Genomic DNA, 57,462 nt, shown 5'->3' with positions numbered 1-57,462 from the left:
TCCTGGGCGACAGCGCGGGAGCGTTCGCGGTCACCACCACGTGCACGCGCTCGGCGAGCGCACGGTCCTCGGGTGCCATGTCCGCGATCCTGTCGAGGACCGCCTGCAGACCGTCGGCCTTCTTGGCACCCCGCTTCCCCTCGGCGCGGAGCTCGGCGGCGCGCTCCTTCATCGCGGCGCGCTCCTCGGCGCTGAAGCCGTCGGACTGCTTCTCGGCGCTCTTCGTGGGCATCTCCTGCTCCCTCTCGACACTCGGCGGCTCGGCGCTGATCTCGTGCAGCAAAACTAGGCACGACCACCCCGCGGAGCTTCTCGATTCCTGACCGGATCGGGCACCGGCGACTGCGCCCACTGCGCCTTCTTCGCGCCGCGATCACGGAGTCGCGGTGGCGACACGCCGGCGGACGATGGCGTGTCGCCACGACAGCTCCATGATCGCGGGGGAGCCGCCCGGGACGGTCAGGTCCAGGCGCGCAGCCGGGGCGCTGCCGCCAGGGGAGTGGAGGGCCTCGGGCCAGTCGGAGGGCCGCCGGTCGCCGTACACGCGGATGCCGGTCGGCGAGGTGGTCACGGCGATCCTGGCGGGGTCCTGTCCTGGAGGAGGGACGGGCTCAGCGGCCGCCGCGGCCGTTGCCGGCGATCTTGCGGCTGTCGTGGCTCTTCTGCCGCCCGGTCGGGACCACCTCGAGCACCGCGCGGTTCGGGCTGTCGAGCAGTCGCACGAAGGCGGCCGGGTCGTCGGCGGCCATGCGCTCGGCGAAGGCCGGGAAGAACCAGTCCTTGGTGGGCCGGTCCTCGTGGACGACGACCGTGCCCTGGACGGCGAGCATGCGGCGCCCGGGCAGCCCCGTGCCGCGGTTGTCGATGACGAGGGTCAGCCGGCCGTCGGCGCGCAGCGACTCCAGGTGGTCGCGGCCGGCCACCGCGGTCAGCCAGAACCGGCCGTCGCGGCGCAGGAAGCTCATGACCACCGCCGCCGGCCACCCCTCCCGGGAGGTGTAGGCGACGGTGCACTCGGTCTGGGCGTCGAGCAGGTCGTCCTGGTCGGTGCGCGCCAGGTGCGTCCCGCGGAGGTCCTCGATGTCGCGCACGCCGACCTGGGGCCGTCCCGGATCCGTGGACGAGCTCATCCCGCGCCTCCCGGTCGTCCGGAGTCGGTCCGTCGAGACCGACGTCGTAGAACCCTTGTCATGTTTCGCATTGTTGGCTAAACAGTGAGCCAGGTCATGGGCGGGCGTCAAGAGCGGAGGAGCTCGGGTGGGCGCTGAGGAGTACGACGTCGTGGTCCTCGGGACCGGTGCGGCCGGGCTGACCGCCGCCCTCGCCGCGGCGCAGGCCGGGGCCTCGGTCGGCCTGTTCGAGAAGGGCACGGAGGTCGGCGGGACCACGTGCCTGTCGAGCGGGGTGGCCTGGCTGCCGGCCAACCCGCTGGCCGTCCGGGCCGGCGTCCCCGACTCCCGTGAGGAGGGCCTGGCCTACCTCGGCTCACTGTCGCGCGGGCTGATCCTCCCCGAGCTCGCCGAGGCGTTCGTGGACACCGTCGGCGAGTTGGTGGCGTGGCTGGAGGAGCGCACGCCGCTGCGGCTGCAGCTCATCGCGCCCTATCCCGACTACCACCCCGAGCGCCCCGGCGGGAAGCCCGGCGGTGGGCGCTCGGTCGAGCCCGAGCTCTTCCCGGTGCCCCGCCTCGGGGAGTGGGCCGGCCGGATGGTGGGGGCGGTCCGGCGGACGGCGGTGAGCGAGTCGCCGATGGGCGGCGGCACCGGCGTCCTCGCTCCCGAGGTGCTCGCCGCGCGTGACGCCGAGGACCTGGAGGGCGGTGGCCGCGGGATGGTCGCGGCGCTCCTGCGTGGCTGCCTCGACGCCGGGATCGAGCCGGTGACCGGCGCCCGCGGTTTGGAGCTCGTCGTCGAGGACGGCCGGGTCGCCGGCGTGCGGCTGGAGCGCGACGGGCGGTCGGAGGTGGTCCGCGCCCGGTCCGGCGTCGTCCTGGCCACCGGGGGGTTCGAGTGGGACGCGGAGCTGGTGCGCGACTTCCTCCGCGGGCCGATCGCCCACCCGGCGAGCGTGCCGACCAACACCGGCGACGGCCTGCGGATGGCGATGCGCGTGGGAGCGGGTCTCGGCACGATGCGCGAGGCGTGGTGGGCGCCGGTGTGCGTGCTGCCCGGCCGGACGATCCAGGGCCAGCAGGCGGTGTACCTGGTCAACCGGGAGCGCACGCTGCCCGGCTCGATCCTGGTCAACCGCGACGGCCGACGGTTCACGAACGAGGCGGCCAACTACAACGCGCTCGGCGGTGCCTTCCACACGCTCGACCCCGCCACGCTCGACTACCGCAACCACCCCTGCTGGCTGGTCTGGGACGACGCCTGCGCCCGGAGGTACGGCGGCTTCGGTCTCGGTGGGGGTCAGGCGCCGCCGGACTGGGTCCTCAGCGCCGGCAGCCTGCCGGAGTTGGCCGCGTCGATCGACGTCCCGGCCGACACGCTGGTCGCGACGGTGCAGCGGTGGAACGCGTCCGCGGAGCGCGCCGAGGACCCCGACTTCGGCCGCGGGCGGAGCGCCTACGACCGCTTCCTGGGCGACCGGAGCCTGGACGGCCCGGCGAGCACGGTGGGTCCGCTCACCCGCGGGCCGTTCCACGCGGTGCAGGTGTTCAGCAGCACGCTCGGGACCAAGGGCGGCCCGCGGACCACCGTCGACGGCGCTGTGCTGGACGTCGACGGGGACGTCGTGCCGGGCCTCTTCGCCGCCGGGAACGCCATGGCCGGCCCGACCGGAATGGTCTACGGCGGCGCCGGGGGCACGCTCGGCCCGGCGCTCGTCTTCGGCTACCGCGCCGGGCGGGCGGTGGCGGGGGTCCCGGTCGCCGCGCCCCCGGCTCACGCGGGAGCCCCCGCGTGACCGTCGCGCCGTCGATCGGGGACTGGCTGGCCGCGGCCGCCGCCCGCGCCATCCCTGCGGCCGGTGCCCTGGTGGCCGGCGAGGCGGTGACCTGGCGGGACCTCGACGCGCGCGCCGACCGCGCCGCCGCCGGGTTCCGCGCGCTCGGCCTGCGCTCCGGCGACCGCGTGTGCGTGCTCATGCGCAGCAGCACCGCCACCCTCGCCGTCTGGTTCGGCCTGGCCCGCGTCGGCCTGGTCGAGGTCCCGCTCAACCCGGTCGCTGGCCGGACGCTGCTGCGCTACCTGCTCGAGCACTCGGGCGCGCCGGTGGTCGTCTGCGACGCCGAGTTCACCGGCGTCGTCCGGGAGTGCGCCCCGGACACGGTGCGGACGCTGGTCGTGCACGGGGGCGCCGAGCCTCTCGACGTCGACCTCTCCGACCTGCTCGCCACCGCTCCGGAGCCGCTGCCGCCGGTCGATCCCACCGCCCCGGCCGTCGTCCTCTACACGTCGGGGACGACGGGGCCACCGAAGGGCGCCCTGCTCTCGCACCGGGCCAACGTCAACCTCGCCCGGCACACCGTCGGGCTCATGGACTACACCGCGGCCGACCGGCTCTACAGCGTCTTCCCGCTGTTCCACTCCAACGCCCGCTACTGCAGCGTCATGGCCGCCGCCGAGGCCGGCGCCGACCTGGTGCTCGACCGCACCTTCTCGGCCAGCCGGTTCTGGGACACCTGCCGCGCGCACGGCGTCACGGCCTTCAACTACCAGGGCGCGATGACCAGCATCCTGGCCAAGCAGCCGCCCCGGCCCGACGACGCCGACAACCCGGTGCGGGCCGGCTTCGGCGCGCCGTGCCCGCCGGAGGTGTTCGCCGGCTTCGAGCGGCGCTTCGGCGTGCAGCTCACCGAGATCTACGGCAGCACCGAGGTCTCCATCGTCTGCGACATGCCGCCCTCGGCCCGCCGCATCGGCACCGCCGGCCGCGAGTCGGTGAACTACACGGTCGCCGTGGTCGACGAGCGCGACGAGCCGGTGCCGGCCGGCACGCCGGGGGAGATCGTCGTCCGGCCCAAGCACGCCGGGTGGATGTTCGACGGCTACGCCGGCAACCCCGAGGCGACGGCGGCCGCGTGGCGGGGCCTGTGGTTCCACACCGGCGACCGCGGCGTGCTCGACGCCGACGGCTTCCTCACCTTCCTCGACCGGATGAAGGACACCATCCGGCGGCGCGGGGAGAACGTCTCGTCCTGGGAGGTCGAGCGGGTCGTCGCCGAGCACCCCGCGGTCGGTCAGGTCGCCGCGTACGGGCTGCCCTCGGAGCTGTCGGAGGAGGACGTCGCGGTCGCCGTCGTCCCCGCCGCGGGCGCCACCGTCGACCCCGCCGCGCTGGTGGAGCACTGCCGCGCCGGGCTGACCTCCTTCGCCGTGCCCCGCTACGTGCGGGTCCTCGACGAGCTGCCGCTGACGCCGAGTCAGCGGGTGGAGAAGTACAAGCTGCGCGCGGACGGCGTCGCGCCCGGCACCTGGGACCGGGAGGCCCGCTGATGGAGCGCTTCACCCGCACCGACCCCGAGCCCGGCGTCGCCGTCCTCACCATGAGCCGGCCGGAGAAGCTCAACGCGATGGACCAGACCTGGTTCCGCGAGCTGGTCGAGGTCATGGGCACGATCGGCGTCGACGACGACGTCCGCGCGGTCGTGCTCACCGGCTCCGGCCGGGCGTTCTCCGCCGGCGGGGACATCGACATGTTCGCCGGGCTCGCCGGGGACGTGACGAGGGTGCGGCCGCACCTCAAGCTGGTCTACGACGCCTTCTCCGCCGTCGAGCGGTGCGCCGTGCCGGTGGTGGCCGCGGTGAACGGGCTGGCCTACGGCGGCGGCACCGAGCTGGCGCTGGCCTGCGACGTCGTGCTCGCCGGGGAGTCGGCGCGCTTCTCGTTCAAGGAGGCCACCGTCGGCCTGATGCCCGGTTACGGCATCGTCCGCGGGCCCGACGTCCTCGGCCGGCACTGGACCCGCTACCTCGCGCTCACCGGCCGGACCGTCGACGCCGCGCGCGCCGAGCGGGCCGGGCTGGTGCAGGAGGTGCACCCCGACGACGGGCTGCTGCCGGCCGCCGTCGCCCTCGCCGCGGAGATGGCCGCGCACTCGTCGCTGGCCGTGCGGGTCGGCAAGGCGTTCGTCAACCGCGACGCCGTCGGCGGGTTCAACGAGTCCGTCGAGGCCATCGCCCTGCTCTTCGGCACCCCGGAGCACCGGGACGCCGTCACCGCCTTCCGGGCCGCACGCGGCCGCTGACCCCACCGAGGAGGGGACATGACCGATCCGCAGGAGCGCGCCGTCGTCGAGGCCTACCTGGACGCCGTCGGACGCCTGGACCTGCCGGCCATCGAGGCGACCTTCGCCGACGACGTCGAGCTGGTCCTGCCCTACGCGCCGCCCGGCTTCCCGAAGGTGTCCCGGGGGCGCGCGGCGGCGATGGAGGTCTACCCGGAGGGGCTCATGGACCCGATGCGGTTCTCCGGCTACCGCATCGACGCGCTCGAGGGCCGGCCCGGGGAGTGGGTGGCGGAGTACACGAGCGACACCCGCGTGCTGACCACCGGCCGGCCCTACCGGAACACCTACATCTCGCGGTTCCGCATCCGCGACGGCCGGATCACCCGGCTCGCCGAGTTCTTCGACCCCATCGTGCTGGTCACCGCGCTCGGCCTGGAGGTGCCGACCTCGTGAGCCGGCTGCAGGGGAAGGTCGTGTTCGTCACCGGTGCCGCGCGGGGGCAGGGGAGGGCGCACGCGGTCGCCTCCGCCCGGGAGGGCGCCGACGTGGTCGCCGTCGACCTGGACGCGCAGGTCAACACGGTGCCCTACCCGACGGCGCGGGCGCAGGACCTGGCCGAGACGGTCGCGCAGGTCGAGGCGCTGGACCGGCGGATCGTGGCGCGTACCGCCGACGTCCGCGACGAGGCCGCGCTGGCCGACGTCGTCGCCGAGGGGCTGGAGACGTTCGGCCGCGTCGACGCCCTGGTGGCCAACGCCGGCGTCTTCTCGCAGGCGCCGTTCTGGGAGATGGACGAGCAGCAGTTCCGCGACGTCCTGGAGGTCAACCTGCTCGGTGTCTGGCGGTCGATGAAGGTCGTCGCGCCGCACATGATCGAGCAGCGCCGCGGCTCGATGGTGCTCGTCTCCTCGGTCAACGGCGTCCGCGGCAACGCCGGAGCGGCTCACTACGCGGCCAGCAAGCACGGGGTGCTGGGACTGATGCGCAGCGCCGCGCTGGAACTGGGGCCGCACGGCGTGCGGGTCAACGCCCTGTGCCCGGGCCTGGTGGACACCCCGATGACCAACTGGCCGGGCATGTACGACCAGATGGCCGGCCGGCCCGGCGGCACCCGGGAGGACTTCGAGGCCTCCGCGCTGCACTACGGAGTCCTCGGCGGTCAGGGCGCGCTGGGCCCGGAGGCGGTCGCCGACGCCGCGGTGTGGCTGGCCTCCGACGGCGCCTACGGCGTCACCGGTCAGGCGATCCCGATCGACGCCGGCCACCTGGCGCTGCCCGGCTACAACCCCGCACCCGTCCGGCCCTGACCGTGCACCTCCGCGGACGGTGCCGCCCGCGGAGGTACACGGCGGGGTCAGACGACGGTCTCCAGGTCGACGGAGTGCATCGTGGCGCCGGCCTGGGCGAAGTTGCCCATGTCCGCCGAGGCCGCCTGCCCCTCCGCGGAGCCGAGGTCGGCCAGGGCGGCCTCCTTCGACGGCCAGTCGAGGACGGCGGTGACGAAGAACGGCGGCTGCGACCCGTCGAGGCTCTCGGCCACGCCCCAGGTGTACGCCGACAGGCCGGAGAGGTTCTTCGCCAGCGGTGCGTGCGTGCTGCGGTAGTACTCGAGGAAGGCCTTCGGGTCCTCGGGGTGGTGGTAGTTCACGACGACGCGGTACACGGGTCCTCCGTCTCTCCCCGGGGCCTCGGTGCCCCGGCGTCTCAGTCCCGGTAGGAGTCCCAGGTCGGGGAGCTCTCCGGGTAGTCCGCGGCCTGCGGCGCGGTGCGCGGCCAGCGCATCCGCTCCACCGAGCCGAAGCTCGTCGCCATCTCGTCGGCCGGGACGGCGTACATGAACGTGATCGAGCGGCGGGCGAACAGCCACCGTCCGCCCTCGCAGCGGTAGTCGTCCTCGTAGCGGAACGACGCGAGCACCAGCGTGCTGCGCGTGGCCAGCTCCGCGTGGCCGTGGGACCAGCCCGACGCCGTCCCGTCGCCGTGCAGCCGCACCACGCCGGGGTGCGGGGTGTGCAGCATCGTGCGGTAGGTGTCGAAGCTGGCCACGTAGGCCGCGCGGATCTCCGCCGGGCCGGCGGCGGCGACGCCGCGCCGCTCGAAGACGCCGTCGGCCGTGTACATGGCCACCACGCTGTCGACGTCGTGGTCGTCGACGGCGCGGGCGTAGAGGACGCCGAGGTCGGCGATCGCCTGCCGGTCGGCCTGGGCGCGCACTGCGGCGGCGAGCGCGGCGAGGTCCCCGTCGGGCAGCGGGGTGACCGTGGTGAGGGCCGCGGTCACCGCGGGCAGGTCGAGCGTCACGCCGGCACCTCCGCGGCCGTGGGCAGCGTGCGCAGCACGTCCAGCAGCCGCTCGGGGATCGCCGCCTTGCCGCCCTCGGGCGTGCGGCAGACGAAGGTCATCGCGCCGTGGGTGACCACCTCGCCGTCGCGCAGGAAATCGAAGCCGAGCGTGTAGGACGTCGTGCCGACCCGGTCGAGGGTGATCGCGATGGTCAGCTCGTCGAACACCCGCACCATCTGCTTGTACGTGCACTCCGAGTGCACCCCGACGGTGAGGACGCCGAGGTCCTCGACGAGCTCGCCGCTGCGCAGGCCGTGGGAGTGCAGCCACAGCGTCTGGGCGCGCTCCATCCACGGGTAGTAGAGGGCGAAGTAGGCGATGCCGACGACGTCGCAGTCGCCGTACGCCAGCTGGAAGCGGACCGGCTGGTAGGTCACGGCAGGACCACCGTCGCCGTCCCCGACACGGCCGGGTCCCCGCCCTCGACCTCCAGCACGACGTCGCAGTCGGCCAGGCGCACGCCGTCCTCCTCGCGCAGCGCCGTGACGGTCGCCCGCACCCGCAGCGACTGGCCGGCGAGCACGGTGCCGAGGAAGCGCACCCGCAGCCGGCGCAGCGACTGCGGCCCGCCGGCCCACGCGGTCACCGCGTTCATGACGTAGCCCATGTTCAGCGGGCCCTGGTTGACCGGCCGGTCACCCATGCCGAGGGCCCGCAGCGTCGCGACGTCCCAGTGGATCGGCGTGGGGTCGGAGAGCAGTGCCGCCATCGTCTTCATCTTCTCGGCGCTGACCGAGGGGACGTCGTAGGGCGGCAGCTCGGTGCCGACCTCGACCGTGGGGGTGCTCACGCGTCCCTCCGGGGGAAGACGATGGAGTTCCAGCAGCGGGCGACGGGCGCTCCGCCGCCGTGCAGGTCCGTGTCGTGCAGGTCCGTGTCGTGCAGGTCCGTGTCGTGCAGGTCCATGGCGTACCCGACGACGTCGAACACGCCGGTGCGCCGGCCGACCTTGCGCTCGGCGGACTCGATGCCGCCGGTGACGCGGTAGGTGGCGCCCACCCGCAGCGGCCGGTGCAGCGTCGTCTCGTGCTCGCCGAACACGGGGCCGTCGGCGGCGGTGGCACCGAACCACGCGAACAGCTCGTCCCAGGTGATGCCCATGGCGCCGGTGGCGGCCATCCACGCGAACAGCGGGTGCGCCGGCTGCTCGCCGTCGTCCTGCAGGGACGGCGGCTCGGCGAGCACGGTGTCGGCCAGCAGCCAGGCGCGCCAGGGGGAGACGGTGTAGCTGCCGCCGGGGAACCGGCGGCCGACGACGGTCTGCAGGTCAGCCTCCGCGAAGGCCACTCAGACCCCCCGGTCGCGGTCGGCCCAGTGGGGCTGCCGCAGCTCGCGCTTGAGGATCTTGCCGGTCGGCGCCTTGGGCAGCTGGGGGACGAAGTCCACCGAGCGCGGCTTCTGGTAGCTCGCCAGGTGCTTCTTCGCCTCCTCGATGATGTCGGCCTCGGTCGCCTCGGTGCCGGGCTTGAGCACGACGACGGCCTTGACCGACTCGCCCCACTCCTCGTCGGGGACGCCGAAGACGGCGCACTCCAGGACGGCGGGGTGCTGGTTGATGGCCTCCTCGACCTGCACGCTGTAGATGTTCTCGCCGCCGGAGATGATCATGTCCTTGGCCCGGTCGACGATGAACACGTAGCGGTCCTCGTCCCAGGTGGCCATGTCGCCGGTCCACATCCAGCCGTCGCGGATGGTCTGCGCCGTCAGCTCGGGCTGGTTGAGGTAGCCGATCATGTTCTGCTCGCCGCGCACGACGATCTGCCCGGCGGTGCGGCCGTCCTGCGGCACGTCGTGGCCGAGCTCGTCCACCACGCGGATCTGCGCGGTGAAGCCCTCCCGGCCGCAGGACCGCAGCCGCTCGGGGTGGTCGCCGGCGACCGCGCGCAGGTGGTCCTCCTGCGACAGGAACGTCATGCCGGCGCCCTCGGTCTGCCCGTAGCCCTGGATCATCGTGCAGGGGAAGGCGTCCATCGCCGCCCGCACGACCGAGGAGGGCATCGGCCCGCCGCCGTACTGGAAGTTGCGCAGGCTGGAGAGGTCGTAGCTCGCGAAGTCCGGCACGGCCATCATCCAGTTGATCATCGTGGTGATGCCGAGGAAGGCCGAGACCCGCTCCTCCTGGATGATCTCCAGCGCCTGCTTGGCCTCGAAGTTCACCAGCACCAGCGGGCAGCCGTGCCGGTTGTAGTTCATCGCCAGCACCGTGGGGATGTGGTACATCTGCCCGGTCAGCATGTAGACGTCGCTGGGCACGATCCGCTCGGCCACCGTCTGCGCCAGCATCATCGCCCCCGCGCTGCGGTGGGTGTGCAGGGCACCCTTGCTCTTCCCGGTGGTCCCTCCGGTGTAGAGGATGAAGAACGGGTCGTCGTCGAGCGCCTGGGACGTCCACACCGGCTCGTCGTCGCTCGCGGCCTCGACCAGCCGCAGGAACGACCCGTCGCTCTTGTCGCCGAACTGCAGCCAGTTCGGGACGTCGACGTCGCGCTGCAGCTGCTCGACCGTCTCGGACCACTCGTCGGCGCTGATGACCGCCTTGGGGGCGGCGTCGCGGACGATGGTGGCCAGCTCCTGGCCGGCCAGGCGCCAGTTCAGCGGCTGCAGCACCAGCCCGGCACGGCCGGCGGCGTAGTAGAGCGCCATGTACTCCGCGCAGTTGCGCGAGAGGACGGCGAACCGGTCGCCCTTCTCCAGGCCCAGGCCGCGCAGGCCGTTGGCGGCCCGCCGCACCAGGGAGTCGAACTCCGCGTAGGTCATCCGGCGGCTGTTGGGGACGTCGACGATCGCCTCGGCGCGCGGCGTCAGCGCAGCCCACTTGGCGGGGACGAGACCCTGGTTCACGGCTGCTCTCCTCCGGTCGGCGCGGGCGTCAGTAGGGGAGGTCGAGCTCGATGTGCCGCTTGGTGAAGCGCCAGGCGCCGTCGGCCTCCCGCACCAGCTCGTCCTCGTACTTGGCCGTCGAGAGCAGCGTGGCCTTGCCGTCCGCGACCGAGATCAGCGTCAGGTACGAGGTGACGGTCGCGGCGTCCTCGGTCTCCTTGCGGATGGCGACGTTGGTGGTGACGTGCCGGCGCTGGTCGGTCTGGCTGGCCAGGCTGTCGGTCATCAGCTTCATCACGGCCGCCTTGCCCTCGAACGGGCCGATGAGGTCGCCGCCGGCGATGCGCATGGACATGACCGCGTCCTCGGCGAAGGTGTCGGCCATCTCCGCCATGTCGTTGTCGTCATAGGCGATGGAGTACCGGTTGAGGACGTTCTCGATGGCGCCGCGAGCGGACATGACTGCACTCCTGGACACGGTGGGCCGACGCCGTCGTCGGCGGCTGGGCTGTGACGCCGCTTACCCTATGCATGGTTACCCTGTTTGACCAGAGGTCGTCAGGCGGGCGCGGGGTCGAACTCGACGAGCAGGCTCTCGACGCTGCGGGTGTAGAGGCCGGCCTCGCGGGGCGTGAACCCCTCCTGGTAGCGCAGGCCCGGGAGCCGGTCGAGGACCAGGTCGAGGGCGACGGTCATCTCGGCGCGGGCCAGCAGCGAGCCGACGCAGAAGTGCCGCCCGAGGACGAACTGCACGTGGTTGGCGGCGCCGGAGAACGCCTTGCCGACGTCGAGGTCGGGCCGGTGGACGTCGAACTCGTCGGGGCGCTGGAAGTGGCGCTCGTCCCGGTTGGCCGCCGCGAGCATGAGGATGCAGGTGGCGCCGGCCGGGATGGTCGTCCCGGAGAGCTCCACGGCCTCCTCGGTCTCGCGAGCATGAGGATGCAGGTGGCGCCGGCCGGGATGGTCGTCCCGGAGAGCTCCACGGCCTCCTCGGTCTGCCGCATGATCATGTGCACCGGGCCGGAGAAGCGCAGCGTCTCGGCGATCACGGCGTCGGCCAGCGAGCGGTCGGCGCGCACCGCGGCCAGCTGGTCGGGGGAGTCGAGCAGGTTGCGGACCATGCTGGCGATCGCCTTGTCGGTGGTCTCGCCGCCGGCCACCAGGAGCAGGCTGACGAAGGCCTTGATCTCCTCGTCGCTCATCCGCTCGCCGTCGACCTCGGCGCGGCACAGCCGGGACAGCAGGTCGTCGCCGTCGCCCTCGCGGCGCTCGCGGATGATCGGCAGCACGTACTCGCGCAGCTCCTCGCGGGTCTGGTCGGCGCGGGCGGTGACCGCGGGGTCGCCGGCCAGGTTGTTCAGGTGCGCCATGATCGCGTGGTACCAGCCGTGGAACCGCTCGTGGTCGCTCTTCGGGAGCCCGAGCATGTCGACCATGACGTTGATCGGGAACCAGGTCGTGAACTCCGCGACCAGGTCGGCCCGACCCCGTCCGGCGAACCCGTCGACGAGCTGCGCGGCGGCCCGGGCCACCACGCCGTCGACCAGCTCGGCCGCGTCGCGGGTGATGACCGGGAGGAAGGCCTCGAGCCCCTTGCCCCGGAAGAACGGGTTGAGCAGCGCCCGGTGGGTGGCGTGCTCCTTGCCCTCCATCTGCAGGATCGTCCGGCCGTGGATCGGTTCGAGCTGCCACTCGTAGTTGCGGCTGGAGAACGCCTGCGTGCGGAAGGCGGCCGCGACATCGGCGTAGCGGCTGATCAGCCAGCTCTGCGTGGCCTCGTGGAACGTCACCGGGTGGGAGTCGCGCAGGACCCGGTGGAGGGGATACGGGTCTGCGAGGTACTCCGGGCTGAGGATGTCCGGCGCCGGCGGGGTCACGGTCGAGGTCACGGCGGGCTCCTGGTGGTCGGCGTCACACATCTGTGCACATGGTGCGCAGGGTGTGACGCCGACCACAAGGACCGGAGGTGGTTCCGTCCGCTACTTGACGAAGGCGCCGGCGTCGACGGGGAAGGTCACCCCGGTGACGTAGCGGGCCTCGTCGCTGGCGAGGAAGAGCACGGCGTTGCTGATGTCGACCGCCTCGATCCACGGCACCGGCAGCGCGTTGAGCGACATGAAGCCCGGCATCGCCTTCTCCTGGCTGGGCTCGGGGTCGCCGGGGGAGAACATCGCCCAGGTGCCGGGGTTCTGGATCATGATCGTGTCGACGTTGGTCGGGTGGATGGTGTTCACCCGGATCGAGTGCGGGCCCAGCTCGTTGGCCAGCGTCCGCATGAGCCCGACGATCCCGTGCTTGCAGGCGACGTAGTGGGCCACGTGCTGGATGCCCTTGAGCCCGCCGATCGAGCTGGTGAACAGGATGCTGCCGCCGCGGCCGGCCTCGATCATCGACGGGATGGCGACCTTGGCGGTGTGGAAGACGCCGGTGAGGTTGACGTCGATCATGTCCTTCCACTGCTCGGCGGTCAGCTCCCACGCCTTGCCGTAGGTGGCGATGCCGGCGTTGGCGACCACGGTGTCGACGTGCCCGAACTCGGCCAGGCCCTCGTCGAAGGCCGCCTGCATCCCGTCGAGGTCGCGGACGTCGGCCTTCCGCGCCACGATCCGGCGGTCGAGCGCCTCCACCTGCCGGACGGTCTCGGCCAGCTCCTCCTCGGTGGCCAGCGGGTAGTACGGGGTCACCGTGTCGATGTCGGCGCAGATGTCGACCGCGACGATGTCGGCACCCTCCTCGGCCAGCCGGAGCGCGTGCGCGCGCCCCTGTCCCCGGGCGGCTCCGGTGATGAAGGCGACCTTGCCCTGCATGCGGCCTGCCATGGACGTAGCTCCTCTGCTCGGGACGTGCTCGGTGCCATCGCGCCGTCGCGGTGGCAGGGAGGCGGGAACCGCCCGCCCGGTCAGGTGCGGGCGCTGGCGGCGGAGACGCCGGCGGGCACCGCGCCCGGCGGCAGCCGGCGCGCGCCCGGCGTGAAGGTCGCCGGGATGCGCTGCCAGCCCTTGTTGACGCCCTGGCGGGGGTAGCGCTTGAGGCCGGAGAGGTCGACGACGTAGTCGGGCATCCGCTCGAGGACCTGCGCGAGCATCTCCTTGGCCATGCGCTTGCCGAAGTGCGAGCCGGCGCAGCGGTGCACCCCGACGCCGAAGGCCAGGTGCCGGTTGGGCCAGCGGTGGATGTCGACCTCGTCGGGGTCGGCGAACTGCTGCGGGTCGCGGTTGGCCGACGACCAGGCCAGCAGCGCACGGTCGCCCACGTGCATCGGGCAGCCGTGGAACTCCGTCTCCCGCAGCACGGTGCGCGCCAGCGCCTGCGTGGGGGAGAAGTAGCGGAGGAACTCCTCGATCGCCCGGTCGAGCAGCGAGGGGTCGTCGATGAGCTCCTGGCGTACGTCGGGGTGCTCGTAGAGCCAGACGAGGGCCTGGCTCACCAGCGAGGCCGTCGTCCCGACGCCGCCGCTGACGAGCAGCTCGACGATGGAGAAGACCTCCTCCTCGGTGATCGGCCGGTCGTCGACCTCCTGCTGCACGAGGTAGCTGATGACGTCGTCCTGCGGCTCGGCGGCGCGCGCGGCGATCGTCCGGCGCATCTGCTCGGAGCAGTAGGGCAGGTCCACATCGACGGCCCGGCGGTAGACCGGGCTGTCGGTGGGCTCGGCGAGGGTGGCCTGGTGCGACCGTGCGTAGACCTGCCAGTCCTCCACCGGCAGGCCCAGCCAGTCGATGGTGCAGATCGCCGGGACGCCGATGACCTGCGCGAGGTCGGCCTCGCCGGACTCGACGAGCTCGTCGACGAACCAGGTCGTCCACTTCACAATCATGTCCTCGACCTTGGCGACGGCGGCCGGCGAGGCGATCGGGTTGACGACCTTGCGGTAGGAGCGGAACTCCGGCGGGTCGAGCTCGATCGGGATGTGCTTGTGCATCGGCGTCTTCGGGATGACCACCGACAGGCCCGGCCCGCCGTACTGGTCGAGGCGCTGGGAGGAGAAGACGTCGTCGTCGCGTGCGGCCTCGAAGACCGACTCGTAGTCGCTGAGGACCCAGAAGCCGCCGTAGAGCTCGCTCCACGCGACAGGATGGGTCTGGCGCAGTGCGCGGTAGGCGCCGACGGTGTCCTCGGCGTGCTCCTGCGAGTGGTGGTCGAAGTGGACGACAGGACACCGGCCGGTGCTGCTGCTCATGTGGTCCTCGTCTCTGATCAACGTGACAGTGTGATAATGCTTATTCTGGTTTTGCTCTGTCAACAAGGTCGCGTCGGTCCCGGCGCCGCCCGTCCCGGGAGGGGAATCGAGATGCGCGTCACGGTCGACCTGGGAGCCTGCCAGGGGCACGGCGTCTGCCACATGAGTGCCCCGGACGTGTTCGAGCTCGACGAGACCGACGGTCACGCGATCGTCACCAGCGACCCGGTCCCGGCCGCGCTGGAGGCCGACGCCCAGCTGGGGGCCGACAGCTGCCCCGAGCGGGCGATCACGGTCGCCTGAGCGGCCCGCCCGCCATGCGCATCGTCGTGGTCGGCGCCTCGCTGGCCGGGGTCCGGACCGTGGAGGGCCTGCGCCGCCGCGGCAGCGACGCCGACGTCGTGCTCGTCGGCGCCGAGCCCGGCCCGCACGGCGGCATCGCGGGTGACGGCATCGCCGCCGACCGCCCGCCGCTGTCGAAGGCGTTCCTCGCCGACGCCGCCGTCGAGGCGAAGCCGCTGACCGACCGGGCACGGCTCGGCGCCCTCGGCGTGGGGCTGGTGACCGGCCGCGCGGTCGACCTCGACCTGGACCGGCGCCGGGTCGGGCTGCACGGGGGCGAGCAGGTCGGCTTCGACGCCCTCGTCGTCGCCACCGGGTCCACCCCGCGCACCGTCCCGGGTCTCGAGCCGCGCGAGGGCGTGTGGACCCTGCGCACCGCCACCGACGCCGCCGCCATCCGCGCCGCCTGCCCCGAGGGCGGCCGGGTGGTCGTCGTCGGCGGCGGGTTCATCGGCGCCGAGGTGGCCTGGACGCTGCGGCAGTCCGGCCGCGCGGTGGCGCTCGTCGAGCCGCTGCCGTCCCTCATGGCCCGCGGGCTCGGCCCCGAGCTGGGCGCGGCGTTCACCCGCCGGCACGCCGCGGCCGGCGTCGCGCTGCACACGGGGGCCGGTGTCGCCGCGCTGGAGGGCGGCGAGCGCGTCACCTCGGTGCTGCTGACCGACGGCACGTCGCTGCCTGCCGACGTCGTCGTGCTGGGACTGGGCACGGTGCCCGAGACCGGCTGGCTGGCCGGCGCGGGGCTGGACCTGCGCGACGGGGTGGTCTGCGACGAGCGGCTGGCCGCCGCCGGCGCCGAGGGCGTGTGGGCCGTGGGCGACGTCGCGCGCTGGCGGCACCCGCGGGCCGGCGAGGACGTGCGCGTCGAGCACTGGACCAACGCCGTGGAGACCGCCGGCGTGGTCGCGGCGAACCTCACCGGGACGCCGACCGTGCACGACGCCGTCCCCTACGTCTGGAGCGACCAGCTCGGCGCGCGGCTGCAGGTGTTCGGTCGGGTCCGGCCGGGCGACGAGCTGCGGGTCGTCGTGGGCGACCTCGACGGCAGCTTCGTCGCGCTCACCGGCGGGGACGGGCAGCTGCGCTCGGTGGTCGGCTTCGGCGCGGTCAAGGCGCTGCTGCCCTTCCGCAAGCTGCTCCTCGCCGGCGCCGGCTGGGACGAGGCGCTCGCCGCCGCCTGAGGGGCCGCGCTACCGCTGGGCCGGTGGGGCTCCGGCGGGCTCGGCGGCCGGCCGTGGCGCCGCGACCGCCGGCGGGACGCGGCGCTGGACGACGGTGTAGGAGGCCACCGACAGCGCCATCGCCGCGGCGGTCACCGCCCACGGCAGGTCGTAGCCGCCGGTCAGGTCGGCGAGGGCCCCGAAACCCAGCGGCGAGACGAGCGCGCCCAGGTAGTAGCCGCACGACATCACCGCCGTCGCGCGGCCCACGGCGTGCGGAGCGCGGTCGACGGTGACGGCGTGTGCGAACCCGGCGCCGACCATCGCGCACAGCAGGCCGGCCACGGCGCCGACCGCCACCACCGCCAGTCCCAGGTGGGTCCCGGCCCACAGCAGGAGCGTGCCGCCGAGGCCGACCAGGCACACCCGTGCCGCCGTCCCGGCCCGGGGCAGCGGTCCGCGCCGCTCGCTGCGGTGCGCCACGACCACCATGGCCACCGTGCCCGCGCCGGTGCCGGTCGCCGAGACCAGGCCGGCGGTCAGCGGGGAGACCCCGCCGTCGACCAGGCTCACCACGAGGAACGCGCTCAGCGGGTTGGTGCCGACGACGAAGCAGGTCGCGGCCAGCACCACCCACACGAAGCCGCGCGGCAGGGCCGACCCGCGGTCGCCGGCCGGGCCGCGGGCGGGCCGGCGGCTGGGGACCCAGAGCAGGGCCAGCACGGCGTTCACCGCGGCCAGGCCGGCCATCGCCAGCACGACGCCGCGCCAGCCGACCGCCTCGGCCGCGGGCGGTCCGGCCAGCGCCGTGACGGTGAGCAGTGCAGGGATCCCGGCGGTCTTCACCGCCACCGCGGTGGCCGCCTGGTCGGGGCGGGACACCGCGGTCACCGCGACGCTGGTGCCGGCGTTGACGAAGGCGTAGCCGCACCCGGTGACCACGCTGCTGACCAGCAGCGCGGGGAAGGACCCGACCGCGGCGACCGCGGCGAGCCCGGCGGCGGTGAGCGCCTGGTCGCCGGCCACCCACCAGCGGGCGCCGAGCCGGTCGACGACCCGCGACCCGAGCAGGGAGGTCACGCCGGTGACCCCGTAGAAGACGCCGACGACGAGGCCGAGCTGGGCGCCGGTCAGGCCGAGGTCGGCGCGGATCGCCGCGCCGAGGTAGCCCACGATCGGCATGGGGGCGGCGCCCAGCCCCATGGCCAGGGTGCTCACCGTCAGCACGGCGGCCCGTGACGGCGCCGCACGGGTTCCCCTCATCAGTGCTAATGCTTATCCTGTTTTGTACCCGAGCGGAACCCGACGAGCGGAGGCCTCGTGGCCAGTCCCGTCCCCCCAGCGACCGCACCGCAGCGGCGCGACCGCGTCGTCATCCGGTTCGCCGGCGACTCCGGCGACGGCATGCAGCTCACCGGTGACCGGTTCACCGCCGAGGCCGCTGCCTTCGGCAACGACCTCGCGACGCTGCCGAACTACCCGGCGGAGATCCGCGCGCCGCACGGCACGCTGGCCGGCGTCTCGAGCTTCCAGCTGCACTTCGCCGACCACGACATCCTCACGCCCGGCGACCGGCCCGACGTGCTGGTGGCCATGAACCCGGCGGCGCTGCGGTCGAACCTCGGGGACCTGCCGGCCGGAGGGGTGCTCATCCTCGACACCGACGAGTTCACCCCGCGCAACCTCGCCAAGGTCGGGTACGCCACCAGCCCGCTCGACGACGGCTCGCTGGACCCCTACACGGTGCACCGGGTGGCGATGACGTCGTTGACGGTGGCGGCCCTCGAGCCGCTCGGGCTGGGCAAGAAGGACGCCGAGCGGAGCAAGAACATGTTCGCCCTCGGCCTGCTGTCGTGGATGTACTCGCGCCCGACGGAGGGCACGCAGCGCTGGCTGCGGGAGAAGTTCGCGCGCCGGCCGGAGATCGCCGAGGCCAACGTGGTGGCCTTCCGCACCGGCCACGCCTACGGCGAGACCACCGAGGCGTTCGCCGTCACCTACGAGGTGGCGCCCGCGGTGCTGCCCGACGGCACCTACCGGCAGGTCAGCGGCAACACCGCGCTGGCCTACGGGCTGGTCGCCGCCGCGCGCCGCGCGGGGCTGCCGCTGTTCCTCGGCAGCTACCCGATCACCCCGGCGTCGGACGTCCTGCACGAGCTGTCCCGGCTCAAGCGCTTCGGCGTCACCACCTTCCAGGCCGAGGACGAGATCGCCGGCATCGGCGCCGCCCTGGGTGCGGCCTACGGCGGTGCCCTCGGCGTGACGACGACGTCCGGACCGGGGCTGGCGCTGAAGATGGAGGCCGTCGGTCTGGCGGTGATGACCGAGCTGCCGCTGCTCGTCGTCGACGTCCAGCGCGGCGGCCCCTCGACCGGCCTGCCGACCAAGACCGAGCAGGCCGACCTGCTGCAGGCGGTGTTCGGCCGCAACGGCGAGGCGCCGGTGCCGGTGGTCGCGCCGTCGTCACCGGCCGACGCGTTCGACGCCGCCGTCGACGCCGCCCGGATCGCGCTGACCTACCGCACCCCGGTGCTGCTGCTCTCCGACGGCGCGATCGCCAACGGCTCCGAGCCCTGGCGGGTGCCCGAGGAGGACGACCTGCCCGACCTGCGGGTGGAGTTCGCGACCGAGCCGAACACCGACGACGGCCGGTTCCTGCCCTATGCCCGCGACCCCGAGACGCTCGCCCGGCCGTGGGCGGTGCCCGGCACGCCGGGCCTGGCGCACCGGATCGGCGGGCTGGAGAAGGCCGACGGCACCGGCGACATCTCCTACGACCCGGCCAACCACGAGCGGATGGTGCGGCTGCGCCAGGCCAAGGTCGACGGTGTCGCCGTGCCCGACCTCGAGGTCGACGACCCGGACAATGACGCGCCGGTGCTCGTGCTGGGCTGGGGCTCGACGGCGGGGCCGATCGGCGCCGCGGTCCGCCGGCTGCGCACCGCCGGGCACCGGGTGGCGCGCGCCCACCTGCGCCACCTCGTGCCGCTGCCGGCCAACACCGAGGCGGTGCTGCGGTCCTACCGCACCGTCGTCGTCCCGGAGATGAACCTCGGGCAGCTCGCCTTCCTGCTGCAGGGCCGCTTCGCCGTGCCGGTGGAGTCGGAGACCAAGGTGGCCGGGCTGCCCTTCGGCGCCGCCGAGCTCGCCGAGCGCCTCACCCCGTACGTGTCGAAGGAGCAGGTGCCCGCGTGACCACCGACCTCGGGATGCCGTCCCTCGACGCGACGCAGCTCGGCGGACTGGACCTCGTCCCCGCCGCGGACTCCCCCCAGAAGGCCAAGGACTACACCAGCGACCAGGAGGTGCGCTGGTGCCCCGGCTGCGGCGACTACGCCGTGCTCGCCGCCGTCCGCGCCTTCCTGCCCACCCTGTCGATCCGCCGCGAGAACACCGTGTTCGTCTCCGGCATCGGGTGCTCCTCGCGGTTCCCCTACTACCTCGACACCTACGGCATGCACTCCATCCACGGCCGGGCACCGGCGATCGCCACGGGGCTGGCGGTGTCGCGGCCGGACCTCAGCGTCTTCGTGGTCACCGGTGACGGCGACGCGCTGTCGATCGGGGGCAACCACCTGATCCACGCGCTGCGCCGCAACGTCAACATGACGATCCTGCTGTTCAACAACCGGATCTACGGGCTGACCAAGGGCCAGTACTCGCCCACCAGCGAGGTCGGGAAGGTCACCAAGTCCACGCCGGTGGGCTCGGTCGACCACCCCTTCGACCCGGTCGCCCTGGCCCTCGGCGCCGACGCCACCTTCGTCGGCCGGGCGATGGACTCCGACCGCAAGGGCCTGTCGGCGGTGCTGGAGGCCGCCGCGCGGCACCGCGGCGCGGCGCTCGTCGAGATCTACCAGGACTGCCCGATCTTCAACGACGGCTCCTTCGACGTGCTCCGCCGTCCCGACGACGCCGAGGCCCGCGTCATCCCCGTCCGGCACGGCGAGCCGATCACCTTCGGCACCGACGGGCGGTGGGCGGTGGTCCGCCGCGGCTTCGGCCTCGACGTCGCGCCGACCGCGGAGGTGGCGCCGGAGGACGTCGTCGTCCACGACGCCACCGACGTCGGCCTCGCGCACGCCCTGGCCCGGCTGTCGGGGCAGGACCTCGGGCACGCGGTGTTCGGGGTGATCCGCCAGGTGCAGCGCCCGACCTACGACGACCTCAGCCGCGCGCAGGTGCAGCAGGCCGCCGCCGGCGGCCCGGCGGACCTGCGGGAGCTCGTCCACGGCGCCGACACCTGGACGGTCCGCGGCGGCACCGTGATCACGGAGGCCCGTCCCTGAGCCGTCGGCACGACCGCGCCCGGCCGTGCCTCCGATCGCGCCGGGTCCGTGTCCCGACATACCATTCGCATGGTTCGTGACCCGCGTCACCATCCCGGGAGAGGGCACCCATGGGCAGGCTCGACGGCAAGGTCGTGTTCATCACCGGTGCCGGACGGGGCATGGGCCGCAGCCACGCCGTCCGGCTCGCCCAGGAGGGCGCCGACGTCATCGGCACGGACGTGTGCGGGCCGGTCCCCAGCGCCACCGGTCCGGTGACCACGCCCGACGACCTGGCCGAGACGGTGGCGACGGTCGAGGCGCTCGATCGGCGCATGGTCTCGTTCGAGGCGGACGTGACCGACGAGGAGGCCCTCTCCGCGGGTCTGACCGACGCCGTCGCCCAGCTCGGCCGGCTCGACGTGGCCGTCGCCAACGCGGGCATCGGGGTGCCGCCGCACGAGGTCGCCGAGACCCCGCTGCAGGAGTGGCGGGACATGATCGACGTCAACCTCACCGGCGTCTTCCTCACGGCCAGGGCGGCCATCCCGCACATCCGCGCCCACGGGGAGGGCGGCTCGATCATCCTGATCAGCTCGGCGCTGGGCCTGCGCGGGATGCCGCACGTCGCCTCCTACGTCGCCGCCAAGCACGGCGTCGTCGGGCTCATGCGCAGCCTGGCCCAGGAGCTGGCGGCGGACCGGATCCGGGTCAACTCCGTGCACCCCACGAACGTCGACACGCCACTGATCCAGAACGAGAACGTGTACCGGCTCTTCCGGCCCGACCTCGAGCACCCGACGCGGGACGACGTCAGGGACGTCTTCCAGTCGCTCAACCTGCTCGAGACGCCCTGGGTCCAGCCGGAGGACGTCAGCGAGGCCGTCCTGTACCTGGCCGCGGACTCCGGCCGCTTCGTGACCGGGACGAGGCACACGGTCGACGCGGGCTGGACCACCAAGTGACCGCACCGGGTCACCGAGGAGAGCAGGACACATGGCCGGACGTGTAGCGGGCAAGGTCGCGTTCATCACCGGGGCGGCGCGCAGCCAGGGCCGCAGCCACGCGCTGCGGCTGGCGGAGGAGGGCGCCGACGTCATCGCGGTCGACCTCTGCGGGCCGGTCGAATCCGTCCGGATGTACCCGCCGGCGACCGCGGAGGACCTCGACGAGACCGTGCGGCAGGTGGAGGCGCTGGACCGCCGGATCGTCGCCACGCAGGCCGACGTCCGCGACCCGGCGGCGCTGAGGGCGGCGGTGGACGACGGGGTCGCCCAGCTGGGCCGGCTCGACATCGTGCTGGCCAACGCCGGTGTCTTCGAGCTCTCGCCCGCCCTGGAGCTCTCCGACGACGCCTGGCACGAGATGATCGACATCAACCTCACCGGCGTGTGGAACACCTGCAAGGCCGCGCTGCCGCACCTCGTCGAGGGCGGCCGCGGGGGGTCGATCGTCATCACGAGCTCGACCGCCGGGCTCAAGGGGACCGCGAACACGATCCACTACACGGCCGCCAAGCACGGCGTCATCGGTGTCATGCGCACGCTGGCCAACGAGTTCGGCGAGCAGGCCATCCGGGTCAACACCGTGCACCCCACCGGTGTGGACACGGTGATGATCCAGAACCCGAAGACCTGGGGGCTGTTCTCCCCGGACGACCCCGAGCCCTCCCGGGAGAAGTTCACCGAGCTGTTCGAGACCCTGCACCCGCTGCCGGTCGCGTACATCGACCCGGTCGACGTCTCCAACGCGATCCTGTTCCTCGTCTCCGACGAGGCGCGCTACATCACCGGCGTCACGCTCCCGGTCGACGCCGGGTACACCATCCGGTGACCGGGCCGGAGGACGGCCACCGCCCCGCTCCCCGCTCCCGGGCGAGCGGGGCGGCGGTCGAGCAGGACCCGGCCGGCGACGCCGTGATCGCCGGGAGCCGGGTGACCGGGGTCCACGTGCACACCGTCCGGGACCTCCGCGGCCGGATCGCGGCCCACCTCGTCGGCCGCGACCGCGAGCTGGACCTGCTGCTGGCGGCCGTCGCCGCGGGCCGCGACGTGCTGCTGGAGGGACCGCCGGGGACGTCGAAGTCCACGCTGCTGCACGCCATCACCGGTGAGTGGGGCATCCCGCTGGTCTTCGTGGAGGGCAACGCCGACCTGACCCCCACCCGGCTGGTGGGCCACCACAACCCGGCCCGCGTGCTGCGCGAGGACTACACCGCGTAGAACTTCGTCCCCGGCCCGCTCGTGGAGGCGATGCGGACGGGGGGCTTCCTCTACGTCGAGGAGTTCAACCGAGCCCCCGAGGACACGATCAACACGCTGCTCACCGCCATGGCGGAACGGCGGATCACGGTCCCCCGGGTGGGTGCCGTGGAGGCGCGGCCGACGTTCCGGGTGGTCGCCTCCATGAACCCCTACGACAACATCGGGACCACGAGGCTGTCGACGTCGGTGTACGACCGGCTCTGCCGGCTGGCGATCGACTACCAGGACGACGCGGCCGAGCGCGACATCGTCGGCCGGCGCACCGGCGTGGCCTCGCACCGGCTGGTCGCCGACGCGGTCGCGATCACGCGCGCGACGCGGGAGCGCGACGACATCCGCCAGGGCAGCAGCGTGCGCGGGGCGATCGACCTCGCGCTGGTCGCCGCCCAGCTCGCCGCCATCCGGGGCGTGGCGCTGCCCGACGAGCCGTCGGTCCAGCCCCCGCGCGGTCTGCCGGAGGACTACACCGCCGTCGTCCTGGACGCGCTGCTGCTGGCGCTCTCCGGCCGGATCTTCCTCGACGAGACGATGGAGGCCACCCCGGAGACGGTGCTCGAGCAGATCTGGGAGGACCACTTCCTGCTCCGGCCCGCGGCGGCCGACCCCGGTTGAAGGACGGTCGAGGCAGACTCCCCGCTGGAGCGGCGCGGGCGGTCGGCCTCCCCACGGCACCGCGGCACGCGCCCGCTGCGGCGTCGGCCCAAGCAGCTGACCGAGCCGCCGGCGCTCTACCGGCCGGCGGCCGGCGGCGGGCTGGCCCTGTCGTCCGGCGACGGGCGGCGGGCCCGCAGCGCCCCCGGCCGGCCGGGTGGGTCTCCCGCGGGGACGACGGACGAGCCGGCGGAGCTGATCGACCTCGCCGACCTCACGGAGACCGGCCCGGTCGACCAGGGGACCCGGCAGCGGGCGCGGGAGATCGCCCGCCGGCTCTCCGTCCCCCGACCACCGCGCGACCACCGCGCCGCCCGGGGAGCGGGCGAGATCGCCGGCAAGCCGCTGCCGGAGGACGAGGACGTCGTCGTCCGCGAGCGGGTGCGGCGCCGTCGGTCGGTCGTCCTCGTCGTCGACGTCTCCGGGTCGATGAGGGGGGAGCGGGCACGGACGGCGGCGGCCACCGTCGGGGCACTGGTCGGCGAGCTCGGCCGCGACCACCTGGCCGTGGTGGCCTTCTGGTCGGACGCCGCGGTGCTCGTGCGCCTCGGTGAGCAGGTGTCGCCGCTCGCCGTCCTGGACCTGCTGCTGCGGGTCCCCGCCCAGGGGCTGACCAACGTGTCCTTCGCCCTCGAGGTGGCCGGCCGCCAGCTGGCCGGGGTCCCGGCGCGCGACGCCCGGGTCGTCCTGCTCTCCGACGCGGTGCACAACGCCGGTCCCGATCCCCGGTCGATGGCGGCCCGGCTGCACCGGCTCGACGTGCTGCTCGACGTCTCCGGGGAACACGACCTGGAACTGGGCCGCGAGCTGGCCCGCGCCGGCCGCGGGCACTGCCGTCCGGTGCGCGACCACTCCGACGTGGCGGCCGCGCTGACGGCCTTCTTCGCCGGGTGAGGCTGCCGACGGCGAGCCCGGGGTGGACCGCCGTCAGCCGCCGTAGAAGCGGAAGACCGGCTCGGCGGTGCAGACGGGCTTGTCGCCGCCCTCGCGCTCGATCACCGCAGAGACGGTGACCTGCAGGCCGCCCTTGACCTCCTCGACGTCGGCGAGGGTGGCGGTGAGCCGGACCCGGGAGCCGACGGGCACGGGGGAGGGGAAGCGGACCTTGTTGAGGCCGTAGTTCACGGCCATGGTCGTGTCGGTGACGGTGAGGACCTGGGTCCACATCGGGATGAGCAGCGACAGGGTCAGGTAGCCGTGCCCGATCGGGCCGCCGAAGGGGCTCTCGGCCTTCGCGCGCTCGACGTCGACGTGGATCCACTGGTGGTCGCCGGTGGCGTCGGCGAAGGTGTTCACCCGGTCCTGGGTGACCTCGATCCAGTCGCTGGTGCCCAGCTCGGTGCCCCTCAGCGCGGGCAGCTCGGCCAGGGTGGTCGTGGTGGTGCTCATGCGTTCTCCTCGGTCGGTGCGTAGCGGGCCCGCAGGTCGGGCTTGCGGATCTTGCCGGTGGCGGTCTTGGGCAGTTCCTGCACGAAGTCGACGTGGCGCGGCATCTTGAACCCGGCCAGCCGGGCACGCAGGGCGGTGAGCAGCGCCTCGGCGTCCTCGGGGACGCCGGGCGCGAGGACGACGACGGCCAGGCCGACCTCGCCCCACCGGGGGTCGGGGACGCCGATGACCGCGGCCTCCTGCACCATCGGCAGCTCGCGGAGCGCGGACTCGACCTCGGCGGGGTACACGTTCTCCCCACCCGAGATGATCATGTCCTTGTAGCGGTCGCGGATGTAGAGGTACCCCTCCTCGTCCACGGTGGCGGCGTCGCCGGAGTGGTACCAGCCGTCGACGACCACCTCGGCGGTGCGCTCGGGCTCCCGCCAGTATCCGGCCATGATGTTCGGCCCCTGCAGCACGACCTCGCCGATCTCGCCGGGCTCGACCTCCGTGCCGTCCGGCCGGACGACGCGGACGTCGGTGAAGAACTGCGGCTTGCCGGCCGAGCCGATCTTGCGCTCGGCGTCGGCGCTGTCCAGCGCCGTGCCGGCCGGTGCGGACTCGGTCATGCCGTATGCCTGCTGCACGGTCACGCCGCGGTCCAGCCAGGTGCGCAGCGTGGACAGCGGCAGGGGGGCGCCGGCCGCGCCGATCGTCCGCAGCGAGGACAGGTCGCGGGTCCGGAAGCCGGGGTCCCGGCTGAGCGCGTCGAGCATCGTCGGGACGGCGAAGAACGAGTTCACCCGCTGCTGCTCGACGACCTCGAGGATCTCCGCCGCGTCGAAGCGCCGCACGACGACGGCGCACCCGCCGCGCAGCAGCGTGGGGTTGACGGTGCCGTTGAGCCCGCCGATGTGGAACAGCGGCGCCATCGCCAGGGTGCGCTCCTGCGGCGCGAAGTCGAACCCGAGCACCTGGCTCATGCACGCCCAGGTCATGTTGCCGTGGGTGAGCACGGCGCCCTTCGGCCTCCCCGTGGTCCCGGAGGTGTACATGACCAGGCACGGGTCGTCGAGGCCGACCGGCTCGTCGCGCAGCTCGGGGTCGGCGGCGGCGAGCAGGTCCTCGTAGGGCAGCGAGTCGGCCCCGCCGGCGGTGGGGGCCTCGGCCGCCACCCACGTGCGGACACCGGGCAGCCGGTCGCGCAGCGCGTCCGCGACGGTCCCGTGGTCGCGGCCGTGCACGACGACGCTCGCGCCGGAGTGGTCGAGGACGTACTCGGCCTCCGGTGCGGTGAGCCTCGCGTTGACCGGCACCCAGATGGCGCCGAGCTGCCCGCAGGCGTACAGCGTCTCCAGCGCCGAGGGGTGGTTGCCGCTGACCCAGGCGACGCGGTCCCCGGCGACCACGCCGAGTCCGGCCAGTGCGCCGGCGGTGCGCCGCACCCGCTGGGCGAAGGTGCGGTGCGAGGTGGTCGTGCCCTCGAACCAGATCGCGTCGCGCTCGGGGGAGATGCGCAGCCGGCGCTCCGGCCAGGAGCCCAGCCCGGCGTTCCTCACCGCAGCCCCAGCGCGCGGATCGCGTTCTCCTTCATGATCAGCGGCTTGACCTCGTCGCGGATCTCGAGCTGCTCGAAGTCCCTGATCCAGCGCTCGGGCCGGAGCAGCGGGTAGTCCGAGCCGAAGAGCACCTTGGTCTTGAGCATCGTGTTGGCGGCGCGCACGAGCTGCGGCGGGAAGTACTTCGGCGACCAGCCGGACAGGTCGATGTAGACGTTGGCCTTGTGCTGGGCGACGGCGATCGCGGCGTCCTGCCAGGGCACCGAAGGGTGGGCCATGATGATCGTCAGCTGCGGGAAGTCGGCGGCGACGTCGTCGAGCAGCATGGGGTCGGAGTAGCGCAGCTTGATGCCGCGCCCGCCCGGCAGGCCCGAGCCGATGCCGGTCTGCCCGGTGTGGAACAGCGCCGGGACGCCGAGCGACTCCAGCTCGGCGTACAGCGGGTAGTGCCGCCGGTCGTTGGGCTCGAAGCCCTGGAAGCTCGGGTGGAACTTGAAGCCCCGGACGCCGTGGGACTCGACCAGCCGGCGCGCCGCGCGGATCCCGGCGACACCGCGCGCCGGGTCGATGGAGCCGAACGGGATGAGCACGTCGGGGTGCTGGGCGGCGGCCTCGGCGATCTCCTCGTTGGACAGCGTGACCTGTCCCGTCGCGGCCTCGGCGTCGACGGTGAAGACGACGGCGGCCATCTTCTTGTCCCGGTAGTCGGCGGCGATGTCGTGCACCGTGGGGTCGTAGGGGTCGCCCTTGAAGTACTTGGCCGCCGCGGCGTTCAGCTCGTCGTCCAGCGCGAGGTGGCCGTGCAGGTCGGCGTGGACGTGCGTGTGCACGTCGATGGCGACCAGGGAGTCGAGGTCCAGGGCGGTCGGGGTCGTGGTCACTTGTCCTCCTCGGTGGGTCGTGTCGTCCGCTCGTCCGCAGGCGTCGTGCCGACGGGGGCACTCACTCGGGTGGCTCCGGCAGCTGCTGGCCCACGGTCTGCTGGGCGGCGGCGAACTTCTGCGGCCAGGTGCCGGCGATGGCGTCGGCCGGCCAGCCGGTGCCCTCGGCGAACTCCACGACGACCTCGGCCGGGTGGGACCACAGCGCCAGGCGGTCCCCGCCGATGCCGATGGCCTGCCCGGTGATCGAAGCGGCGGCGTCGGAGGCGAGGAAGGCGACCAGCCCGGCGGCGTCCTCGGGGGAGCCGAAGCCGAGCTGCTGGCGGGCGAAGGGCGGCAGCGGCTCACCGGCGGCCAGTGCGTCGACGTAGGGCTTGAGGAAGGGCACCGTCTCGGTCATCGCGGTGGCCGCCACCGGCACGATCGCGTTGACGGTGATCTCGGCGCGGGCCAGCTCCATGGCCCAGGTGCGGACCATGCCGACGATGCCGGCCTTGGCCGCGGCGTAGTTGGTCTGCCCGAAGTTGCCGACCTGCCCGGTGGGGGAGCCCACGCAGATGATCCGCCCGCCCTGGCCCTGCTCGCGCATGCGCACGGCGGCGGCGCGGGTGCAGGTGAAGGTGCCGCGCAGGTGGGTGCTGATCACGGCGTCGAACTGCTCGTCGGTCATCTTCCACAGCGTGGTGTCGCGCAGGATGCCGGCGTTGTTGACCAGCACGTCCAGGCGGCCGAACTCGGCCACGGCGCGGTCGACGAGGGCCTGGGCGGCCTCGGCCGTGCCGACCGGCACGACCTCGGCGACGGCGGTGCCGCCGGCGTCGGTGATGGTCTCGACGGCGGCCTGGGCGACCGCGGCGTCGACGTCGTTGACGACCACGGCGGCCCCGCTGCGGGCGAGCTCGGTGGCGTAGGCCAGGCCGAGGCCCCGCCCGCTGCCGGTGACGATGGCGACCTTGCCGGAGAGATCCACTGCGGTACTCCTCTACGTGGGGGTGCGACCGCCGGGAGACGGGCGCGGGAACGGCGGTGTCGGCGCGGGTCAGGACCGCGCGCCGGTCCGGGCCGGCCGGCCGGGTCCCGGTGGTCCGGCGAAGGCCTGGGCCAGGTCGAGCCAGCGGTCGGCGTCCGGGCCCTCGGCGCGGAGGGCGAGGTCGTCGCGGTGCCGGCGCTGGGTGACCCGCAGGCAGAAGTCGATCGCCGGTCCGGTGACCCGCTGGGGCGCGGCCTCCGGTCCCCAGGTCCAGACGTGCCCGTCCGGGCCGGTCAGCTCGATGCGGAACTCCGTGGCCGGGGGCGGCACGGAGTGCTGTCGGAAGGCGAAGTCGCGGGTGCGCACGCCGAGGTGTGCCACGGCCCGCAGGCGCGCCGTCGTCGGGGTGACCCGGCCGACGGCGTCGCGGACGTCCACGCCGTGGGCCCACGTCTCCATGAGCCGGGCCGTCGCCATGGACGCCGCGCTCATGTCCGGCCCGAACCAGGGGAGCGTGCTGTGCGGGGCGAGGGCGGCCAGGGCCGCCGCCAGGGCGGTGCGCCCCGCCCGCCATCTCTCCAGCAGCCCGGGCGGGGGGAGGGCCGCGCCGGCCTCGGCGGCGGCGTCCACCTGCCCGGCGAGGTCCGGTCCGGCGGCGTCCCGGTCGGTCCGGAACCCCGCGGGGTCGGTCGCGGCGCGGAGCGCCACCTCGTCGGTCCAGGCGAGGTGGGCGATCTGGTGGGCGATGGTCCAGCCGGCCGCGGGCGTGGGGGTCGCCCACCCGGCGGCCGGGAGGGCCGTGACCAGGTCGTCGAGCTCGCGTCCCTCGTCGGCGAGGTCGCCCAGCAGCCCGGCCAGCAGTGAGCCGCTCACGAGGCCGGGGTGGGGGACAGGGCCGGGTCGGATGCGGCCATCCGGCGCAGCTCGGCCCGCTGGATCTTCGTGGAGGCGGTCATCGGCAGCTCGTCGACCACGCGCCAGGCCCGCGGCACCTTGAACGGGGACAGCCGGTCGCGGCACCGCTGCTCGAGCTCGGCCGTGTCGATCTCGGCGCCGGGCACCGGGACCACGAAGGCGACCACCAGCTCACCCCAGCGCTCGCTGGGCGCTCCGACGACCGCCGCGCGGGCCACCGAGGGATGGCCGCTGACGGCCTCCTCGACCTCCTCCGGCGAGACGTTCTCCCCGCCGGTCTTGATGACGTCCTTGAGCCGCCCGACGATCCGGCAGGCGCCGGTGGTGTCCATGACCGCGAGGTCCCCGGTGTGCAGCCAGCCCTCCTGGTCGATCGCGGCGGCGGTCGCCACCGGGTCCTGGTGGTAGCCGCGGGTCAGCCGGGCTCCGCGCACCCAGAGCTCGCCCTGCTCGCCGGGCACTGCCGGGGTGCCGTCCGGGGCGGCGACGCGGACGTCGGTGCCGGCGAGCGGGCGGCCGACGGTCGTCCGGCGTACCTCGTCGGGATCCGTCGGCGCCGGGAGCAGCGCGGAGCCGCACGTCTCCGTCATGCCGAACGTGGTGACCAACGGCGCCCCGAACGTCGACTCGACGCGGGCGGCGAAGCCGGGCAGCACGGTCTGGCCGCCGGTGAACACGACCTGCAGGCTGCTCAGGTCCGTGTCGCCGATCTCGGGCCGGGCCATGAGGAGGTCGAGCAGGGTCGGTGCCGCCGACAGCAGGGTGGCCCGCCGCTCGGCCACGAGGGCGAGCACCCGGCCGGGCTCGAACGCCACGACCACGTGCTCGCACCGCTGCCACAGCGCTCCCATGACGCCCAGCACGTTGCCGGCCGTGTGGAACAGCGGCATGGGGTTGATCCACACACCGCCGTCGGGCAGCCCGATGCGCTCCCGGAAGGCGTGCGCCGTGGCGACCATGCCGGCGTGCGTGATCAGCACTCCCTTGGCGCGCCCGGTGGTGCCGGAGGTGAACTGGATCTGCGCCAGGCTCTCCGGGTCGACCGTCGGGAGCTCGGCGACCGGGTCGGAGAGCAGCGCCCGCCAGTCCCCGGCGCACCGGTGGACCTCGGTCAGCGAGGGCAGCCCCGGAGCCAGTCCGGCCGCGACGTCGGCCGCCGGGTTGCCTGCGGCGTCCTCGGCGGCGTGGATCGCCGAGGCGCCGGAGAGCCGGAGCGCGTGCTCGAGCTCGGGTGGCCGGGACCGCGGGTTGACCGGGACCAGGACCATGCCGGCCAGCGCGACGCCGAACTGGAGCAGGACGGCCTCGGGGCCGTTGACCAGGCAGGTGGCGATCCGGGCCCCGGGCTCGTGGCGGGCCAGCAACCCGGCGGCGACCCGCCCGGCGTCCGCGAGGAGCTCCGCTGCCGTCCAGGCGTGCTCCTCGTGCGGGGTGACCGTGCGGACCAGCGGATCGGCCGGACCGAGCCGGGCGGCCCGGCGGAGCACGTCACCCACGACGTGCTCCGCCGGACCGGCGGTCGGGGGCACGAGCACCTCGGACCGCTCCAGGGTGTCGGCCACGGGTCAGCCGACGGTGTAGCTCTGGGCGCTCGGGCCCTCGAAGGTCCCCAGGACCTCGAGCCCGCCCTCGGCGTCTGCCGAGGCGCGGGAGACGTACACCGTGCGCGTCGGCGGCTCGGTGACCTCGGTGTAGTCCAGCGGGGTCGCGTACAGGCCCTCGGTGTCCAGGTCGGAGGTCTCCCGCATGGCGGCGACCACACCCTCCGGGGTCAGGTCGCCGGCCTCGCAGGCGCCCTCCAGTGCCGCGGAGAGCAGCTCCGCCTGCGCGGTGGCCAGCGGCACCTCCCAGCCGAGCTCACCGTCGGGGGCGGCCGCCTCGTACAGCTCCCGGGCGGCCTGGACGCCCGGCTCGTCGAGGCTGTACGGCGCGATGCTGGTGACCGTGTAGAAGTTCTGCTCCAGGGCCGGGCCGGCGGGGGTCTCGAGCAGCGACGGGCCGAAGGTCGGGGTGTTGCCGATGATCGGGACGTCGAGTCCCTGCGCGGCGAGGACGCCGGCCAGCGAGGCGAGCTGACCGGGCGCGGCGCCGAGGATCACCGCGGACACGCCGGCCTGCTGCAGAGCGGAGGCCTGCGCCGACAGGTCGGTGTCGCGTGGCGTGATCTCCTGCGGCACGACCTCCAGGCCGCGCTCCCCGGCCGCGTACTGGGCGCCGGCGAGGGAGTCGCTGCCGTAGTCGCCGACGAAGTAGACGACGCCGACCTTGGCACCCTCGGACAGGCCGAGCTCGTCGACGAGGTAGTCGATCGCGTTGGCGGACTCGATGGCGTAGGTCGTGCCCGGGATCTGGGCGTTCTCGTACTGCAGCGCCACCCCGGCCCAGCCGTGGCCGCCGAGGTAGAGCCCGTCGGCCTCGGCCAGGGGCAGCACGGCCGCCGACGTCGGCCCGCCGAGGACCTGCTGGAGGGCGACGACCTCGGGGGCCATGCTGCGGTAGAGGGTGACGGCGCGCTGCGGGTCGTAGCCGTGGTCCTGGACCTGCACCTCGACGTCGCGGCCGCAGATCCCGCCGTCCTCGTTGACCTGGTCGTAGTAGGCCTGCGTCTGGGTGACCTGGATCGCGGCTCCGGCGGCGAACGGGCCGGACAGGTCCGTCAGCATCCCGACGGTGATGGTGTCGTCGGTGACGCCGTTGCCGGTCTCCACGTCTCCCTCGCCCCCGCCGCCCCCGCCGCCACCGGAGGCGTTGGGGTCCTCGGTGGAGCAGGCGGCGAGGACGGCGACGCAGCCGGCGAGGGCCAGCGCGGTGCGGGTCCGGTGCTTCATGAGGTGGTCTCCTTCGACCTGGTGGGGACTCCGGGATGGGACGGTTCGGGAACGGCCGCACTGGCGGGAGCCGCGGACGGGGGAGGGGCCGGAGGCAGCCCGCTGGTGTCGGGCGGTGGTGGGGAGCGCCGGTGCCGCAGCCGGCCGGCGGCACCGGCGAGGCCACCGCGCAGGAAGAGCAGGACGGCGATGATCGCTGCGCCGTAGAGCAGCCGGGCGAGCGTGGCCCCGTCCAGTCCCCCGGAGCCCGGCGCCGCGAGGAACGGCAGCTCGGAGCTGTACTGGGTGAGCACCAGGGGCAGCATGACGACGAAGGCCGCGCCCGCCGCCGCGCCGGCGATGGAGCCGAGCCCACCCAGGACGATCATGACGAGGAAGTCGATCGAGAGCTGCAGGCCGAACAGGTCCGGGGCGATGCGTCCGTAGGCGAGCGCCATCAGGGCACCGGCGACGCCGGCGTAGGCGGAGGAGATGACGAACGCGGTCGCCTTCGCGCGGGCCACGTGGATGCCCATCGCGGCGGCCGCCGCCTCGCTGTCCCGGACGTTGGCCAGCGCCCGGCCGGTGCGGCTGTCCTTGACGTTGCGTCCCAGCCAGGCGGCCAGCAGGACGACGACGAGGAACAGGTACCAGAGCCGGTGCAGGCCCCCGAACTCCACGCCCGCGATGGCCAGGTAGTCGGGGTCGTCGTTGCTGAAGCTGAAGCCCGGGACCGAGAACGGCTCGACGGCCCGGCCGTTGAACCCCCCGGTCAGGGCCTCGAGGTTGACCATCAGGTGGCGGGCCAGGAAGACCAGGCCGATGGTGGCCAGTCCGAGGTAGATGCCGCGCAGCCGGCCGGAGATGGGACTGAACAGGGCGCCGGCGACCGCGGCCACCACGCCTGCCAGCACGAGCCCGAGGATCGGCGGCAGCCCCGCGCCGGCGGCCCGGTCACCCACCTCACCGACCGACCAGGCGTAGGCGTAGGCACCCAGGGCGGCGAAGAACGCGTGCCCGAGCGAGAGCTGCCCGGCGATGCCGACCAGCAGCGTCAGCCCGATCGCCCCGACGACGGCAGCCATCGCGAACAGGCCGGTCTGCAGCCAGAAACCGTCGAGGACGACGGGCAGTCCGAGCGCGACCAGTACCGCCAGGGCCACGGGGAGGCGGCGGAGGAGATCAGACACGGACGGCCTCCTTGCGGCCGAAGAGCCCGGAGGGCCGCACGAGCAGGACGAGGATCATCACGGCGTAGGGGACGACCTCACCGAGGCCGCGGCCGAGGAAGTGCAGCTCGCTCTCGTAGCCGACGGCCAGTGCGGTGACGACGCCGATGATCAGGCCCCCCACGATCGCGCCGACGACGGAGTCGAAGCCGCCCAGCACCCAGGCCGGGATCGCGGCGAAGGCGCTGATCGCCAGCGTCGGCGCCACCCCGGGGGCGGGGAAGGACGCGAGGAAGATGCCGGCGATCGCTGCCAGCGCACCGGCCAGTGCCCAGCCGGCGGCGCCGGTCCGGGACAGCCGGATCCCCATCAGGGACGCGGTGTCGCCGTCGGCGGCCGCCGCCCGCATCGCGATCCCGGTGCCGGTGCGGGCGAAGAGGAACCACAGCAGCGCGAAGACCACGATGGCGAGGCCGGCGGCGATCACCCGGCTCATCGGGAGGGTGATCCCCCCGAACGAGAAGACGTCGGCACCCCAGGGTGAACCGATGGTCAGCACCCGGTTGCCGATGCGACGGGTCAGCTCGGTGAGCAGCAGGATGTCCACGCCGAGCATGAGGATCGCCGCGGTGCCGGGGTTCGCCTCGGCCAGGTTGCGCACCAGGACGGCGTTGATGAGCACCGCCAGCAGGGCGGCACCCGCGATCCCGACGACGGCCGCGGCCCAGAAGCCGATCGGGTCGTGCAGGACGGCGACGAGGTAGGCGCCGGCCAGCAGCACCGAGCCGTGGGCGAAGTTCAGCACCCCGGTCGAGGTGAACACGATGACGAAGCCGACCGCGATGAGGCCGAGGATCAGGCCGTAGGACAGGCCGTTGGCCAGCTGGGTGAGGAGGTAGGTCATGCCGCCGCCGTTCCGAGGTAGGCGCGCAGGACCTCGGGGTCCCGCTGCACGTCCTGAGGGGAGCCTTCTGCGATGCGCTTGCCGAAGTCGAGGACGGTGATCCGCTCGGCCAGCCCCATGACGAAGGGCATGTCGTGCTCTACCAGCAGGACCGACAGCCCGAGCTCCTGCTGGACGGCGCGGATGGCGTCGGCCATGACGACGGACTCCCCGTGGGTCATGCCCGCGACCGGCTCGTCGAGCAGCAGCAGGGTCGGTTCGGCCGCCAGTGCGCGACCCATCTCCACCCGCTTGCGGTCCCCGTAGGAGAGCGTGTGCACCGCCCGGTCGAGGACGGCGTCGATGCCGAGCAGGACGGCGATGCGGCGCACGGCCTCACGCTCGGTGCGCTCCTCCTTGCGCGCGTTCGGGAGCCGCAGGGCCTGCGCGGCCGTGCCGGTGCGCATCACGCGGTGCCGGCCGACGAGGAGGTTGTCCTCGACCGTGGCCTCCAGTGACAGGGAGATGTTCTGGAAGGTGCGGGCGACACCGAGGTCGGCGATCCGGTGGGACGGCAGTGCGCTGACCGTCGCGTCGCCGTAGTGCACGGTGCCGCTGGTGGCGCGGTAGGCACCACCGAGGACGTTGATGCACGTCGACTTCCCCGCGCCGTTGGGGCCGATGAGCGCGTGGATCGTCCCGGCCGCGACGGTGAAGGAGACCTCGGAGAGCGCGGTGATGCCGCCGAACCTGACGGTGAGGTCCTCGACCCGCAGTTCCTGTGCGGTGGCCGTCGACGAGCGCCGGAGGTGCACCGGGACGTCCACCGGCTCGTCCTCGTGCGTCGTCCGGGTGGGGGAGGAGGTGCCCACGCCGAGGTAGCGGTCGCGGATGTCGTCGGTGCTCGCGAGCTCCGCGGCGGTCCCCGAGGCGGTGATGGTCCCCACCTCGAGCACGTACGCCCGGTCCGCCACCCGCAGCCCCATCGACGCGTTCTGCTCGATGAGCAGCACCGACGTCCCCTGCGCGTGGATCTGCTCGATGATGTCGCCGATCTGCTCGACCAGCTGCGGAGCCAGCCCCAGCGACGGCTCGTCGAGCAGGAGCAGCTTGGGCGAGGTCATGAGCCCCCGCCCCATCGCGAGCATCTGCTGCTGCCCACCCGAGAGGAGGCCCCCGCGCTGGTGCCGGCGCTCCGCGAGGATGGGGAAGAGGTCGAAGACCCGGTCGGTGGCCTCCGCGCGGGCGCGTGCGTCGCGGGCGGTGTAGCCGCCGGCGCGCAGGTTCTCCTCGACGGTGAGGTCGCGGAAGATGCGCCGGCCCTCGGGCACCTGGACCAGCCCGGCCCGCACCGCCCAGGAGGCATCCCGGCGGGCGAGGTCCTGACCGCCGAAGCGGATGGTGCCGCCGGTGACCGCGCCACCGACCGTGCCGAGGGATCGGGACACCGCCCGCAGCAGGGTCGTCTTGCCGGCGCCGTTGCTGCCGAGGACGGCCACCACGGACCCGGCATCGACGCGCAGGGAGACCCCGCGCAGCGCCTGGACGGCGCCGTCGTAGGCGACGGTGAGGTCGTCCACGGTGAGGAGGGGATCGGGCACGAGAGGCCTTCCGCCGGGTGTTCGTGTGGATGTCGCGGTCCCTGCGTCGGCACGGACGCCGGGAGGTCATCGTGCTGCGGGTCACACAGAAAGTAGAAGTCTTCGTGACGTACGTCAACTGTCCGTCTAACGTCTGTAGGGCGCGTCGGATCGAGGCGACGGGGTCTCGAGGAGGGGGACGGGATGAGCGCTGAGGCGCTGGAGGAGTTCGAGGAAGCCGGCGGGGGCGATGCGGCACAGGCGGCACAACCGAACGCTCATCGGCCGCAGTCGCTGCTGTTCAGCTTCTTCGGTGGCGTCGTCCGCGGCCGGGACCGCTCGCCGATCCCCACGTCGGTGTTCCTCCGACTGCTCGGGGAGCTGGGTGTCGCAGAGGCCGCCGCCCGCGCCACGCTGGCACGGATGACGCGCAAGGGACTGCTCGAGCGGAGCCAGGTCGGCCGCACCGCGCACTACCGGCTCACCCCGGAGACGGACGCCCTCGTGCGGAAGGCCGCCGACCGGGTCACCGCCTCCGCGCCGTTCGAGCACCCCGACGGGCAGTGGACGCTCCTGAGCTACTCGGTGCCGGAGAGCCGGCGCGACCTGCGGCACAGGGTGCGGGCGACGCTCACCTGGGCGGGCTTCGGCGGACTGCGGGACGGGCTCTGGATCGCACCGGGCACGGTCGACGTCGGGGCGGTCCTCGCCGATGCCGGGCTGGCCGAGGTCGCCGGCCTGGCCGAGTGGTTCGCCGCCTCGCCGTCGCCCGGGGTCCGGGTGGACCAGCTCATCCGGCGGGCCTGGCCGGTCGACCGGATCCGGGAGAGCCACGAACGCTTCATCCGGACCTGGTGGTCCGAGCCCCCGGGTCAGGACCCGCTGGCACAGGTGACCCTCCTGGGGGCGGACTGGCTGCGGCTCCTGCGGTCCGACCCCGGGCTGCCGGCCCGGTTCCTGTCCCCGGACTGGCCGGCCGCCCAGAGTGCAGCGGTCTACCGCCGGTGCTACGAGTCGCTGCTCCCGGCCGCCCACCGCCGGCTGGACCTCGAGCTCGGGCGGACCGTGCTCGGCTGACGCGGTCCCGCCTGCCCACCCTCGGTCAGCGCGGGTGGAACCTCGGCGTCCCCGTGACGCCCGACGCGTGCTCCTCGAGTCAGCCGAACGCCTCGCGCACGTCCTCGGACGCCGACGTCGTCGCCCGTACGGAGGCCGCACCGTCGGACGGGGCCGGCGCCGACGACGTCGACACGGCCACCACCGCCGGGTCGACGCGCATCACCGCGTACCCGGCGACGGCGCCCGCGCCGAAGCCCGGCGCGAAGACCCGCACCGGCTCGGTGATCACGCCGTCGCGCACGGCGTCGTGGATGGCCAGCGGGATGCTCGCCGAGGAGGTGTTGCCGACCTTCTCGATGTTGAAGTACAGCTGGTCGGCGGTCAGCCCCGCTCGTTCGGCCAGCTGGATCACCATCGTCTTGTTCGCCTGGTGCGGCACGATCAGGTCGATCGCGTCCATGAGCGACCCGTCCCGGCCGCCCGGTGCGGGCAGTGCCCCGAGCTCGTCGATCATCTGGGCGAGGTAGCGGCCGGCCAGCGCCTTCACCTGCGGGCCGAACACCGTGATGTTGTTGTCGAACTCGGGGTTGGGCCAGAGGATCGAGTTGACCTCGCTGGCCGGGCCGCTGGCGTAGGTCTTCATGTAGTCGATGTCGCTGTCGGCGCCCTCGGGCGCCGGGCCGATGACCAGCGCCGCCGCGCCGTCCCCGAAGATCATCCGCGAGGTGCGGACGTTGCCGATCTTGTCCGAGAACTTCTCGACGCAGACCACGAGGACCGGCCGCTCGACCTCCTGCAGCATCCGCACGGCGTCCGCGACGCCGTAGGGCATGCCGGCGCAGGCGGCGATGACGTCGTAAGCGGCGTAGACCTGGTGCATCCCGAGTTGGCCGCAGAGGTAGGTGGCCAGCGACGGGATGAGCCGGGAGCTGGTGCAGGTGCAGACCAGGACGGCGCCGATCTCCTCCGGTCGCCGACCGGACTTCTCCAGCGCCGCCTCGGCGGCCTGCAGGGCGAGCTCCTCCAGCGGGAGGGAGCTGTACTCGCGCTGCTCGATGCCGGTCTTGGCCGCGATCTCCTCGGCGCTCATCGGCGACCAGTTGTAGGCGGTGTTGCGGATCAGGTCCTCGTTGCCGCACACCTGGTCGCCGTGCACCGCGGCCAGCGCCTCGATCCGCGGCAGCACCGAGAAGCGGCGGCGCACGTCGAGCTCCGGGTACGGCCGGACCGGCGGCCGGGACTCCCGCGGCGCGGGTGCGTGCCGGTTCCGGGCACCCGCGTGCAGCCGGCGCAGGAAGGCCCGCACCTCCCTGTCCCGTGGGTGGAACGCGACGACGTGGTCGTCGTCCCTGAGGTCGCCGGCCTCGGCCAGCTCCACCCTCGACCGCTCCCAGGGGTACTGGTTGTGCAGCACCATCGCCCAGCGGTGCAGCGCCTCGAGCTCCGGCACGTCCTCGGAGACGTCGAGGATGTCGGTGTAGTCGTAGACCGGGTAGTCCGGGTCGTAGTCCAGCAGCCGGAAGGTGAGGTTGCCCGGCTGCTCCAGGAACTCCGCGACGGTCGGCTTGAGCGCCGGCAGGGTCGACGCGTGGTGCCGCCGGTTGGCGAAGACGTCGAACAGGACGTCGAAGATGCGGTCCTCGCAGCCCTCGTTCCACCGCGCCGGCAGCTGCGGGTAGGCCTGCTGGACGCCGCTGACCTTGGCCTCGCCGTCCTCCCAGGGCTCGAGCACCGGCAGGAACACGTCACCGCGGGACCGGGGGACGTCGCCCCAGCGGGTCGGCCGCTTGTCGTACATGGTGATCGAGAAGCGGTTGGCCCAGAACAGGTTCAGCGCCAGGTCGCGCATGAGGTCGTAGCGGGTGGCGTAGGAGCCGGTGCGCACCTTGTCGAGGATCTCGGTGCCGCTGGGCGCCTTGGTCTCGAAGTCCCGGCGGATGACGCTGTCGAGTTGCTCGAGCGTCTCCAGGGTGGAGAAGTCGAGCTCGGGCATGATGTTCGAAGGGAACACCATGCGGCCGTGCCGGTTCAGGACGAAGGCGTTCACGGGCGGTCCTCCAGTCGGGTCGGTCAGGTGGCTCCGGCGCGGTCCATCCCCCGCTCGACGGCGGTGATGAGGCGGGGCCGCAGCTCGGCGGCGGACACGATGTCGTGCACCGAGCCCACTCGGCGGGCGCGCTCGATGTCGTGGACGGCCTCGAACTCGGCGGCCACCTCGCCCAGCTTCTCCGAGCGGACGGCGCTGCGGACGCCGGCCAGCCGCGCCCGCAGGTGCGCCTGCTCGACGGCGTCGGCCGAGCCGAGGGCGGCCTCGATCTCCTTCACCCGCGGGTCGGCGGCGGTCCGCCGGTCCACCTCGCGGGAGAAGACGACGGCCGCCGCCGGGGCGCCGCCGATCACCGAGGCGTACGAGCCCTCGACGGCGAGGACCTCCATCTGCTCGTTGAGGGCGCCGGAGAAGACCACGAACGCACCGCCGTGGTAGCGGGACACCACGCAGAAGACGATCGGGCCGTCGAAGTTGGTGATGGCCCGGCCGATCTCCGCGCCGTACTCCAGCTGCAGCTTGCGCAGCGACTCCGGTGACCCGTCGAAGCCCGACAGGTTGGCCAGCACGACCAGCGGCCGGTTGCCGCTGGCGGCGTTGATCGCCCGGGCGGTCTTCGCCGACGAGCGCGGGAACAGCGTGCCCGCCGTCCACTGGTCGGGCCCGTCGGCCGGCAGGCTGCCGCGTCGCGGGATCGGCCGGGACTCCACGCCCAGCAGGCACACCGGGTGCCCGCCGAGGTGGGCGTCGAGGACGACGGCGGTGTCGGCGTCGGCCATGCCGGCCCACCGCTCCAGCACCGGGTGGTCCTGGTCGGTCACCGCGCGCATCACCGTACGGATGTCGAAGGCCTTCTTCCGCTCGGGATTGACCTCCGCGGAGAAGACGTCGCCGACGGTGGTGAACTCGCTGTCCGGGTGCTGGTGCGGGAAGGACCGGACGTCGCGGTCGCGCGGGTCCGACGTCCCGGCCGGCCGCGGCCAGCGCTCGCCCGGCGCGCGGTAGGTGTGGTCGTAGTGCCGGGCCAGGACGTCCAGTGCGCCGGTGAGGTCGGGCGCCCAGTACTGCGCCTGCCCGTTGGGCCCCATGACCCGGTCGTGGCCGCCGATGCCGAAGTTGTCCTCCGCGGAGACGCCACCGGAGTAGTCGAGGGAGTGCTTGCCGGTCAGCACCATCGCGCTGTCCGGCGTCATCACCAGGATGCCCCGGGTGTGCATGAGCATCGTGGCCTCGGCGTTCCAGTACGGCTGCGCGCCGACGTTGATGCCCGTGACGACGACGTTGACCTCCCCGCCGGCCTGGGTGAACGTGATGATCCGGCGCAGCGCGCGGGAGACCCAGTCCATGTTCTCGGTGCCGCTGTCCATCGAGATGCGGGCACCCGACGAGAGCGCGAACCACTCGACCGGGATCCCCCGCTCCTCGGCGAGGTCGAGGGCGGCGACCACCCGCGCGCACTCGGGCTCGGCGACGGTGCCCAGCGCCTTGGTCGGGTCGCCGAAGAGCGCGACCCGGGTCATCCCCTCCGGGTAGCGCTGCGTCGGGGTGGTGACCAGGCCGACGACGATGCCCGCCCGGTTCTGCCCCGGCGGGCGCTGCACGGGCACCAGCCGGCCGTCGTCGCCGAGGTCGTGCTCGACGAACGAGCCCCCGGGCCCGGCCAGCAGCGGGGCCAGCTCGTAGGGGTAGGGGTAGCCGCGGGCGCGGGCGCTGAGCACCTTCTCCGTGTAGTCGTCGAGGGGGCGCAGCGGCGTCGTCGGCCGGTCGGTGACCGCCATGCGCACCCCGGTCCCCGGGCGGTTGGCGAAGCGCAGCGCCACGTCGCGCGGCGGGCCGCCGCCCTCCTCCTGCAGCCGGGCGAGCAGCACGACCTGGTCGAGGCCCGCGCCGAGGGTCAGCGGCGCCGCGGTGCGCGCGAACTCCGCCACCTCCGCCAGCGGCACCTCGATCGAGGGCCACGCGTAGAGGTGGATGCGGTTGTGCTCCAGCGGCCGCCGGGACCGCCGCAGCGACTGCGCCCGCCGCAGGCCGTCCAGGCAGGACAGCAGCTGGCGCTCGATCGTCGGGAAGCCCACCACCTCGCCCCGCTCGTCGCGCACCGGCGTCAGGTCGCGCACCTCGGCCAGCGCGATGAACCGCTCGTCGTTGGGGTGGTCCTTCGCCGTGACGTGCAGCAGGTGGGTGTCCTCCGGCGAGGGCACCCGCTCGGCGTCGAACGCCTCCAGCCGCCACAGGTCCAGCCGCCGGGCGGTGAGCGGGTGCAGGCCGCGCAGCAGCCGGGCCTCGGCCGGCCGGCCCTCCTCGTCCGGGCGGAAGGTCAGCGTCTCGACCTCGCCGTCGGGCGTGCACGCGGTGACGGTGACGCGGCGGCCGGCCGCCAGCGCCGGGACGGCGGACAGCATGCCGCGCACGTGCTCCGACAGCGCGTCGGGATCGGCCGGGCGGTCGGGCCAGTCCACGTAGAGGTCCACCACCGTGTGCGCCGGGTCGGCGTCGGTGGCCAGCACCCCGGCCACCGCGGCGAGCGCCTGCGGCAGCCGCGCCGCGCGCGTCATCAGGGCCAGCAGGTGCAGCCGGTCGGCGCCCAGGGCGTACTCCGCGGTGACGCAGGTGTCCCCGTCGAGCAGGGTCGGGCGCACGTCCTCCAGGCTGCGGCTGCGGTAGTAGCGACGGGTGAGCACCTCGAGCACCGGGTCGGGAACGGACGTCGGGCGGTCGAAGCGTTGCGTCAGCAGCCGGACCAGCGGCTCGGGGCTGGCGACCAGCGCCTCCATCCGCCCGATGCTCTCCGAGGCGTCGCCGCGCGCGCCCGCCTCGTCGAGCTCCTGGAGCAGCCGGGCCGCCCGGTCGACGACCTCCTGCCGGGCCGCCCGGACGACCGGCTCCTCGAAGTGGCGGAACCGGACGGCCCGGGCCAGGTCGCCCACGGCCGGGTAGCGGAGCTGGGTCGCCAGCACCAGCCGGTCGAGGACCTCCGCCACCGCCGCGCGCAGCGGCCCGCCGGTCGGCAGGTCGGCCGTCAGCCAGCGGTCGAGCAGCGCGGAGACGGCGGGCAGCTGCTCGGCGGTGCGCTGCTGGGCGAGGAAGACCCGGTGCACCGCCTCCTCCAGCGCCGGGCCCGGTTCGAGGTCCTGGACGCCGTAGTGCGCCAGCGCTCGGCGCAGCCGCGCGCGGAAGGTCTCCGGCAGTCCCTCGCGCTCGACGTCGAGGGAGTGCAGGTAGGAGTGGAAGTGCTCGCGCGGGCTGTGGACCTGCGTGTCGGCCTCCTCCTCCTCGCTGGCCGGCCGGTTGCGCGAGAGCTCGGCGAGGTCGGCGAAGGTGACCAGGACGTCGAGCTCGGCCGACAGCAGCTGCGCGTCGTCGGCGGGGAGCTCGGCCCGGGCGGCGGCGTGGTCGGTGACCAGCCGCCGGGCGTGCCCGGCGTCGACGTCGTAGCCGGTGACCAGTGCGCGCAGCTCGGCCAGCAGGGACAGCGCCCGCGCGCGGGGGTCGCCGTCGGGCTCCTCGTCGCCGCCGGGCAGGGTCACCCGCTCGCCCACGGACTCCTCGGCGTCGCCCCCGGTCCGGTCGAGCAGCAGCAGCGGCGCCCCGGCATCGACCTGGCTGTTCACCACGGCCCGCACCTCGCGGACCCGGCCGGCGAACGGCGCCCGCACCGCCGTCTCCATCTTCATGCTCTCCAGGACGACGACCGGCTGGCCGGCCTCGACCTCGTCGCCCGGCTGAGCGCGGACGGCGACCACCACGGCCGGCGCGGGTGCGCGCACCACCCCGCCGACGTCGCGGCCCACCCGGTGCGTCGCGCCGTCGACCTCCACCAGCGTCGACCCGGGCGCCTCGACGCCGACCACCGCGTACCGCCGACCGGCCGCGGTCAACCGCGTCTCCAGCGGGCCGAGCCGGTCGACCTCGACGTCCACGACCCGGCCGTCGAGACCGACGCGGTACCGGTCGCGGCCGACCGTGGCGACGGTCAGCCGGTGGACCTGCCCCCGCATGCCCAGCTCGACGGTGCGGCCGACCTCGTGCGGCGCCCGCGGCCGGCCGCCCCGCGCCGAGACGAGGAACGCCAGCCGCTCGCCCGCCTCCTCGGCCGCGGCCAGGTCGACCGCGACCTGCACCAGCGCCACCCACGCGGTGGCGTCGGCCCGGTCGCCGCCGATGGCGCCGGCGCGGTCGAGCCACCCGGTGTCGGCGGTGCCCTCGACCACCTCCGGGCGCTCGAGCAGGTCGAGCAGGAAGGACTTCGTCGTCGTGCCGCCGCGCAGCACCACGGTGGTCTCCCGCAGCGCGCAGCTCAGCCGGGCGAGCGCCTCGGGGCGGTCGCGGCCCCACGCGATGACCTTGGCGATCATCGAGTCGTACTGCGGCGGGACGACGTCGCCGACGCCCAGCCCGGTGTCCACCCGGATGCCGGGCCCGGTCGGCAGCCGCAGCAGCTCGACGCGTCCGGGTGCGGGCGCGAACCCCTGCTCGGCGTCCTCGGCGGTCAGCCGCGCCTCGACGGCGTGCCCGGTGGCGGGCGGGGGGTCGCCCTCGAGCCGGCCGCCGGCGGCCACGTGCAGCTGCAGCTTCACCAGGTCCAGGCCGGTGGTCGCCTCGGTGACCGGGTGCTCCACCTGCAACCGGGTGTTGACCTCCAGGAAGGTCGTGAGCCGCTCCTGCGGCTGGTACAGGAACTCGACCGTGCCGGCGCCGACGTACCCGGCGGCGCGCACCAGGGCGATCGCGGACTCGCGCAGCGCGGCGTCCTGCTCCGGGTCGAGCGCCGGCGAGCTGGACTCCTCGATCACCTTCTGGTTGCGCCGCTGCACCGAGCAGTCGCGCACCCCGGGCGCCCAGACGGTGCCGTGCTGGTCGGCGATCACCTGGACCTCGACGTGCCGGCCGCCCTCGACCAGCCGCTCCATGAAGACGACGGGGTCGCCGAAGCTGCGCAGGGCCTCCCCCCGCGTGCGCTCCAGGGCCTCCTCGAGCTCGCCGGGGGAGCGGACGACGCGGATCCCCCGGCCCCCGCCGCCGCTGCGCGCCTTGACGATCAGCGGGTAGCCGATGACCTCGGCGTGCCGCCGGCCGTCCTCCGGGTCCTCCACCGGCCCCCGGCTCCACGCTGCGACCGGCACCCCCACCTTCTCCGCGAGGACCTTCGCCTCGATCTTGGCGCCCAGCAGCCGCATCGCCTCCGGCGGCGGCCCCACGAACGTCACGCCGAGTCCGGCGCACAGCTCGGCGAAGGCGGGGTCCTCGGCGACGAAGCCCCAGCCGACCCAGGCGGCGTCGGCACGGCTGACCCGCAACGCCCGGCCCAGCTCCGTGTGGTCGAGGTAGGGGTTCACCCCGCCGGTCTCGGCCAGCTGCACCGCCTCGTCGGCGGCCCGGACGAACGTCGCCCGGCGCTCGGCCTCGGTGTGCAGCGCGATCACCCGGGTCCGCGTGCCGTGCTCGGCGTCGAGCTCCCGCACCGCGCGGACGAGCCGCAGCGCGGGCTCTCCTCGGTTGACGACGGCGATGCGCTCGAACACGCGGGTACCTCTCCTCGGCGGTGGGTGGACGACGCCCGCGGCTACATGTCCAGGCCGCCGTTGACCCCCCAGACCTGCCCGGTGATGTACCCGGAGGCGTCCGCGGCCAGGAAGTGCACGACCCGGGCGACCTCCTCGGGCTGGCCGAGCCGGCCGACCGGGATCTTCGCCTTGAGCCCGTCGAGCACCTTCTCGGGCACGCTGTCGAGCATCTCCGTGGCGGTGTAGCCCGGCGTCACGGCGTTCACGGTGACGCCCACCCCGTCGGACCCGCCCGAGCGCTGCACCTGCATCGCGGCCTCGCGGGCCAGCGTCTTGGTCAGCCCGAGCAGGCCGGCCTTCGCCGCGGCGTAGTTCGACTGGCCGATGCCGCCGGTCTCCCCGATGACGGAGGAGATCATCACGATGCGCCCGCTGCCGCGCTCGAGCATGTGCCGGAGGGCGGCCTGCGAGAGGGAGAAGGCACCCGACAGGTTGACGTCGATGACCCGGCGCCAGTCGTCGTCGGTCATCTTCAGCACCGTGCGGTCCGCGGTGATGCCCGCGTTGTTGACCAGGATGTCCAGCCGGCCGTGCTGCTCGATCACCTCGCCGACCGTGCGCCGGCAGTCGTCCGGGTTGGCGATGTCGCCGCGGTGCACGCTCACGTGGCTGCCCGGATAGGCCCCGGTGAAGTCCTGCGCGAACATCTCGGCGCGCTCGGTGTTGCCGCTGTAGCCGGCCGCGACGTCGGCGCCCTGGGCGGCCAGGCTGCGGCAGATCGCCGCGCCGATCCCCCGCGTGCCGCCGGTCACGAAGGCCACGCGGCCCGACAACTTGTCGCCGGTCCTGCTCGTGTGGCTCTGGGTGGCTGTCACCGGCTCCTCCTGGGGCCTGGGCGCGGACGCCTCGTACCTGGACCGGAGCGGGAGCGGACGACGCCACCTGCCCCGGCAGCGGATGCGGGCAGCATCCTGCGCTGCGGGCGGCAGGGCAAGGGCAGCGCGGGGAACAGCCCGTCGGCACACCGGCAGCCGGGTCACCGGCCTGGCGCGGCAGGTCACGCGGCGTCATGGCCACGGGCCGGCGCGCGGCCGCCGGCGCCGGCCGCGGGGGCAGGGCACGAGGGATCCGTCGGAGGTCGCAGGCCGTCCGCCTGCCGGGCGTCGACGCGGGCGTGCCTTCCGCAGCCTCCGCTTCGGGAGCACGATGCGCGGATGACCGACTCCGGCACCCCGTACAGCCGCGTCCGCAAGCTGCCCAAGCAGTTCCGCCCGCTCGAGGCGTGGGACGCCGAGCGCCGCCGCGGCCTCGTCCACACGCCCGAGTACGACGCCGAGATGGGCCGCCTGGAAGAGGAGTTCCGCCACTGGCTGCTCGGCCGGTGAACAGCACGACCCCACTCGCAGCAGACAGCGGACGACGAACTGCCCCACCGGCATGCGGCGCCCGACGGCACGCCTGACACCGGGCACCCGTACGGGACGCCTTCCATCTCTGCGTGCTGTCCCTGAGGCACCGACTCGAGGCCCGGTCCCGTCCGGGCTCGGGTGCCGCGTCGAACCGCGCCCACTGCGACGCCCCCGGAACGGTCGTCCACAGGCGCCCGGGGGTACGCGCTGTGCGCTGCGCCGGGCTGACCCTGACTGCTCCGAGACGGAAGTAGAGCGCGTGTGAACAAGTCCGACCTCATCGCCCGGATCACCGAGCGGCTCGGCGGGGACCGCACGACGGCCGTGGCTGCCGTCAACGGAGTGCTGGAGGAGATCGAGGGCAGCGTCGCCCGCGGTGAGCGCGTGTCGTTGAGCGGGTTCGGGACCTTCGACCGTCGCGAGCGCGCGCCACGTCTCGGTCGCAACCCACGGACCGGGGAGGCGATCAGGGTGGGCGCGTCCGTGGTCCCCGTCTTCCGGGCGGGCACCGGGTTCAGGACCATGCTCACCCGGGCCGACGGCGTGCCGACATCACCGGGGTCGGTCGACGTCGAGGGCGGCGTCCCGAGTGCCGCGGGCGAGGAGTCGCAGGCCGCCGCGTCCGGATCCCCTGCGGGAACGGTCGGGGCCGCCGCCGGTGCAGCTGCGCACGGCAGGGAGAAGGCCGGGAAGAAGGCAGGGAAGAAGGCGCGCAAGAGGGCGCGGGACCAGGCTGGGGAGAAGGGCAGGAAGGGCGGGCGCAAGGCGAAGGGCGAGTCGAAGGACAAGGCGGGGAAGAAGGCGGCCGGAGGCCTCCACTGACCACGGAGGCGCACCCATTGCCGTTGCCCGGCGAGGACCGCGGATCGGCGGTCGGTGCGGGTCCTGCGGCTGCGGGACCGTGTGCCGGTGAGGTCGACGGGCTGCTCCTCGTCCATGACGAGCCGACCTCGAACGGCCTGCGGCACGGGCGGTCAGCCGGCTCGCGTGGTCACGGCCCGTGTCGGCGCTGATGCGGGCTGCGGCCGCGGGGATCCACTCGTGACCCGTGTCCAGTCCCTCAGCGGCAACTGCGGCGCGCAGGGTGGCTGCCGCCGTCTCGAGCGGCTGTCCCATCGCTCGGTCCCTCGCCAGCTCGTACACGGCCAGCGCCTTCAGCCGCTGCTCGAGCGGTAGGTCCGCCAGCAGGGACCTCCAGTCGTCCTCCACCCGTGCTGTCTTCCCCCGTCGACCGGCGGACCATGCCGCTCGGTCAGTCAGGATCACCCGTACGAGGACCCGAGGAGGGGCCGGCGGTCCCGTCCTCGGGAGCGCTGACGGCCTTCACCATCGATCGGGTCAGCACGCCGGCCGCGACGGCCGCGGCCGCTGCGATCGTGGAGCGGAGCAGGCGGTGTCGGCGACTCACGGCGGCCTCCTGGGGGAGGGGTGTGCCGGATCCCTACCCCGACGGCTCGTCCGCCTCACCGGCGCTCGAGGTCCACACGGCGCGCACGCGGTGTGTCAGCCAGCGGCTGGAGCAGCGGACGGCCTGGCTGTGGAGCTCGATGGTCCGCCGCGCCTCGGCGGCGGCCCGCGTTCGGCGCGGCAACGACGCCGGCAGGTCCTCGAGCCGGATCGGCACCGCGCAGGAGGTGCGATCGGGTGGGGAGTCAGTCGTCGGCGGAGGCAGGCGTCCTCGCGCGGCGGGGCTGCACCCGCCTCGGCTCGCCCGAGTCGCAGGCCGGGCTGCTGCTGCTCGACGAACCGACGACCCGTCGCTGCTTCAGGCGATGCGAGCGGCGTGCGGGTGCCGTGCCATCAGGGCGCCCGGGTCGGGGAACGGCTGGAAGCCGTGCCGTGCGTACAGCGCCTGCGCATCGGCGGTCAGCAGCAACTGGAGAGAAGCGTCGGCGACGGCGGGATGAGCCAGGGCTGCCTCCACCAGTGCGCCGGCGATCCCGCGGCGGCGGTGTTCGCGGAGGACGAAGAGGTCGTCGAGCCAGGCGTGTGTCGCGGTGTCGGTGACGACGCGGGCGAAGCCGACCATGGTCGGTGTCGCCGTGGCCAGGTGCACCGAGAGCGGCAGCGACATCCGCACCGACCGTGCGACCCGTTCCCTCGTGACACCCCTGCGCCAGTACGACTCGCCGGACAGGAACGCGTGGACGACGTCGACGTCCACGCGTTCGGGGTCGTCGGTGATCTCGTACGCGCCGAGCCGCCTCAGCGTCGAGGCGGTGGTCAGGAATGCGGCGACGTCGACGTGGGACGGCATGGCGACTCCAGTTCCGCGGGAGGGGAGCGGTGCTGTCGGGCGCACGCCCCCAGTGCAGCCGATGGACCTGTCACGATCCTGTCCTCCCGGCGGAGTCGCGCCAGGTCCGCTCGGTCACCCGAGCAGCTGCGGCGGGGCGTCCCAGCGCAGGACGCCGGGGGCGACGGCCCGGGGTGACGCCCCTCGTTCAGGTGCCTGCGCGCCAGCGGACGAGGCCCGCCCGAGGCTGTCGGGATGGACCCGGCGCGCCTCGGCTCGGTCAGCAGGCAGCGACCGGCATCGGCCGACGGGGCAGGTCGGAGCCCGTGCGCGCGGCGGTGCGGATCCTCAGCCGGGTGGCTGGTGACGCGTTCGCGTACCCGCTCGGCAGCCGCTGCTCGGTTCGCCCGGCCGCTGCGAAGGGGTTGAGCTCCCGGTCCATGGTGACGTAGCGGACGTGGTCCGCGGGGTCGTAGGTGTTCACGGTCGACTCCAGTGGTCCTGTCGGGTGTCCGTGACGAGGGCGGTGACCTCGGGGCGGCGGGCGTGGGTCGAACCGCCCGCCGCCGTCCGTCAGGCTGCTGCAGCTCCCGCGAGCAACCGCTTGGTGACGGTCGTGACCCGCCGGCCCAGGTAGGCGGCTGCCGAGCTCTCGACGTCACCGACCGGCGTCGCCCCGTCGTCGCTGACGTGGCCGACACCGTAGGGATTCCCTGCCTCGAACTGGACCGGGTCGGTGTATCCGGGCGGCACGATGTAGCCGCCCCAGTGGTAGAAGGTGTTCGAGAGGGCCAGCAGGGTCGACTCCTGGCCACCGTGCCTGGTGGCGCTGCTGGTGAACGCGGCGTACACCTTGTCCGCGAGCAGCCCCTGCTCCCACAGGCCCCCGGTGGTGTCGAGGAACTGCTTCAGCTGCGCCGCCGGCAGTCCGTACCGGGTCGGGGTCCCGAAGATCACGGCGTCGGCCCAGAGCAGGTCGTCCTTCGACGCCTGCGTCACGTCCTCGGTCGCCCGTACGTGGGCAGCCCACGCCTCGTTCCTGCGGATCGCCTCCTCCGGCGCCAGTTCGGCGACCTTGCGGACCCGGACCTCACCGCCGGCCTTCTCGGCACCCTCTCGGACCGCTTCGGCCAACGCGTGCACGTTCCCGGTGGCCGAGTAGTAGATGACGGCGACCTTGGGGCTGGGACCGGAGGTCGGACCGGCGGCGGTGTCGTTCATCGCTGTCTCCTCGTGCAGTGGCTGACTCCGGCCTCGTCCTCGGGGGCCGGCCGCCGTCGGGCGGTGGGGACAGTGCACCGACGAGCCCTGCCCCGCGGCTGTCGCGGACCTGGCGCGGTCTGTCACGAGGCCGTGCCCTCCCGACGTCCGCCGCGCTGTTCCGACGGCCCTGTCGGGCGGGCCGGCTGGCTAGGCTGCGGCCCGTGGACTTCTCGGTCCTCGGCCCGCTCCGGGTACGGGCCGGCGAGAAGACCGTGGCGGTCCGCCGCGGTCATCCCCGCGTGCTGCTGACCTACCTCCTGCTGCACCCCGGGGAGCCCGTGTCGGGGTCGTTGCTGGCCGACCGCACGTGGAACGGCTGCCCGCCCGCCGACGCCGCCAACGCGGTGCACCGGATGGTGTCCTACCTCCGCCGGACGCTCGGAGCGCAGGAGGAGCTCCCGCTGCACACGACGTCGGGGGGCTACGTCCTGGACGTGCAGGCGGCGGCCGTGGACTGTGCGCGGTTCAGCCGACTGGTCCGCCGAGCCGGTGACGAGCCGGTCCGGACCCTCGCCGCGCTCGACCAGGCGCTGAGCCTGTGGCGTGGGGACCCGCTCGCCGATGCCGCCGACCTGCCCTGGGCGACGCCCTACGTCACCGAGCTGGAGGAGCTGCACCTGCAGGCGCAGGAGCAGCGCCTGAGCTGCCTGCTGGAGCTGGGGCGCCATCAGGAGGCCGTTCCCGCGGCGCAGGCGCTGGCCCGGACGTACCCGCTCCGGGAGAACCTGACGAGTTCCCTGATGGTGGCGCTGTACCGGAGCGGGCGTCAGAGCGACGCCCTGGCCGCCGCAGCGGCGCTGCGCCGGACCCTGGCCGACGAACTGGGCCTCGATCCCAGCCCGACCGTCCTGGATCTCGAGCGCCGCATCCTCGTCCAGGACCCGGCCTTGGCGGCCAGACCGTTCGTCGGAGCCGACGTGCCGGAGCGCACGCCCACGGCGCGCCCGGACAGTGCTGGCCCAGAGCCGCGGGAGGGGACCGGACACCGCGTCCACAGGCCCCGTGCCGTCACCTCGCTGGTCGGTCGGGACGCAGAGATCACCGCGGTGTCCTCGGCGTTCGACGAAGCGGGGTTGTTGACGCTCACCGGTCCCGGCGGCACCGGCAAGACCCGGTTGGCGCTGGCGGTCCTCGGCCGGGGACCCTCCCGTGGTCCCGAGTGGTTCGCCGATCTCAGCGGGGCACACGACGCTGCGGCCGTCGCGAGTGTCGTCGCCGCCGCCACCGGAACTCCCACGGCCCCCGGCAGCGACGTGGTGCAGGCCGTGGTCGCGCACCTCGGTGACCAGCCGGGGGTGCTCGTCCTCGACACCTGCGAGCACGTGGTGGGCGGTGCGGCCACCCTCGCCGCGGCGGTGCTGCACGGCTGCCCGCAGGTGCGTCAGCTCGCCACCAGCCGTCGTCCGCTCGGGGTCACGGGGGAGGTCGTCTGGCCCGTGCCGCCACTGACGCTGCCACCCGCGGCCGACGACGTGTCCACCGAGCAGATCGGCCGAGCGGCGTCCGTCGAGTTGTTCGCGCAGCGCGCGGCGGCGGTGCAGCCGGACTTCCGGATCAGCGACGCGAACGCGGCGGACGTCGCCGCCATCTGCCGGGTCCTGGACGGACTGCCCCTGGCGATCGAGCTGGCGGCAGCGCACGCCGACGTGGTCAGCCCGGCGGGGATCCTGCAACGACTGGACGACCGATTCGCCCTGCTGGTGTCGGAGACCCGAGACGTGGTCGCCCGTCAGCGGACGTTGCGGGCAGCGATCTCCTCCAGTGTCGACCTGCTCACGGCAGACGAGCGCGCACTCCTCACCGACCTCGCGGTGTTCGCCGGGACCTTCGACGTCGACGCCACGGCGGCAGTGGCGGGTGGCGAGCCCGGATCGACCGGCACCGGGCACTTCCGGCTCCTCGCCTCCCTCCTGCGCCAATCGCTGGTCGCCCGCGCCGGTCCTGACCGCTACCGGTTGCTCGACTCGATCCGCGCCTACGCCGGCGAGATGCTGGCGAGGAGGGGCGATGCATCCGACGTGCACCGGCGCCACGCGGAACACCACGTCGCGATGGCGGAGGCCGGCGACCGGCAGGTGCGAACCGACGCCCAGCAGCCCTGGCTCGCCCTGCTGCGGGAAGTGGCACCTGATCTCCGGGCCGCCCTGCGGTGGTGCCTGGACGGCAACGCACCCGAGCTGGGCGCCCGGCTGGTCGGGGCGCTGGCGTGGTTCTGGACGCTGGAGGGGCAGCTCGCCGAAGCCCGCGCCTGGCTCGACCGCGCCGAGCGGACCCCGATCGGAGATCCCCGGGTCCGCTCCCGCGTCCTGCTCGGCGTCGGCCTGGTCGCGGCTCCACTGGGCCGACTCGTCCAGGCGCGTGACGCGTGCGCCGAGGCCGCGGACCTCAGCCGGTCGGTCGGCGACGACCGCGGGACCGGGGACGCGCTCATCACGCTCGGCGTCGCCCTGTGGGCACTCGGCGACCTGGACGGCGCGGCGGCCGCGCACGACGAGGCGATCGATCGACTGGCCGCTGAGAGCGACACGTGGCGCCGGGACGTCGCGGTGATCCTGCGGGCACGCACCGCCCTGGACCGCCACGACGCCGACGCGAGCGACCGGGCCGCGACCGCCCTGGCCGCTGCTCGGCGGAGCGGGGACGCCCATCTGGAGGGGCTCGCCCTGACCCAGCGAGCGCGCGACGCCCTCCACTCGGGGGACGCCCCGGTGGCCGTTCGCGCGGCCGAGGAGGCGCTGAGGGCCTGTCGGCGGATCGGTTACCGGGAAGGAGAAGCCGCCGCGTTGACGCTCCTGGCTCGCGCGGAGCTCGCCGGGGGAACGACCGTGACCGCCGCCGACCTGGCCGAGCAGGCCATGCGGGTTGCGGCCGCGATCGACCACCGCGGGGCTCTCTGCCACGCCGCCGAGGCGCTGGCGGCTGCCCGCGCGGCGGCGGGCGACGACTCCGGCGCGTTGCTGCTGCTCGAGGTGGCCGCGACCGATCGGCGAGCTCGCGGGATCCCGGACTCGCCGGTGGAGCAGGAACTGACCGGGCGGCTGGCCGAGACGCTCCGTGCGCGGCTGGGGCCGCGTGCCGAGGACGCTGTCCGACAGGCCGCCGCCGCGACGCTCGACGACGTCGTGACCCAGCGCCTGGGTACGTCGGCCCCCTCGGGCCGTCCACCCTCCGTCGATGACAGGTCGACAGCAGACCTCGGACAGCCCTCACCGCTGTAGTCGACACCGCCGACCGGCGCGAGCCGGCGCAGACCGGAGGGGATGGCCGTGGTCGAGGTCCACCGCAGCGGGCCGGACGCCACCGAGCCCACCCGACCGACGCCCCCGAAGGGAGCAACCTCATGGAGCAGCAGCGCACCCGAGGAGTCGCCCGCTGGAGGCGGCCGCTCGCGTTGGTATCGGCAGTGCTCACCGGCCTGCTCGCGGGCGGCATGCTCCTCATCCAGGTCGTGCTCGTGCCGTTCTGGCGCGCGACCCCGCCAGCCGAGTTCCGCCAGTGGTTCACAGCGCACGCCGAGCGCATCCGGGAGCTGATGATCCCGCTCGGCGCCGGAGCCGGCGTGTCCAGTGCGGCCTCAGCGGTGATCCACCTGGTGGGTCGCCGCCAGCAGGGCCCCTCCTCGCTCGCCGCCGCGGTGGCCACAGGGGGCGTCCTCGCGATCACCCTGACCGTGAACGAGCCGGCCAACCACCGGTTCACCGACGGGTCACTCAGCGACGCGGAGACCCGGGACCTGTTGCGGACATGGGTCCGCTGGCATCAGGTCCGGGTCGTCCTGGGGCTCGCCGCGGCGGTGGCCGCGGCAGCGGCTCTCGGAGAACGCAACCGTGAACGGTGATCACGGCAGACGCGACCATGACCGGCAGCACCGCGCACGAGGTCGGCATGCGGACCGACAGCACGGAGGTCCGCCCGGTCACCGTGCCGATCACGGGGCACTGCCGGGATCCGAGGTCAGTTCTCGGTCCACCGGCAGAGCCGACACGACCCGCGCAGCCGGGGCGTCACGGCGGACGGCTCGACGGTCCCGGCCGCCATCGCGTGCCGGATCAGCTCGTCGAGCACCGGCTCCGGCCGCGGTCGGTCAGCCCGCGGCTGGAGCACCGGACGGACTCGCTGGAGAGCTCGATCGTCCGCGCGGCCTCGGCAGGGGGCGCCGTGGCGCCGAGGAGCGACTGGAGGACCACGCGGGGAGCCCCGGAGGGCGGGGGTCCGTCGGGTAAGGGCTGCGCTTCGCTTGTGTCGAGCGCCGGCTCAGTCGTCTGTGGGAGCGGGCTTCCTCGCTCGGTTGGGCTGCACCCGAGGGGGCACCGGTCACGGGCCTCCTTGCTGTGTCCGAGGAGAGGCACAGCGCTTCCGCACTGCCTGTGCCGGCACGGAGGTACCGGTCAGCCGTAGACGTCGGCGCGGTGCGAGATGCGCACGACTCTGACGAGGACCTCGTCGCCGTGGATCGAGTAGACGACGCGGTACTGGCCCCGCCGCGCGGACCAGTAGCCCTCGAGATCGAAGCGCAGCGGCTTCCCGACGCGGTACGGGTCCGCAGCCAGCGGCCCGAAGAGGAAGTCGACGACCGCGACAGCCACCGACTCGGGGAGGTCGCGCTCGATGGCACGCTTGGCCGCTGCCGAGAGGACGACGGTGTGGCGACGAGGGCCGGTCACCGCCGGCGGGCCGCGAGTGCGGCACGCACCTCGACCTCGCCGTAGACCTCACCGGCGGCCATCGCTTCCTCGGCCTGCCTGATGTCCGAGCGTGCTCGGGGATCGGAGAGGATCTCCAGGGTCTCCACCAGGGACTCGTAGTCCTCGACGGCGAGGATGACCGCGACCGGGCTGCCGTTCCTGGTGACGGTGACGCGTTCGTGCGTGCCGGCGACCTCGTCGATCACCTGGCTGAAGTGCGCCTTGACCGCCGCCAGCGACTGCGTCGACATGACCTCAATTGTGGTCAAGCGGCCAGCTACGGTCAAGGAGCTCGGCCGCGGTCGCCGGGGGATGGTGCGGCGAGTCGAAGCCGGCGCCGGCGAAGGCGTCGCGCAGGTCGGCCTGGGTGTTGGAGGGATCGCGCCAGCCCCCAGCGGGGCGGGGAACACCGGCCGATGTGGGCGATCGGCGCCCATCGCATCGGCGTGGTCGGCTCGGTCGCGCAGCATCGCGTGCACCAGCGCGGGAGCACCAAGGTGCGGGCGCCGGCGTCGGTCTTGGTCGACTTGACGACCAGGCCGTGCCCGCGGACCCGCACGGCGGCGGCCCGCACCTCGATCGTTCCCGCCTCGAGGTCCACGGCGTTCCAGGACAGGCCGCAGGCCTCGCCGATGCGCAGCCCGGTGGCCATCAGGAAGCCGACCAGGTCGGGCAGACAGCGGGCGATGGCCTGCTGACCAGTGATGACGGATCCCAACAGCGCCCTGACCTGCGAATTCAATGTTGGCAGTGGATGGCGCCGATCTGGCCCGCACGGTCGTTCTGCGGACTCGCTGCGGACTGACCGCGGACTGACCGCGGTTTGGGGCCACCTGGGTGCCGAGTTCGCCGGTCCACGACATGCGCACCGGATGACTGGCCGGCTGTGTCCGTGAGGGCGGCCTCAGGGACAGCTCGTGGCGCCCTGATGTGCATGTGCGGCACCTCGGGACATGCGGGACGAGATCGCCGTACCGGCGGCTTCCGGGCGATGCCGACCGGGAGTAGCGTCGCCCACCCTTCGATGTGACTGGATGGGGACCAGGAGGCACGCGTGCCGATCATGGACCGTCTCGACCCAGAGCTACGGGTCGTCGTCGAGCAGATCCCCGCGCTCGACCTCACCGACATCCCGGCCGCCCGAGCCTCGCTCGCGGAGCTCTACGCGCAGATCAACACCGGCGGTCCCAACCCGCGCGTCAGCCACTCGGACCACATGGCACCCGGACGCGACGGCAACCCCGACGTCATGGTCCGCGTGTTCCGTCCCGTCACCGCCGCCTCGGGGCCGCTGCCCTGCCTCTACTGGACGCAGGGCGGCGGCTACGTCCTGACCGCTCCGGACATGGACGACCAGTTCTGCCAGGAGATCGTCGACACCCACGAGTGCGTCGTCGTCTCGGTCGACTGGCGAAGGGCGCCCGAGCATCCGTTCCCAGCACCAGCCGAAGACTGCTACGCGGGCCTGGCCTGGGTCGTCTCCAACGCCGATGAGCTGGGGATCGACCCGAGCCGGATCGTGATCGGCGGGCACAGCTCCGGTGGGGGCTCCACCGCCGGCCTCGCGCTGCTCGTCCGCGACCGCGGCGAGTTCACCGTCGCCCACCAACTGCTCATTTATCCCATGCTCGACGACACGAACTCCACGCCGTTCAGCCATCTGGTCACCGACCCCCAGGTGTGGAACCGCACGAGCAACGAGATCGGCTGGCGCGGTTACCTCGGCGACACGTACGGCACGGAGGACGTGTCTCCCTACGCCGCGCCGACCCGCATGGAGAACCTTGCCGGAGTTCCCCCGGCGACCGTGTTGACCGGAGAGCTCGACCTGTTCGTCGATGAGGACATCGACTACGCCCAGCGCCTCATGCGGGCAGGCGTCCCCACAGAGCTGCACGTCTACCGAGCCGCCCACCACGGATTCGACCGCATGGTCCCTCACGCCAAGGTGACTCAGCGGTTCATCGCCGACCGCGATGCCGCCTTGCAGTTCGGCTTTTCGGGCAGCCTCGGCACGCCCTCGGTGCCGCTACCCGTGACGTAAGCACCACGGCTGTAGGACACAGCTCTCAGCGTCACCTCGATCGGCTGAGCAGCGGGCTGGCCGCAACGCGAGTCGCGATGTCCCACAGTGGGCCGCTAGATACACACCCCGCCACGGACTGGCCGGACAACGTCAGCCAGACGTAGGGCGTCCACTAGGAGGCGCGAAGGATCCGATGAGCGGTGAGCCGCAGCGGGGGTCCACCCGGGAGACCGCGGACTTGCCCCTGGGCGTGACGTTCGCCACGATCGCGTGGCCCGTCCGCCGAGGGAGTCCTGATGCGCCTGCGCCGCCGTACCACCCTGTTCCTCACCCTCGGCACCGCCGTGGCACTCGTGCTGCCGGCCGGACCGGTGGCCGCGCACCCCGGCGACCCCGGGCCCGGCGACGGTCCGGTGAGCCGCCAGTGCACCTCCGACGACACGGTGCACGTCCCGGGCGCCGAGCTGGCCGTCACCGCCTGCCTGCCGGACATCACCACCGCCGGGCTCCTCCAGGCACCCGCGGGGCAGTACACCGACCAAGCGGACTGGCTGTCCCTCCACGCGCCCGGCACGGCCAACCCCAGCGGTGTGCCGGGGCTGCAGGTCGACGGCTACTTTTCGGACAGCTCGACGTTCAACACCACCCACGGGTGGAACCACGACAGCCAGTTCGTGCTGCGCATCCCCGACGACTGGAACGGCGGCCTGGTGGTCACCGGCGCACCGGGCAACCGCAAGCAGTACGCCAACGACTTCCTGATGTCGGACTTCGTCCTTGCCCAGGGCTTCGCCTTCGCGTCGACGGACAAGGGCAACAACAGCCCGGACTTCTACCGCGACGGCGAGCAGCCCGCCGACGCCGTCGCCGAGTGGCACGACCGGGTCACCCAGCTGGCCGTCGCGGCCCAGAGCGCCCTGAGGGAGCGCTACGGCTCCGCGCCGGATCGCACTTACGTGGCCGGCATCAGCAACGGCGGCTACCTGGTGCGCTGGCAGTTGGAGAACCGCCCGGAGCTTTACGACGGCGGCGTCGACTGGGAGGGCACCCTCTTCACCCCCGACGGTCCCAACCTGTTCACCTACCTGCCCACGGCGGTGCGCTACACCCTGGGTCAGGCCGACGCCGAGGACATGTACGCCGCCGGCTTCGCCCGCGGCTCGGAGTCGCTGTGGCCCTACCACCAGCAGGTGTACTGGGGGCTGACGCAGAAGATCTACCGGGCCGAGTTCGACCCGGCGTACGACCCGGCCTGCCCAGGGGCGACGGCGGGTACGACGCTGGCCGAGATCCTGGCGCCGTGCGCGAGCGACGCGGCCTACGACGCGTGGTTCGCCGACCCGGCTTCGCAGGAGGTGCACGACGCACTGGCCCGAATTAGTCTGACCGGCAAGATCAAGAAGCCGTTGCTGACCCTGCACGGGACCCTGGACACCCTGCTGCCGATCAGCACCGACAGCGACGTCTACGCCCGGATGGTCGCCGACCAGCACCGCGACCGGCTGCACCGGTACTACCGGATCGAGGGCGGCAACCATGTCGACAGCCTGGTCGGCATCGACCCGCAGCGCCTGCGGCCGATGCTGCCCTGCTTCCGGACCGCCTTCGACGCCCTCACCGCCTGGGTCGAGGATCGCGAGAGGCCGCCGGCGAGCACGACCGTGCCGCGCCCGGCCGGCGACGGCGCCACCGACCCGGCGCTGCTCAACACCTGCTCGCTGAGGTCCGGGAGCTGACCCGGGGCTGCCCGTCAGGTCGCGCGGCGGCCGGCTGATGATCCGCCGACAGGTCCATGCCGCAGCCGGCGCAGGCATCCGGCTCGTGCACCACGACCTCGTCTGGCTGCGCGACCTGGTGCAGCGTGCGGCGCTCCCCGCCCGACTGCCCGTCGGGCCTGTGC

General features: G+C 73.7%; 53 protein-coding genes and 2 pseudogenes (1 of these 55 only partly in view). 21 read left to right on the top strand and 34 right to left on the bottom strand.

Annotated elements, in window-relative coordinates:
- The 3 genes from BM414_RS19535 to BM414_RS19525 form a co-directional block, all read right to left on the bottom strand.
- Window positions 1-232, bottom strand: partial view of an iron chaperone gene (locus tag BM414_RS19535; RefSeq protein WP_093582226.1) — the 5' portion only. It extends 218 nt beyond the left edge of the window; 232 of the gene's 450 nt are visible here — the first part of the coding sequence; the start codon lies at window positions 230-232; its stop codon lies beyond the left edge, outside the window.
- A 141-nt stretch (window positions 233-373) separates the two neighbouring features.
- Entirely contained in the window at window positions 374-571 is a 198-nt protein-coding gene (locus BM414_RS19530; RefSeq protein WP_093582096.1) for a hypothetical protein, read from the bottom strand.
- Between the two features lie 40 nt (window positions 572-611).
- Window positions 612-1,130 carry a pyridoxamine 5'-phosphate oxidase family protein gene (locus tag BM414_RS19525; RefSeq protein WP_093582094.1) on the bottom strand — a complete coding sequence of 173 codons (519 nt, stop codon included), beginning with the start codon at window positions 1,128-1,130 and terminating at the stop codon, window positions 612-614.
- 127 nt (window positions 1,131-1,257) lie between these two features.
- On the opposite strand from BM414_RS19525, the gene BM414_RS19520 reads away from it, so the two are divergent.
- From BM414_RS19520 to BM414_RS19500, 5 genes are read left to right on the top strand one after another with little or no spacing between them, the layout of a single operon-like run.
- A complete protein-coding gene (locus BM414_RS19520) occupies window positions 1,258-2,907 on the top strand; it encodes an FAD-dependent oxidoreductase (RefSeq protein ID WP_093582092.1) in 1,650 nt (549 codons plus the stop codon).
- Complete coding sequence (locus tag BM414_RS19515) at window positions 2,904-4,439, top strand: AMP-binding protein (RefSeq protein ID WP_093582090.1); 1,536 nt, start codon at window positions 2,904-2,906, stop codon at window positions 4,437-4,439. The genes BM414_RS19520 and BM414_RS19515 overlap by 4 nt, the downstream gene beginning before the upstream one ends.
- The gene (locus BM414_RS19510) at window positions 4,439-5,191 is read left to right on the top strand and encodes an enoyl-CoA hydratase/isomerase family protein (protein ID WP_093582088.1); all 753 of its coding nucleotides are present in this window, start codon (window positions 4,439-4,441) and stop codon (window positions 5,189-5,191) included. The genes BM414_RS19515 and BM414_RS19510 overlap by 1 nt, the downstream gene beginning before the upstream one ends.
- An 18-nt stretch (window positions 5,192-5,209) precedes the next feature.
- Window positions 5,210-5,626, top strand: a complete 417-nt coding sequence (locus BM414_RS19505) for a nuclear transport factor 2 family protein (RefSeq protein ID WP_093582086.1) — start codon at window positions 5,210-5,212, stop codon at window positions 5,624-5,626.
- Entirely contained in the window at window positions 5,623-6,480 is an 858-nt protein-coding gene (locus BM414_RS19500) for a mycofactocin-coupled SDR family oxidoreductase (RefSeq protein WP_093582084.1), read from the top strand. The genes BM414_RS19505 and BM414_RS19500 overlap by 4 nt, the downstream gene beginning before the upstream one ends.
- 47 nt (window positions 6,481-6,527) lie before the next feature.
- Here BM414_RS19500 and BM414_RS19495 read toward each other — a convergent pair whose 3' ends face one another.
- From BM414_RS19495 to BM414_RS19450, 11 genes and pseudogenes are all read right to left on the bottom strand, one after another.
- Window positions 6,528-6,836: an EthD family reductase gene (locus tag BM414_RS19495; protein ID WP_093582082.1), complete on the bottom strand. Its 309-nt coding sequence runs from the start codon at window positions 6,834-6,836 to the stop codon at window positions 6,528-6,530.
- A gap of 41 nt (window positions 6,837-6,877) precedes the next feature.
- On the bottom strand, window positions 6,878-7,474 hold the full coding sequence (locus tag BM414_RS19490) for a nuclear transport factor 2 family protein (RefSeq protein WP_217644822.1): 597 nt from the start codon (window positions 7,472-7,474) through the stop codon (window positions 6,878-6,880).
- A complete protein-coding gene (locus tag BM414_RS19485; protein ID WP_217644821.1) occupies window positions 7,471-7,893 on the bottom strand; it encodes an acyl-CoA thioesterase in 423 nt (140 codons plus the stop codon). The genes BM414_RS19490 and BM414_RS19485 overlap by 4 nt, the downstream gene beginning before the upstream one ends.
- Entirely contained in the window at window positions 7,890-8,306 is a 417-nt protein-coding gene (locus BM414_RS19480) for a MaoC family dehydratase (RefSeq protein ID WP_217644820.1), read from the bottom strand. The genes BM414_RS19485 and BM414_RS19480 overlap by 4 nt, the downstream gene beginning before the upstream one ends.
- Window positions 8,303-8,803, bottom strand: a complete 501-nt coding sequence (locus BM414_RS19475) for a hypothetical protein (protein ID WP_093582080.1) — start codon at window positions 8,801-8,803, stop codon at window positions 8,303-8,305. The genes BM414_RS19480 and BM414_RS19475 overlap by 4 nt, the downstream gene beginning before the upstream one ends.
- Window positions 8,804-10,357 carry an AMP-binding protein gene (locus BM414_RS19470; protein ID WP_093582078.1) on the bottom strand — a complete coding sequence of 518 codons (1,554 nt, stop codon included), beginning with the start codon at window positions 10,355-10,357 and terminating at the stop codon, window positions 8,804-8,806.
- Between the two features lie 28 nt (window positions 10,358-10,385).
- Window positions 10,386-10,796, bottom strand: coding sequence for a nuclear transport factor 2 family protein (locus BM414_RS19465; protein WP_093582076.1), 411 nt, complete (start codon window positions 10,794-10,796; stop codon window positions 10,386-10,388).
- Window positions 10,797-10,894: 98 nt separating this feature from the next.
- The gene (locus BM414_RS31455; protein WP_281246764.1) at window positions 10,895-11,248 is read right to left on the bottom strand and encodes a cytochrome P450; all 354 of its coding nucleotides are present in this window, start codon (window positions 11,246-11,248) and stop codon (window positions 10,895-10,897) included.
- 104 nt (window positions 11,249-11,352) lie between these two features.
- Window positions 11,353-12,255: pseudogene (locus BM414_RS19460) on the bottom strand (cytochrome P450); the annotation flags it as partial.
- Between the two features lie 60 nt (window positions 12,256-12,315).
- Complete coding sequence (locus tag BM414_RS19455; RefSeq protein ID WP_093582074.1) at window positions 12,316-13,155, bottom strand: mycofactocin-coupled SDR family oxidoreductase; 840 nt, start codon at window positions 13,153-13,155, stop codon at window positions 12,316-12,318.
- Between the two features lie 80 nt (window positions 13,156-13,235).
- The gene (locus tag BM414_RS19450) at window positions 13,236-14,516 is read right to left on the bottom strand and encodes a cytochrome P450 (RefSeq protein ID WP_093582072.1); all 1,281 of its coding nucleotides are present in this window, start codon (window positions 14,514-14,516) and stop codon (window positions 13,236-13,238) included.
- Here BM414_RS19450 and BM414_RS31650 point away from each other — a divergent pair.
- A complete protein-coding gene (locus tag BM414_RS31650; protein ID WP_342716262.1) occupies window positions 14,412-14,819 on the top strand; it encodes a ferredoxin in 408 nt (135 codons plus the stop codon). The two genes, BM414_RS19450 and BM414_RS31650, sit on opposite strands and share 105 nt — an antisense overlap.
- 14 nt (window positions 14,820-14,833) lie before the next feature.
- On the top strand, window positions 14,834-16,036 hold the full coding sequence (locus tag BM414_RS19440; protein WP_093582068.1) for an NAD(P)/FAD-dependent oxidoreductase: 1,203 nt from the start codon (window positions 14,834-14,836) through the stop codon (window positions 16,034-16,036).
- Window positions 16,037-16,045: 9 nt separating this feature from the next.
- Here BM414_RS19440 and BM414_RS19435 read toward each other — a convergent pair whose 3' ends face one another.
- Entirely contained in the window at window positions 16,046-17,233 is a 1,188-nt protein-coding gene (locus tag BM414_RS19435; RefSeq protein ID WP_175551694.1) for an MFS transporter, read from the bottom strand.
- Window positions 17,234-17,335: 102 nt separating this feature from the next.
- On the opposite strand from BM414_RS19435, the gene BM414_RS19430 reads away from it, so the two are divergent.
- The 7 genes and pseudogenes from BM414_RS19430 (at window position 17,336) to BM414_RS30965 (ending at window position 24,092) form a co-directional block, all read left to right on the top strand.
- Window positions 17,336-19,210 carry a 2-oxoacid:acceptor oxidoreductase subunit alpha gene (locus BM414_RS19430; RefSeq protein WP_245784839.1) on the top strand — a complete coding sequence of 625 codons (1,875 nt, stop codon included), beginning with the start codon at window positions 17,336-17,338 and terminating at the stop codon, window positions 19,208-19,210.
- On the top strand, window positions 19,207-20,304 hold the full coding sequence (locus BM414_RS19425) for a 2-oxoacid:ferredoxin oxidoreductase subunit beta (protein ID WP_245784838.1): 1,098 nt from the start codon (window positions 19,207-19,209) through the stop codon (window positions 20,302-20,304). The genes BM414_RS19430 and BM414_RS19425 overlap by 4 nt, the downstream gene beginning before the upstream one ends.
- 110 nt (window positions 20,305-20,414) lie before the next feature.
- Window positions 20,415-21,248, top strand: coding sequence for a mycofactocin-coupled SDR family oxidoreductase (locus tag BM414_RS19420; protein ID WP_093582064.1), 834 nt, complete (start codon window positions 20,415-20,417; stop codon window positions 21,246-21,248).
- A gap of 31 nt (window positions 21,249-21,279) precedes the next feature.
- Window positions 21,280-22,116, top strand: coding sequence for a mycofactocin-coupled SDR family oxidoreductase (locus tag BM414_RS19415; RefSeq protein ID WP_093582062.1), 837 nt, complete (start codon window positions 21,280-21,282; stop codon window positions 22,114-22,116).
- On the top strand, window positions 22,113-22,505 hold the full coding sequence (locus tag BM414_RS30310) for an AAA family ATPase (RefSeq protein ID WP_217644817.1): 393 nt from the start codon (window positions 22,113-22,115) through the stop codon (window positions 22,503-22,505). The genes BM414_RS19415 and BM414_RS30310 overlap by 4 nt, the downstream gene beginning before the upstream one ends.
- 15 nt (window positions 22,506-22,520) lie before the next feature.
- A pseudogene (locus BM414_RS19410) lies at window positions 22,521-23,159 on the top strand (AAA family ATPase); the annotation flags it as partial.
- Window positions 23,160-23,183: 24 nt separating this feature from the next.
- On the top strand, window positions 23,184-24,092 hold the full coding sequence (locus tag BM414_RS30965) for a VWA domain-containing protein (protein ID WP_217644829.1): 909 nt from the start codon (window positions 23,184-23,186) through the stop codon (window positions 24,090-24,092).
- 33 nt (window positions 24,093-24,125) lie between these two features.
- Here the strand turns inward: BM414_RS30965 and BM414_RS19400 are convergent, their stop codons facing one another.
- From BM414_RS19400 to BM414_RS31855, 10 genes are all read right to left on the bottom strand, one after another.
- Window positions 24,126-24,587: a MaoC family dehydratase gene (locus tag BM414_RS19400; RefSeq protein ID WP_093582058.1), complete on the bottom strand. Its 462-nt coding sequence runs from the start codon at window positions 24,585-24,587 to the stop codon at window positions 24,126-24,128.
- The gene (locus BM414_RS19395; RefSeq protein ID WP_093582056.1) at window positions 24,584-26,128 is read right to left on the bottom strand and encodes an acyl-CoA synthetase; all 1,545 of its coding nucleotides are present in this window, start codon (window positions 26,126-26,128) and stop codon (window positions 24,584-24,586) included. Before BM414_RS19395 ends, BM414_RS19400 begins: the two co-directional genes overlap by 4 nt.
- Window positions 26,125-26,988, bottom strand: coding sequence for an amidohydrolase family protein (locus tag BM414_RS19390; protein ID WP_093582214.1), 864 nt, complete (start codon window positions 26,986-26,988; stop codon window positions 26,125-26,127). Before BM414_RS19390 ends, BM414_RS19395 begins: the two co-directional genes overlap by 4 nt.
- An 82-nt stretch (window positions 26,989-27,070) precedes the next feature.
- Window positions 27,071-27,979, bottom strand: coding sequence for an SDR family NAD(P)-dependent oxidoreductase (locus BM414_RS19385; protein ID WP_093582054.1), 909 nt, complete (start codon window positions 27,977-27,979; stop codon window positions 27,071-27,073).
- 69 nt (window positions 27,980-28,048) lie between these two features.
- Window positions 28,049-28,852 (bottom strand): TIGR03084 family metal-binding protein, encoded by an 804-nt coding sequence (locus BM414_RS19380; protein WP_245784837.1) that lies wholly within the window; start codon window positions 28,850-28,852, stop codon window positions 28,049-28,051.
- Window positions 28,849-30,456 carry a class I adenylate-forming enzyme family protein gene (locus BM414_RS19375; RefSeq protein ID WP_093582052.1) on the bottom strand — a complete coding sequence of 536 codons (1,608 nt, stop codon included), beginning with the start codon at window positions 30,454-30,456 and terminating at the stop codon, window positions 28,849-28,851. The genes BM414_RS19380 and BM414_RS19375 overlap by 4 nt, the downstream gene beginning before the upstream one ends.
- A gap of 3 nt (window positions 30,457-30,459) precedes the next feature.
- The gene (locus BM414_RS19370; RefSeq protein ID WP_093582050.1) at window positions 30,460-31,722 is read right to left on the bottom strand and encodes an ABC transporter substrate-binding protein; all 1,263 of its coding nucleotides are present in this window, start codon (window positions 31,720-31,722) and stop codon (window positions 30,460-30,462) included.
- A complete protein-coding gene (locus tag BM414_RS19365) occupies window positions 31,719-32,891 on the bottom strand; it encodes a branched-chain amino acid ABC transporter permease (RefSeq protein WP_175551693.1) in 1,173 nt (390 codons plus the stop codon). The genes BM414_RS19370 and BM414_RS19365 overlap by 4 nt, the downstream gene beginning before the upstream one ends.
- Entirely contained in the window at window positions 32,884-33,774 is an 891-nt protein-coding gene (locus BM414_RS19360; protein ID WP_093582048.1) for a branched-chain amino acid ABC transporter permease, read from the bottom strand. Before BM414_RS19360 ends, BM414_RS19365 begins: the two co-directional genes overlap by 8 nt.
- Complete coding sequence (locus tag BM414_RS31855) at window positions 33,771-35,354, bottom strand: ATP-binding cassette domain-containing protein (protein WP_093582046.1); 1,584 nt, start codon at window positions 35,352-35,354, stop codon at window positions 33,771-33,773. The genes BM414_RS19360 and BM414_RS31855 overlap by 4 nt, the downstream gene beginning before the upstream one ends.
- Window positions 35,355-35,537: 183 nt before the next feature.
- Here BM414_RS31855 and BM414_RS19350 point away from each other — a divergent pair, with 183 nt between their 5' ends.
- A complete protein-coding gene (locus BM414_RS19350; protein WP_093582044.1) occupies window positions 35,538-36,410 on the top strand; it encodes a PaaX family transcriptional regulator in 873 nt (290 codons plus the stop codon).
- A gap of 79 nt (window positions 36,411-36,489) precedes the next feature.
- On the opposite strand, the gene BM414_RS19345 is transcribed toward BM414_RS19350, so the two are convergent.
- From BM414_RS19345 to BM414_RS19335, 3 genes are read right to left on the bottom strand one after another with little or no spacing between them, the layout of a single operon-like run.
- Window positions 36,490-38,439: a 3-oxoacyl-ACP synthase III family protein gene (locus tag BM414_RS19345; protein ID WP_093582042.1), complete on the bottom strand. Its 1,950-nt coding sequence runs from the start codon at window positions 38,437-38,439 to the stop codon at window positions 36,490-36,492.
- A 23-nt stretch (window positions 38,440-38,462) separates the two neighbouring features.
- Window positions 38,463-43,961 (bottom strand): ATP-binding protein, encoded by a 5,499-nt coding sequence (locus tag BM414_RS19340; RefSeq protein WP_093582040.1) that lies wholly within the window; start codon window positions 43,959-43,961, stop codon window positions 38,463-38,465.
- Window positions 43,962-44,002: 41 nt separating this feature from the next.
- Window positions 44,003-44,818, bottom strand: a complete 816-nt coding sequence (locus tag BM414_RS19335; RefSeq protein WP_093582038.1) for a 3-oxoacyl-ACP reductase family protein — start codon at window positions 44,816-44,818, stop codon at window positions 44,003-44,005.
- Between the two features lie 339 nt (window positions 44,819-45,157).
- Here BM414_RS19335 and BM414_RS29545 point away from each other — a divergent pair, with 339 nt between their 5' ends.
- Entirely contained in the window at window positions 45,158-45,328 is a 171-nt protein-coding gene (locus BM414_RS29545; RefSeq protein WP_175551692.1) for a hypothetical protein, read from the top strand.
- A gap of 285 nt (window positions 45,329-45,613) precedes the next feature.
- Window positions 45,614-46,174, top strand: coding sequence for an HU family DNA-binding protein (locus BM414_RS31450; protein ID WP_093582037.1), 561 nt, complete (start codon window positions 45,614-45,616; stop codon window positions 46,172-46,174).
- A gap of 943 nt (window positions 46,175-47,117) precedes the next feature.
- On the opposite strand, the gene BM414_RS19320 is transcribed toward BM414_RS31450, so the two are convergent.
- From BM414_RS19320 to wrbA, 3 genes are all read right to left on the bottom strand, one after another.
- Window positions 47,118-47,609: a GNAT family N-acetyltransferase gene (locus BM414_RS19320; protein WP_093582033.1), complete on the bottom strand. Its 492-nt coding sequence runs from the start codon at window positions 47,607-47,609 to the stop codon at window positions 47,118-47,120.
- Window positions 47,610-47,868: 259 nt separating this feature from the next.
- A complete protein-coding gene (locus BM414_RS19315; protein ID WP_093582031.1) occupies window positions 47,869-48,072 on the bottom strand; it encodes a hypothetical protein in 204 nt (67 codons plus the stop codon).
- 89 nt (window positions 48,073-48,161) lie between these two features.
- Window positions 48,162-48,809, bottom strand: coding sequence for an NAD(P)H:quinone oxidoreductase (gene wrbA, locus BM414_RS19310; RefSeq protein WP_093582029.1), 648 nt, complete (start codon window positions 48,807-48,809; stop codon window positions 48,162-48,164).
- Window positions 48,810-49,012: 203 nt separating this feature from the next.
- Here wrbA and BM414_RS19305 point away from each other — a divergent pair, with 203 nt between their 5' ends.
- Both BM414_RS19305 and BM414_RS19300 read left to right on the top strand, forming a co-directional pair.
- A complete protein-coding gene (locus BM414_RS19305) occupies window positions 49,013-52,069 on the top strand; it encodes an AfsR/SARP family transcriptional regulator (protein ID WP_139245954.1) in 3,057 nt (1,018 codons plus the stop codon).
- Window positions 52,070-52,191: 122 nt separating this feature from the next.
- Window positions 52,192-52,689: an anthrone oxygenase family protein gene (locus BM414_RS19300; RefSeq protein WP_093582025.1), complete on the top strand. Its 498-nt coding sequence runs from the start codon at window positions 52,192-52,194 to the stop codon at window positions 52,687-52,689.
- A gap of 550 nt (window positions 52,690-53,239) precedes the next feature.
- Here the strand turns inward: BM414_RS19300 and BM414_RS19295 are convergent.
- The 3 genes from BM414_RS19295 to BM414_RS19285 are packed head-to-tail and all read right to left on the bottom strand — an operon-like array spanning window position 53,240 to window position 54,278.
- Window positions 53,240-53,515 carry a type II toxin-antitoxin system RelE family toxin gene (locus BM414_RS19295; protein ID WP_093582023.1) on the bottom strand — a complete coding sequence of 92 codons (276 nt, stop codon included), beginning with the start codon at window positions 53,513-53,515 and terminating at the stop codon, window positions 53,240-53,242.
- Window positions 53,512-53,787 carry a type II toxin-antitoxin system Phd/YefM family antitoxin gene (locus BM414_RS19290; protein WP_093582021.1) on the bottom strand — a complete coding sequence of 92 codons (276 nt, stop codon included), beginning with the start codon at window positions 53,785-53,787 and terminating at the stop codon, window positions 53,512-53,514. Before BM414_RS19290 ends, BM414_RS19295 begins: the two co-directional genes overlap by 4 nt.
- A gap of 32 nt (window positions 53,788-53,819) precedes the next feature.
- Entirely contained in the window at window positions 53,820-54,278 is a 459-nt protein-coding gene (locus BM414_RS19285) for a tyrosine-type recombinase/integrase (protein WP_281246763.1), read from the bottom strand.
- Between the two features lie 321 nt (window positions 54,279-54,599).
- On the opposite strand from BM414_RS19285, the gene BM414_RS19280 reads away from it, so the two are divergent.
- Both BM414_RS19280 and BM414_RS19275 read left to right on the top strand, forming a co-directional pair.
- Complete coding sequence (locus BM414_RS19280; protein WP_245784844.1) at window positions 54,600-55,580, top strand: alpha/beta hydrolase; 981 nt, start codon at window positions 54,600-54,602, stop codon at window positions 55,578-55,580.
- 278 nt (window positions 55,581-55,858) lie between these two features.
- Window positions 55,859-57,298, top strand: a complete 1,440-nt coding sequence (locus tag BM414_RS19275) for a tannase/feruloyl esterase family alpha/beta hydrolase (RefSeq protein WP_093582015.1) — start codon at window positions 55,859-55,861, stop codon at window positions 57,296-57,298.
- Window positions 57,299-57,462: the final 164 nt, after the last annotated feature.

This window comes from Geodermatophilus amargosae, assembly GCF_900116515.1.
Lineage (GTDB): Bacteria > Actinomycetota > Actinomycetes > Mycobacteriales > Geodermatophilaceae > Geodermatophilus > Geodermatophilus amargosae.
The sequence above is the reverse complement of the archived record's forward strand: the minus strand, read 5'-3'. Positions and strand labels throughout refer to the sequence as shown.

Excerpts from the sequence above, each read along its gene's own strand:
- BM414_RS31650 (WP_342716262.1), top strand. The coding sequence starts at position 14,412 with ATGGGTCTGGCGCAGTGCGCGGTAGGCGCCGACGGTGTCCTCGGCGTG.
- BM414_RS19300 (WP_093582025.1), top strand. The coding sequence starts at position 52,192 with ATGGAGCAGCAGCGCACCCGAGGAGTCGCCCGCTGGAGGCGGCCGCTC.
- wrbA (WP_093582029.1), bottom strand. The coding sequence starts at position 48,809 with ATGAACGACACCGCCGCCGGTCCGACCTCCGGTCCCAGCCCCAAGGTC.
- BM414_RS19275 (WP_093582015.1), top strand. The coding sequence starts at position 55,859 with ATGCGCCTGCGCCGCCGTACCACCCTGTTCCTCACCCTCGGCACCGCC.
- BM414_RS19290 (WP_093582021.1), bottom strand. The coding sequence starts at position 53,787 with ATGTCGACGCAGTCGCTGGCGGCGGTCAAGGCGCACTTCAGCCAGGTG.
- BM414_RS19370 (WP_093582050.1), bottom strand. The coding sequence starts at position 31,722 with ATGAAGCACCGGACCCGCACCGCGCTGGCCCTCGCCGGCTGCGTCGCC.
- BM414_RS19465 (WP_093582076.1), bottom strand. The coding sequence starts at position 10,796 with ATGTCCGCTCGCGGCGCCATCGAGAACGTCCTCAACCGGTACTCCATC.
- BM414_RS19450 (WP_093582072.1), bottom strand. The coding sequence starts at position 14,516 with ATGAGCAGCAGCACCGGCCGGTGTCCTGTCGTCCACTTCGACCACCAC.
- BM414_RS29545 (WP_175551692.1), top strand. The coding sequence starts at position 45,158 with ATGACCGACTCCGGCACCCCGTACAGCCGCGTCCGCAAGCTGCCCAAG.
- BM414_RS19350 (WP_093582044.1), top strand. The coding sequence starts at position 35,538 with ATGAGCGCTGAGGCGCTGGAGGAGTTCGAGGAAGCCGGCGGGGGCGAT.
- BM414_RS19505 (WP_093582086.1), top strand. The coding sequence starts at position 5,210 with ATGACCGATCCGCAGGAGCGCGCCGTCGTCGAGGCCTACCTGGACGCC.
- BM414_RS19400 (WP_093582058.1), bottom strand. The coding sequence starts at position 24,587 with ATGAGCACCACCACGACCACCCTGGCCGAGCTGCCCGCGCTGAGGGGC.
- BM414_RS19320 (WP_093582033.1), bottom strand. The coding sequence starts at position 47,609 with ATGCCGTCCCACGTCGACGTCGCCGCATTCCTGACCACCGCCTCGACG.
- BM414_RS19360 (WP_093582048.1), bottom strand. The coding sequence starts at position 33,774 with ATGACCTACCTCCTCACCCAGCTGGCCAACGGCCTGTCCTACGGCCTG.
- BM414_RS19415 (WP_093582062.1), top strand. The coding sequence starts at position 21,280 with ATGGCCGGACGTGTAGCGGGCAAGGTCGCGTTCATCACCGGGGCGGCG.
- BM414_RS19510 (WP_093582088.1), top strand. The coding sequence starts at position 4,439 with ATGGAGCGCTTCACCCGCACCGACCCCGAGCCCGGCGTCGCCGTCCTC.
- BM414_RS19280 (WP_245784844.1), top strand. The coding sequence starts at position 54,600 with ATGGACCGTCTCGACCCAGAGCTACGGGTCGTCGTCGAGCAGATCCCC.
- BM414_RS19525 (WP_093582094.1), bottom strand. The coding sequence starts at position 1,130 with ATGAGCTCGTCCACGGATCCGGGACGGCCCCAGGTCGGCGTGCGCGAC.
- BM414_RS19420 (WP_093582064.1), top strand. The coding sequence starts at position 20,415 with ATGGGCAGGCTCGACGGCAAGGTCGTGTTCATCACCGGTGCCGGACGG.
- BM414_RS19440 (WP_093582068.1), top strand. The coding sequence starts at position 14,834 with ATGCGCATCGTCGTGGTCGGCGCCTCGCTGGCCGGGGTCCGGACCGTG.
- BM414_RS19455 (WP_093582074.1), bottom strand. The coding sequence starts at position 13,155 with ATGGCAGGCCGCATGCAGGGCAAGGTCGCCTTCATCACCGGAGCCGCC.